Annotated in this window: 22 protein-coding genes; 15 read left to right on the forward strand and 7 right to left on the reverse strand. The window is 40.5% G+C overall.

Annotated elements, in window-relative coordinates:
• Nucleotides 1-303 precede the first annotated feature (303 nt).
• From BLR27_RS16410 to BLR27_RS16425, 4 genes are all read right to left on the reverse strand, one after another.
• Nucleotides 304-2,346, reverse strand: coding sequence for an OmpA family protein (locus BLR27_RS16410; RefSeq protein ID WP_176767727.1), 2,043 nt, complete (start codon nt 2,344-2,346; stop codon nt 304-306).
• Nucleotides 2,347-2,414: 68 nt separating this feature from the next.
• Nucleotides 2,415-3,377, reverse strand: a complete 963-nt coding sequence (locus BLR27_RS16415; RefSeq protein ID WP_245704543.1) for a PorP/SprF family type IX secretion system membrane protein — start codon at nt 3,375-3,377, stop codon at nt 2,415-2,417.
• A 3-nt stretch (nt 3,378-3,380) separates the two neighbouring features.
• A complete protein-coding gene (locus tag BLR27_RS16420) occupies nt 3,381-8,909 on the reverse strand; it encodes a tandem-95 repeat protein (protein WP_090706701.1) in 5,529 nt (1,842 codons plus the stop codon).
• A gap of 281 nt (nt 8,910-9,190) precedes the next feature.
• A complete protein-coding gene (locus tag BLR27_RS16425) occupies nt 9,191-9,715 on the reverse strand; it encodes a hypothetical protein (RefSeq protein ID WP_090706702.1) in 525 nt (174 codons plus the stop codon).
• Between the two features lie 1,017 nt (nt 9,716-10,732).
• Here BLR27_RS16425 and BLR27_RS16430 point away from each other — a divergent pair.
• The 13 genes from BLR27_RS16430 (at nt 10,733) to BLR27_RS16485 (ending at nt 35,840) form a co-directional block, all read left to right on the forward strand.
• Nucleotides 10,733-10,969 (forward strand): hypothetical protein, encoded by a 237-nt coding sequence (locus tag BLR27_RS16430; protein WP_090706704.1) that lies wholly within the window; start codon nt 10,733-10,735, stop codon nt 10,967-10,969.
• Between the two features lie 56 nt (nt 10,970-11,025).
• The gene (locus BLR27_RS16435) at nt 11,026-11,940 is read left to right on the forward strand and encodes a glycosyltransferase family 2 protein (RefSeq protein ID WP_090706730.1); all 915 of its coding nucleotides are present in this window, start codon (nt 11,026-11,028) and stop codon (nt 11,938-11,940) included.
• A 329-nt stretch (nt 11,941-12,269) separates the two neighbouring features.
• A complete protein-coding gene (locus BLR27_RS16440; protein ID WP_090706706.1) occupies nt 12,270-13,445 on the forward strand; it encodes a glycosyltransferase family 2 protein in 1,176 nt (391 codons plus the stop codon).
• Nucleotides 13,446-13,566: 121 nt separating this feature from the next.
• Nucleotides 13,567-15,909: an O-antigen ligase family protein gene (locus BLR27_RS16445; RefSeq protein WP_090706707.1), complete on the forward strand. Its 2,343-nt coding sequence runs from the start codon at nt 13,567-13,569 to the stop codon at nt 15,907-15,909.
• Between the two features lie 119 nt (nt 15,910-16,028).
• Entirely contained in the window at nt 16,029-17,339 is a 1,311-nt protein-coding gene (locus tag BLR27_RS16450) for an arylsulfotransferase family protein (protein WP_090706709.1), read from the forward strand.
• A 4-nt stretch (nt 17,340-17,343) separates the two neighbouring features.
• On the forward strand, nt 17,344-17,520 hold the full coding sequence (locus BLR27_RS18585) for a hypothetical protein (protein WP_176767728.1): 177 nt from the start codon (nt 17,344-17,346) through the stop codon (nt 17,518-17,520).
• The gene (locus BLR27_RS16455) at nt 17,520-17,918 is read left to right on the forward strand and encodes a hypothetical protein (RefSeq protein ID WP_090706710.1); all 399 of its coding nucleotides are present in this window, start codon (nt 17,520-17,522) and stop codon (nt 17,916-17,918) included. Before BLR27_RS18585 ends, BLR27_RS16455 begins: the two co-directional genes overlap by 1 nt.
• Nucleotides 17,899-18,957: a sulfotransferase gene (locus BLR27_RS16460; RefSeq protein ID WP_090706711.1), complete on the forward strand. Its 1,059-nt coding sequence runs from the start codon at nt 17,899-17,901 to the stop codon at nt 18,955-18,957. The genes BLR27_RS16455 and BLR27_RS16460 overlap by 20 nt, the downstream gene beginning before the upstream one ends.
• A gap of 13 nt (nt 18,958-18,970) precedes the next feature.
• On the forward strand, nt 18,971-19,555 hold the full coding sequence (cysC, locus tag BLR27_RS16465) for an adenylyl-sulfate kinase (protein ID WP_090706732.1): 585 nt from the start codon (nt 18,971-18,973) through the stop codon (nt 19,553-19,555).
• 161 nt (nt 19,556-19,716) lie between these two features.
• Entirely contained in the window at nt 19,717-26,157 is a 6,441-nt protein-coding gene (locus BLR27_RS16470; RefSeq protein ID WP_090706713.1) for a type I polyketide synthase, read from the forward strand.
• Nucleotides 26,157-30,563: a non-ribosomal peptide synthetase gene (locus BLR27_RS16475; protein WP_090706715.1), complete on the forward strand. Its 4,407-nt coding sequence runs from the start codon at nt 26,157-26,159 to the stop codon at nt 30,561-30,563. Before BLR27_RS16470 ends, BLR27_RS16475 begins: the two co-directional genes overlap by 1 nt.
• Nucleotides 30,560-34,894, forward strand: coding sequence for a non-ribosomal peptide synthetase (locus BLR27_RS16480; protein WP_090706716.1), 4,335 nt, complete (start codon nt 30,560-30,562; stop codon nt 34,892-34,894). The genes BLR27_RS16475 and BLR27_RS16480 overlap by 4 nt, the downstream gene beginning before the upstream one ends.
• A gap of 97 nt (nt 34,895-34,991) precedes the next feature.
• Entirely contained in the window at nt 34,992-35,840 is an 849-nt protein-coding gene (locus BLR27_RS16485) for a cupin-like domain-containing protein (protein ID WP_090706717.1), read from the forward strand.
• 43 nt (nt 35,841-35,883) lie between these two features.
• Here the strand turns inward: BLR27_RS16485 and BLR27_RS16490 are convergent, their stop codons facing one another.
• The 3 genes from BLR27_RS16490 to BLR27_RS16500 all read right to left on the reverse strand — a co-directional run bounded on the left by BLR27_RS16490 (nt 35,884) and on the right by BLR27_RS16500 (nt 39,176).
• A complete protein-coding gene (locus tag BLR27_RS16490) occupies nt 35,884-36,597 on the reverse strand; it encodes a hypothetical protein (RefSeq protein ID WP_090706719.1) in 714 nt (237 codons plus the stop codon).
• Between the two features lie 56 nt (nt 36,598-36,653).
• Nucleotides 36,654-38,075 (reverse strand): FAD/NAD(P)-binding protein, encoded by a 1,422-nt coding sequence (locus BLR27_RS16495; protein ID WP_090706720.1) that lies wholly within the window; start codon nt 38,073-38,075, stop codon nt 36,654-36,656.
• Between the two features lie 156 nt (nt 38,076-38,231).
• Complete coding sequence (locus BLR27_RS16500) at nt 38,232-39,176, reverse strand: sulfite exporter TauE/SafE family protein (protein WP_090706722.1); 945 nt, start codon at nt 39,174-39,176, stop codon at nt 38,232-38,234.
• Nucleotides 39,177-40,208: 1,032 nt separating this feature from the next.
• Here BLR27_RS16500 and dinB point away from each other — a divergent pair.
• On the forward strand, nt 40,209-41,366 hold the full coding sequence (gene dinB, locus BLR27_RS16515) for a DNA polymerase IV (protein WP_090706726.1): 1,158 nt from the start codon (nt 40,209-40,211) through the stop codon (nt 41,364-41,366).
• 3 nt (nt 41,367-41,369) lie between these two features.
• A complete protein-coding gene (locus tag BLR27_RS16520; RefSeq protein ID WP_090706728.1) occupies nt 41,370-44,306 on the forward strand; it encodes a DNA polymerase III subunit alpha in 2,937 nt (978 codons plus the stop codon).
• The last annotated feature ends 340 nt before the right edge of the window (nt 44,307-44,646 follow it).

Raw genomic sequence — 44,646 nt, forward strand, 5'->3', positions numbered from 1 at the left:
TTAATTCCCGGAGAACACCTTAATTTGCCTTTGCCCTTGTAACTATTGTAAAACACAAGTTCTATACTCTGTTTTACTTTTACAAGTCTAAAGGAAAACACCGACCAGAGGAAAAAATCTCGCAGAGACGCAATTGCAGGATATAAAACGAATGATCATAAATAATTTGTAAAACTTTGCGTCTTAGCGTCTTGGCGAGCCAACCTGTCGGTAGATTTCCTATGGTTCGTGTCTCCGTACCATGCACTGCTATGGAGACTGATCGGTGAAAACACCGACCAGAGGAAACACCGACCAGAGCATCTACTTATCGCAAGTCAGCTGAGTGAGATTAACACCATTCAATATAACTTCAAACTCTGTTCTTCTATTTCTCTGCTGTTCAAATTCAGGACAATCTGCACCTTCTATACAGGTATTTATAAGCCTGCTTTTACCATAATACCGCACTTCAATTCTTCTGCCATCAATTCCTTTTGAAATCAAATAAGAACGGGCAGCTTCACCCCTCCTCAGAGAAAGTTCTTTGTTATAATTATCAGTTGCTCTGCTATCTGTATGACTTGCTGAAATAATAGTGATCTCAGGATTTTTATTCATTACTTCAGCAATTTTATCTAAAGTCAGCATTGCATCCGGGCGAATTTCTGATTGATCAAGGTCATAATAAATATTTTCCAGACTAAATGTCTTCTTTAATGCTGCACAATTATCAATTACCCATTGCTGCATATTTTCTGCCCTGTTCAATTTCAAGGTCACTTTCATTGTAGAGTCAACAGTGATACCAGAAGTACTCAGATAATTTTGTTTACTTACGTAAGATATGCGGTTCCCGCTAATTTCATAATCAGTTTCTTTAGAAAGCACCTTAGTAAACTCAGCATTAGCATTGGTTTGAATACTATCGACTATGCCATTATGACGTAAGATAACCCTGCTACCAGGCAATGGTTTATTATTCTCTGCATCAACCACCTGGCCTCGTAATACCACAGTATAGGTCATATGATTAAACTGGTAAATATCATCATTACCTCTCCGATTGGAGCTAAAGAATCCTGTTTTAGCGTCTTCATCCTGAATAAAACCAAAATCATCAGCGGCAGAATTAATATCAGAACCCAGATTATGAATATTACCGATGGCTTTAAGATCTCTCAACACTACCTCGAAAATATCTAGTCCTCCTAATCCCGGATGGCCTGTGGATGAGAAGTACAATTTACCGTTCTTATGAAGATATGGAAATTGCTCATTACCTTCTGTATTGATCTTTGAACCCAGGTTGGTTGGCCTTCCCCATTTTTTACCCTCACCCGTTCGAACGCAGTAATAAAGATCAGTACCGCCAAACCCTCTTGGCATATCAGAAGCAAAGATTAAAATATTGCCATCTGCTGAAACAGTTGGGTGCCCTGTTGAATATTCGTTATTGTTATACGGGAAAGGGGTGATTTTATCCCATGAAGCGCCGCTGGCGGTATAAAGTTTTAACTTATTAACTCCAGAACGGCTTAGAGAAACTTTACCTCCTACAAAGTTATTTCTGGTAAACAAGAGGGTGCCTTCAGGTAATAGAACAGCTGGGCCTTCATGATAACTGCTTCTTACCTTACCACGAAGCAATGCAGGTTGATCAGCAGTCCCTTCATCTTGTTTTGGAGTAGAGAACAGGCTCAATAATGAACGCTCAGCGGGATAATCTGAGGCGATATATTTAGCTGCCTTTTTTTTCTCCCCAGGCATGGTACTATCCGGTTCAGCTTCTGCTATGTCATTAAGATCATCTATTACATACATATCAGAATAGGAAGTTCTATCCCATTGAAATACATATCTGTTCTTTTGCTGACGGTTACTAATGAAAAGTAAACCATTTTTATAATACATCGGTGAGTACTCAGAATCATCTGTATTAATGCTGGAATAAGCAACCTTATATTCTCCGGCATTACTTGAAAATGAGCTTAGATTTGCCTTACTAAATGCGTCTGCACGCCTATCAGCAGGCCTTAGGCTTAGAAATTTACGATACCATTGTTCAGATTGCTCGTACTTCTCTTTATTGGCTAAGGCTTCGGCATAATAAAGTGCCCATTCAGGTTTTATTTTTTTAAGCTTACAAAGCTCTCCATACCAATGCATAGCTTCAACATAATTTTTAATGTTCCTGTTACTACCCGCCATCATTTCCTGAGCACTTACATTATCAGGTTCTTTTTCCAATACTTTATCCAGCTCCCTTATGGCTGTGGCAAAACGCAGATTCTGATATTCAACTAAGGCCTTTCTTAACAGTGGGCTGTTATCCATCTGCTGAGCCCAAAGGGGCTGAACGATCATGAATATTAGGATGGTTAAAAGCGTTATTGTTAATTTCCTGAATTGCATATAACTAAAAGAAAATAAAATTAAAAATATCTTGGAGAAAGTGTCCTATCACGGTCAAAGGAGAACTCATATCTCAACATAAACTCATGACTTCCGGAATTAAACTTTCTTAAGGCTGTAATACTTTTGTCATATGCATAACCTATTCTAACCTGCGGACTTACCTTTAATTCCATCAATGCTGAAACATCCGCACTTGTTCGGTATTCAGCACCGATAGCAAACACATTCTTAATCCAAATAGTGGCATTAAAGTCGCCTTGAACAGGGGCACCCTTTACACCCTTAACAAGTACAGATGTCTTTAAATTAAGATCCATCCCAATTGGAAATACATAACCTGTTGTCAGGTAGCCATGGGCCGACTGTCTGGCGGTAATATCACCATCAGAAATTGTATCAATATTCAATCTGTTTCTAACAAAATCCTGAACAGAAAAACCAGCGTAAAAGCGACTTGTATTGTAATAAACTCCTGAACCAAAATTATATAAGGTCTTGTTTACATCCCCTTGAAATGCCTGATCTGGAATAGGGCCGGAAGGATCCAGGTTTACCGTTGAGAATCCTGCATGGTAATTATTCATACTACCCTGCAAGCCAAAAGAAAGACTTCCATCGTTCATTGGAATACGGTATGCGCTACTCAGCACAAGACCGGTTGTTGTTGTAATACCGATCTTATCAGAAATTACCTGTAAACCCATACCTATACGCTCGTCTGAAAAAGGAGCATCTATTGTGAACGTACCGGTCTTTGGAGCACCTTCAATACCTACCCACTGATTTCTGTATAAAGCTGTTGCAGCTACCACATTCCTGCTCCCTGCATAAGCAGGATTTATAGCAAGTGCATTGAACATATATTGTGAAAACAGTGCATTTTGCTGAGCGAATAAGGGATCAGCAAGCACTATTAATCCTATAACAAAGAGTATTCTATTTAAAATTCCGTTTTTCATTACTGTTACTATTCTTCTCATAAATTACCTGTTCACAGTAATAAAGCCCGCATATCTGTCCTTGTTATCAATGACAATTATGTAATAATAGGTACCATCAGGAATATCCTTACCAAGGAAGAAACCCTCAGTAACTTCTCCACCCCAGTCATTTCTATAATCTTTCGATCTGTAAACCCGGTTTCCCCAACGGTTATACATTTCGAGTGATACAAGCTTGCCATCAGCATTCTGAACAACAAACTTATCATTTATACCATCCCCATTAGGTGAGAATCCAGGAGGAACGTAGGTAGGCAATAAGTCTAGTTTAATGGTTGTTACTTCAGATGGACTAACATCAGCAGCCAGATTAGGATCAGGTTTCAAACCATTTGTCGATACATCACTCACCTTATACCCGGTAATATGAGATATTGCCTCAGCTGTTGCTGTATTCTGGAATATACCTCCTGTAAGTAATAATCGAACATTAACCAGTAATTCAATTTTTGCTTCCTCTCCACCAACAAGTTTACTTGAATTTAGTACGAGTTCTGTATCACTGAAACCGTTATAAGATGTATTTGCTTTAAGATTACCAAATGCACTGATCAGTTTTACTGATACTTCAGCACCACCAAAAGCAAGTGCCAGATTATCTCTTACACTAATTCTATCCAGATCGAATGTGCCATAATTCACTACGGTGAAGATAAATTTCAGATCATAAGACCCGTTTAAATTGGGAGTAATGGATGCCAATTGCTTCGCCAGTCCAATTTTTGCATTCGGATCGCTTGGCTGAGTAACCTGAATAGTTACTGTCGCATTACTTGTTGCATATTTTGTTCCATCAGAGGCATTCCACAAGAAAGAAGTAGTTCCGTTCCATTGCAATGGCGGCTCGAATGTTAGTCCTTTAATGTCTGCCTCGCCAATCTCCTGATTAACTACTATGGGAGTACCGTATAATTTAAGTATTCCTGTTCCGGGCAAGGTTACAATTTTGATTTTTACCAGGGAATCTGTATCAGTAAACTTCTCTACAAAGTTTGCCAGTGTAAATGGTATTGGTAAAGCACTATTTCCTGATTTTGAAATATTGGAAAGTACTGGAGGCAGGTTAACTAATGGAATTGATAAGTTGACTGTTACTGTATTACCGTCAAGAAATCCATCATTAACTTTGTAGGTAAAGCTATCTGAAATTGCCGCGCTACCATTATGTACATAGGTGAATGATCCGTTTGAATTCAATACCAGTGATCCATTAGCCGGGTCAGTAACCTTGATGGCGGTTAATGGATGTCCGTCAGGATCAGTATCATTTGCAAGCAGCCCCGGAGAAACGATAGTCAATGAAACCCCTCTGGTCACCGTATAAGAATCAGCTACTGCTACCGGGGGAACACCAGGTTCAATAATGGTAATATTGATATTCTTGCTGGTTGAAGTAAGTCCGCCGGTACAAGTTACACTGTATTGGAAGCTTAAATTTCCAGCAAAATTATTTTGTGGTGTAAAAGTGATCTTTTCCAGATCTGCTGCAACTATCTCTTGTCCCGCAGTGATAGTAACACCATTTAATTTTAATATCCCTGATGGTGGCAAAGAAACTATTTTTACTTTCTGAATAGTATGAAGGATGTCCACAAATTTCTCTGTAAAATTTAACAGAGTAAACAAAATATCCTGATTTTTAAAACCCGATCTATTAATATCGGCAATAACTGGTGCAACACCAGGAGTTACTATGTTGATCGTTACGGTAACTGTATTTCCATCAATGGTACCATCGTTCACTTTATAAGCAAAACTATCGGAAGTTGAGCTTCCGTCATCGTGTACATAGGTAAATGATCCGTTACTGTTTAATGTCAGGATACCGTGAGTTGGATTACTTACTTTGATTGCAGTAAGTGAGTTATTTTCTGTATCGGTATCATTAAAAAGAATACCAGGAGTTGAAACATTCAATGTCGAGCCCTTGGTTGTTGAATAACTATCCGCGACTGCAACCGGAGGGGTATTGGATACAATGACTGCTATACTGGCAGTAACGACATTCCCATCAGCTGTTCCATCATTCGCTCTATAGGTAAAGCTATCTGATGTAGATGTACCATTATTATGTACATAGGTAAATGAGCCATTACTATTGAAAGTCAATGTACCGTTAGCAGGACTTGTCACTATTATAGCGGTAAGCGAATTGCTGTTGGCATCGGTATCATTTGTAAGAACCCCCGGACTTGCCACATTAAGCGTTCCACCTTTTATTACAGTGTAATTATCTGCCACGCTAATAGGGGGAGTATTAGTTGGACCTGAACTTACTGTAATTGTTTTTACAACTGCTGTGGAACAACCTACGGTGGTAACTGTATAGGTAATTGTAGATGTACCCGCAGAAACACCTGTAACCAAACCTGCAGAGCTCACTGTTGCAACAGCTGTATTACTACTGCTCCATGTACCGCCTGCTGTGGCATTCGCTAATTGGGTAGTTGACCCGATTAATGTGCCAGTGGCACCGGTAATTGCCGCTACTGTTGGCAAGGCATTCACTGTAACTGTCGCAGTCGATGTGTTTATACATCCGCTGCCATTTGCTGCTGTGGTATAAGTGATGGTTACTGTTCCTGCTGCTACGCCTGTTACGAGTCCGGTGGATGCGTTAACAGTTGCTACTGCTGTATTACTGCTGCTCCAGGAACCGCCTGATGTGGCATTCGCTAATTGGGTAGTTAATCCCGAACAAACACTTAATGTGCCGGTAATTGCCGCTACTGTTGGCAAGGCATTCACTGTAACTGTCGCAGTCGACGTGTTTATACATCCGCTGCCATTTGCTGCTGTGGTATAAGTGATGGTTACTGTTCCTGCTGCTACGCCTGTTACGAGTCCGGTGGATGCGTTAACAGTTGCTACTGCTGTATTACTGCTGCTCCAGGAACCGCCTGATGTGGCATTCGCTAATTGGGTAGTTAATCCCGAACAAACACTTAATGTGCCGGTAATTGCCGCTACTGTTGGCAAGGCATTCACTGTAACTGTAGACTTATCGGTTACCATCGCTGAACAAGAGCTTGCGTTGGTAGCTAAAATATTATAGATCGTGGTAGCACCCGGAGTTACATTGAATGTAATACTACCGCCTGTACCAACAACTGCTGTACCAACTGATGAATTATCTGAATCCAATCGTAACTGGTAACTTACTCCTAACACTGAATTGCTCAGAGTAATGGTCGCTGTTTCTCCTGAACAAATCACCGGATCACTCACTGCCATGTTGATCGCTGGTAAGGCATTCACTGTAACGGTCTCAATTGACGTGTTTATACATCCGTTGCCATCTGCTGCTGTGGTATAGGTAATGGTTACTGTTCCCGATGCTACCCCTGTTACGAGTCCGTTAGATGCGTTAACAGTTGCTATAGCTCCATTGCTGCTGCTCCAGGAACCGCCTGCTGTAACATTCCCTAATTGTGTAGTTAATCCCGTACAAACACTTAATGTGCCAGTAATAGCCGCTACTGTTGGCAAGGAATTCACTTTAACGCTAACAGCTGTTCCAGCACTAATAATTGTGTTTAAATTATTTCGAACAGTTAAAGTGCCATTATAAGTACCTGCAGCGACTGCGCCTAAAGCTGGTATTGTAATTGTGCCACCTGCTGTACCGTCAAAAATTATATCAACCACATCTGGAATACCAGCAAAATTTGCTGCTGCATCCCAATTTATACTATAACGATCAGGCTTGGGTGTTCCTGTTGTACCACTATAAACAATTCCAGCACTGGTAGTTCCAAAACAGATCTGAGGATTTGCGGTCGTAAGGGTAATAGATGGTGTGGGTGCAACGTTGATAGTAAAGGTATTTGCTGTTGCATCAAGTTGAACACCAGCGTTTGTTATACCTCCATTGTCCTGAACCTGAAAAGTCATAGTTGCATATGGAGATCCATTAGCAGCAGCTACCGGAGTATAAGTTAACAAATTACTATTAATATTTGCAAAGCTGATGTCCTGACCGGCAGTCACAGGAACATTGTTCAACTCCAATAAGCCAAAAGTTGGCAATGTGGTAATTTTTACCACAGACAGCGTATTAACTGGACCAGGAGTTATATCATTAACATCTAAGAATCCAAAATTTACAGCTGTAAGTATATGATCAGAGGTATTGGTAAGCATTGAAATAGCATTATCAGTACCTGATGGTTCATCGTTAACAGAGGTCACTGTAATATTTACCTGCTCGGCTGTAGCTGCGTATTGTGAATCATCAAAACCATTCCAATCAAAACTGGTTACTCCATGCCAGTTAGCATTAGGGACAAAAGTTATGGTAGGTATATTGGCAATTGGGATCTCCTGATTTAAAGTAACATTGACACCACCAACTTTCAGAATGCCATTAGCAGGGAGACTCTGTACACGAATTTTAGTCAAAGTGGTAAACCCATTTTGATCGATAAAACTATTTGTAAAATTAGCAGTGGAAAATGAAATAGTTGCGTCTTCAAGTCCGCTTTTAGCAATATCTGCCAAAACTGGAATCTTTGAAACACTTGAAGGAACAGAAATATCAATGTTTCTGATCTCGTGAAAGTTATTTGAGCCTCCCGTTGACGAGGCAAATCCATAACTAAAGTTATCAGGAATAGCAGAAACTGGGGTATATATGAGATCATTTACAACTCTATGAGTTGCTAAGACCCCTAATGTCCTTTCAGTAATATATACATTTATTTTATACGTTGTAGCTGAAGTTCGCTCAAGGATAATTCTAGCTCTTCGAAAACCATTATCTGTACTGCTATAACCTGCCGCCCTAGTAGGAGTAGTTAAAGCTGTTAATGTACTGGTTGGACCGGAAAGCCCTATCGTAAAAGGATTACCAGCACCATATGCTAACATCGCTCCGGGATTCGAGGTTTGAATACTATATAAATATTTGTAATTAGTTCCAGATGGGGTTCCAGCACCGATTCCATTACCATCACCACGTAGGGTTACGGAATTTACAATCTGCGCTATTCCCGTTCCTCCTTGTCGGCCTTGATTTGTTGTACTAAAATTCCCCCATTCATCAAGTCCAATACCGATGAATGCCTTACTTAAGCCTGGCTGATCTGGAGCAGGAAAAACACCAGCGCGTTGGGCATATCCAAGCGAACCACCAAATCCACCAATCTGAAAAGAACCTATAGCAGTAGCATCAAATAGGAAGAAAGATATACCATCTGCACCAGTCCCTCCGTAAGTATAATAATCAAATGTTATATCGAGACCATCAGTCGAGGAGAATGTTCGGGTATTGTATGCATAACCAGTTAGGTTTGATCCATTTGTTGTTAACCGCAAATAACCGGTTCCTTCTGTTGCATCAATTGTTGGAACTGTTAGAGTAGCTACCCCCCCAAGCACCATTCCTGGTGAAGTAGAATTAGTAAAACCATCAGTATACGGAAACTGTGCCTTTACACCATCAGTAAAAAAAACCGATAAAACAATAAGTATCGCAAGAATCCGCAGAACGGAGGTGAATTTTTTGAACATTTATATTTTATTATAAGGACTACTTTATTTAGTCCCGAGACAAAAAACAAAGCTATCAAGCCCCTAAAAGTCAAATATTAAACCAATATAATAAGAAATGTAACCTTCTGGTAATTATGTACGTATAAGGGCTGTCAATACTTGAATTAATTTCATTTTTTTTTAATTCAAATTCAAGGATTCCAGTAAATTCAAGCCGGGATAAGAAAATATTCCACAAGTTGGGTAATTTTTTCTACATTTTGTGCAGATATACTTAATAAAATAAGTATACATTCCTATCATTTTCCCTTCCTTTTAGAAAAAGTACTGATCAATATGTAGATACCGGTGAAGGCAACGATCAGCGAGATCACATCCATGATCGTAACCCCATCATTTGGGTTAATATAAAAGAGAGTGAACATTTCAAAATAGGGTGGTGCAGGCATGATGATCATCCCAAACCCCAGGAGCACCAAAAGCAAAGAAATGACAACCCGTATCACTTTGTTCATCAATTGATTAACTGAAAATTTCTTTTGTGCATTCCTATCCAGTTGATTGATAAATAACAACTGATTAAAATCAGCGTCTGCATTTTCAGCAGCAACATTTTTTTTGCCATCTTTAACATACGGACTTAAGGCAGTTGTGCTGGCTGCAGAACCTATAGCTGCATGAAATTTTCTTTGCAATTCTTGTAAGGATTCATTATCAAGCGAGGTGTCCGATAAGAGAAGAATAAGCTCATCCAGTTTTCTATGAATGGCGGCAGATGAATCGTTGAAGTTCCGTCGATCTTCGTTTATATTAAAATTTTCCAAAATATTAATTTAATACATGATTAATAATTAAATATTTTTTATCAGTTAAATAACTATCAAAATTAGAAATACTATTCATGAAAAATTATCAATAATTCAATTTTATGCCTTGACATTGAAAATATACTAAATCAGGTACTTATGCATCATTCGTACCAAAATAAATATAAGGTTTATGCTAATTTTCAATGCTGGAAAAAACAAATAGTATAATTCAATTCAATCAGGGAGAAACCATTTTATGAACAATAGTTTTTATGTCAACCAATCGTGTTTCTGCGTCTTTGCGTCTTCGCGAGACCATTTTTTAAAATAAACCTTAAAGCTTCTCACAAAGAAGGTCATTAATATTAATTTATATTCCATAGAATAGGCACATATCTACCTGCAGAAGGCAGGCTCGCGAAGACGCCAAGGGCTACAGATAAATTATGAACATTCGTTTTATGCAGAACACAACGCGTCTTTGCGTCTCTGCGAGAGCATTTTTTTCAATAGTAACATTGACAATTTTTCAACTTGCGAGATGGGTTTATATGAAATAAATCATCTTCTGACTTCCAGCAGTTGGGCTCGCGAAGACGCAAAGGGTTACAGATAAATTATGAACATTCGCTTTATGCAGAACACAACGCGTCTTTGCGTCTCTGCGAGATTCTTTCTTAACCTATCCATATTTGTGCCTTACTCGCAAAGTTCCCTCACCTGCTGAAGGGCAGGATTCGGACATTCGATTTAGACTGGTTTTAATTTTTTTAGGCACATAGGTTTGTGGTACAGGGAGAACAACGACCACAGGAAAAATGATCTTACAAGGAAAAATCCACCCCCTTTAATTCCCCCGCCGGCGGTGGACACTGGACGGCTAAGAAAATTTGATAAGTAATGAAATAAGTTTACAGGTTTTACTAAGTTTCCTCACCTGCTGAAGGGCAGGATTCGGAATGACATTCGTTTTAGATTGATTCTAATTTTTTTAGGCACATTGGCCGGTGGTACTGTTAGAACACCAATCACATGAAAATTAGTATTTCATCACCCTGGTTCTTGGCTCCAGAGATCAGTTGTCTGTTATCTGAAGAAATACCGGTAATATTAAACTACCACTTCATCATCCTGACTCTTGGTTCCTGGTTCTTGGCTCCAGAGATCAGTTGTCTGTTATCTGAAGAAATACCGGTAATTTCAAACTATCACTTCATCATCCTGACTCCTGGCTCATGGTTCCTGGCTCCAGAACTGAACAAATATTAAGGGAAAGGAAATCCGGCATTTTTTTCAGTACTTTGACAATACAATTAAATTTCAGATTGAAAAAAGTTTCCATTATTACAGTAAATTTTAATCAGGCAGCAGTTACTGAAGAGTTTATAAACTCTGTAGAAATAAATAATAGCTACTTTCCGATAGAAATAATTGTTGTCGATAATGGAAGTGATCATGATCCAATTCCCCGGTGGAATGACAGATACAATGACATCCGCTTTATTCGTTCAAAACTAAACCTGGGTTTTGCAGGAGGCAATAATTTGGCACTGAAAGCGGCCACCGGTGACTATTTATTTCTGGTTAATAACGATACTGAATTTACTCCGGGTCTGATCGAAAACCTGGTAGCTGTTTTAGATTCCAACCCAAAAATTGGAGCTATAAGTCCGAAAATCCTCTATTTCGACAAACCCGACATTATCCAATACGCCGGATTTACCGGAATGAATATGAACACCGGCAGGAATCGCTGTATTGGCCAAATGGAGCAAGACCTTGGACAATATGACAAGGCAACAGGTCAAACCGGATTTGTTCATGGGGCAGCAATGATGATCCGGAAAGAGGCAATAAATAAGGCAGGACTAATGCCTGAACTATTCTTTCTGTATTATGAAGAAATGGATTGGTGCGAGAAGATCAGAAAAGTCGGATTCGAGATCTGGATTGAGCCTAAGGCACGGATCTATCATAAGGAATCCATGTCTGTTGGAAAAAACAGCCTTCTGAAAGAGTATTTCATGTGCAGGAACCGGATTCTGTTTATCCGAAGAAATGCTCCATGGTTTTCCAGGATTATATTTTACTTTCATCTATTATTTCTGGTCACGCCAAGAAATCTGTTCAGCTATATTTTGAAGGGCAGTATAGGCCATGCAAGACAGTTTTTGAGAGGAATATGGTGGAATTTGAGGCATAGTAAGGAGAGTACGGTGCTGGGGTATGAGGGAGATTGAATTATTTGACCTTATTGTATTGTATAGTTGTCTGTTATCAGTTGTCTGTTAACTGGAAGAAAAGAATGAAAGAGGATCAATTATCCAATATACAAAGCAGCCCTCAACGAGCAGGCAGGACTATGTTGACGGCTTTATTAGAGGATATATTAATAATATCAAATCAGCAGTATTTATTCTAACAAACTAACCAACTAAAACCTAACCAACTAAATTTTAACAAATATCAAGACAGGGATAACCGCCTTATTGAAGATAAATTAATAATTTCAAATCAGCAGTATTTTTTCTAACAAACTAACCAACTAACAACTAACCAACTAAAGTACATGAAAATAACCTTCTGGATCAGTCTGTTCATCATTATTTACACCTTCATTGGTTACGGACTGATACTTTATGTTCTGGTAATTATACGAAGACTACTAAAGGGTAAAAGACAGATACCTGTTTTAAGTAAAGAGGAGTTTCCAGGCTGCACTCTTGTGATAGCTGCCTATAATGAAGAGAGTATTATTTCAGAAAAGATCCAAAACACACTATCCCTGAATTATCCTGAAGGAAAACTGGAAATACTTTTCATTACTGATGGGTCGACGGACAAAACACCGGAAATAGTAAAACAATATCCTGACATAAAGCTGATGCACCAGCCCGAACGAAAAGGGAAGGTGGCTGCATTACATCGTGCGGTAGAACAGGTCAAATCTGAGATCATCATTTTCACCGATGCAAACACCCTGCTTAATAAAGACGCAATGATGAATATAGTTATTCATTATGCTGATAAACAGGTTGGAGCTGTAGCCGGTGAAAAAAGAGTACATTCTGAGGAACGTGCGGATGCAGGAACCGCAGGAGAAGGCTTTTACTGGAAATATGAATCGAAATTAAAAAAATGGGATTCCGAATTATTTTCGGTTGTTGGTGCTGCCGGCGAATTGTTTAGTGTTAGAAGAGATCTTTACCAGGCGGTTCCCGAGGATACCATTCTGGATGATTTTATGATCTCCATGCTGATCGCATTAAAAAGCTATCGTATCATTTACGAACCCCGGGCATATGCAGTTGAAAATGCCTCAGCCAATATCACTGAAGAGTTGAAACGAAAGATCCGAATTGCGGCAGGAGGAATTCAGTCAATTCTGCGGCTAAAGCCACTTTTGAATGTTTTCAACTATGGTATCCTTAGTTTCCAGTATATCAGTCACCGTGTTCTGCGCTGGACAATTACACCATTCCTCCTGATATTGGTTTTGATATTGAATATTCTTATCTCGCTCAAATCAGATGAAATCATGTATGATCTATTGCTGGAAGCTCAATCAATTTTTTATCTGTTGGCATTCATTGGTATGATCTTCGAGAAAAGTGAATTGAGAATTAAAATATTTTTTATCCCCTATTATTTTTGTGTGATGAATTATGCTATTCTGGCAGGCATTAAACGATATATGGGAAGTCAGCAAAGTGCTGTGTGGGAAAAAGCTAAACGGAAAGATTAAGAATCGATAAAACAGTCAAAATCATCGCGCATTTTTCATCCCAAAAAGCTCAAAAAAAGTTAATATTACAAATTCTTTATCCAAATTTTCAGAGTTCAATGATTAGCAATGGCTTAAATTAATGGCAAAAAAAGAGAAGGGAAATACTCTGAAAGTCGCGATCGACCAGAGTTCTAAAGCTTCAGAATCAGGTATTAAAAAGACTGACCTTGCAATTTTATTATTATATCTAGGGGTTGATCTTATACCAAAATTAGGTTCAATTGAAGTGATGGGGCCGCAATGGCTATACCTGTCGATCTTAAATCTGATTTCAACTATTTATATATTTACACGATTTAAAGGCACACTAAACGGAATATTACAAAAATTATCTAAAAACATACTTTCCTTAATATACCTGTCGGTTTTTGTATTGTGTGGATTATCTATTTTCTTCGCACTCAATCCTATTGAATCTCTGGTCGTCTATTCCAGATTGATCGTTACAGTCATTGCCTTTCTCAACATCAGTATATTAATCTACCAACGGCCAAAACATATCGAATTCCTATTCCAGGCGGTAAGTATAATTGCAATATTTCAATGCATTCCATTATTGTATACTTACCTGAAACTGGTCAATGTATCTTCAACAGATGCCCTTATTTTAAGCTTAAAAGCAAATTCCGGCAATAAAAATGTAATGGCAGCAAGTTTTATTATTAAAACACCTATCATTATTTATTGTGTATTTAAATATTACTCCTTAGGGAGATACATCATTAATCTCATCTCACTTTCATTAGTTGTGATCATGATTTTTGTTCTAAATGCCAGAGCTGCCTACCTGGCCTTTTTTTTACAGATCATAATTTACCTGATCTTCCTGTTTATAAACAATAAACAAAATGGAATCAAGCAAACGATACGTCAATCCTTGAATATTCTTTTACCTGTACTATTCGGTCTTATTGTTTCACAAATTCTATTGATCATCCCCAATTCAAATTCGGGTTATACCACCTTAGATAAACGACTTGCGACTATCGCAGAAGAAAGCAATTCTTCTTCAAGTGCAAGGCTTTATTTCTGGAATAACGCAATGGAGCTGATTAAAGAAAAACCATTAACAGGAATTGGATATGGAAACTATAAAATTGAATCAATAAAATTTCAGAATGGTTATTTTAATGATTTCGATTATGCTAAACATGCGCATAATGATTTTCTCCAGATCACAGCTGAAGCTGGTATTTTAACCGGGTTTCTTTTTATTTCTATTTTTCTGATTGCCTTCATTTATACCTTAAAAACATGGCGTTCGGATTTGACATCAGAAATGAAAATGCTGAATGTAATTTCATTGATGTCCCTGGCAGGATATTTTGTCGACGCCATTTTTAATTTCCCTGCTGAGCGACCTGTCATGCAGATTTTCTTTGCTTTTATGCTTGCCATAAATGCTGTGATCTTCATGGATACAAGAAAATCAGCAACAGAAAGGTCATTTAGCTCAAATTTTAGTCCCCTGATATTACTTGTAAGCAGCACTTTAACATTAATTTCTGTTTATATATGCCTGCAGACCTATAAATCTATGAGAGTTCAGGTTTTAACTCACTATAATTTTGGAATTGTACAACCTGAAGTGAGCTATCTGGATGTTAATTCAAAATTCCCGGCTATCCCAAATCTTGCCGAAAATAATATTCCGATCAATGATACAAAAGCATGGTATTTATACCGCGCACAAAAATATGATGAGGCCTTATTATTCCTGAATCAGGACAAAGATGCAAGTCCTTATTTAATGTCTAAAGAATTGCTTAAAGCCGCAGTATATTCCGACCAGGGCCTGATTGACAGTGCACATTATTATTCTAAAAAGGGTTTTTTTACAAGGCCAAGAAACATGGCATTATTTCAATTAGTTACAACAACCAGTGTACAACTCAGGGATACGAGCACCATTCAAAAAGCATTTAACGAATTCCGGAAATACAGGAATGACCCAAAAGCATGGAAAATTTATTTAAAAAGCTTGATGCTTGCAGGTTACAACATGAAAAAGTTATTGTCTATTTCTGATAGTATTGCTAAAGTCTACCCAAAAGAAAGTGAAATTCAACATGCCCGCTTTTCAATAAGGGCAGCTTCATCCGCAAATAATAACAATTATCCGGAAGCTCTCAACTATTTATTAGAGATAATGAAACTATATCCAAATGATATTGAAAATTTTGAAAATATTGGACTTACCTATTATAACTTAAAAGATTATGCAAATGCAGAAATTTATTTAAGAAAGGTAACTGAAGCCGGGGTATATTCAAACGGGAAATCAGAGTTTTTTCTGGGCATTAGTCTGATTCAACTTGGAAGAAAGGATGAAGCTTGTACTTTCCTTAATCAAGCAGTCAAAAGAAACTATCCTCAAGCAAGCCTGATTTTGAATAATAACAATTGCCAGGTAAAGGATTAAAACCTTTCATTACCAGGCTAGTATTTATCAGTTTTGTTCAGGTAAAATATCATAAAGCAATTATCGATACCTGGTTTTTTACTTACTTTGTCTAATGATTGTTTACATTTCAATATATAATGAATAAAAAAGTACCCCTCTGGTTTGTTTTATTAATTGTTTGGGTATTCAGCATGATCACACTTTTCTTTGGATGGTCAGTTGGAAATATACTTGAAGGAGGACAAACGATCAGCGGGAATTCCAGATCCATCATACTTTCAATTGCTAAATTTCCTACTCTGGTTAGTGCAAGCATCAGGCAGATATTTGCTGAAATGCCTGTTATTATCAAAGACAGGTATCCCGAAGTTTCGGGACTAAAACTGAACGACAAAAATTATCGCGACAGCAATTATCTTCTTTTGTCAGCCTTTGATAAAGAAGCAGGACATTCCGCATTTAAATTAATTCGCCTTTCTGATAAAAAGGTCATGCATAATTGGGTACCTGATATTCAGGAGATCATGAGGATCAGAGATAAGGGAAGACCGATTTCTGAGTCGAGTAATAAAGGAAACATCGTGCTTTGGCATCCCTTACTGGCATCCGATGGCTCCATTGTTTTCAATACAGAAGATCGTTCACTTATTAAGATCGGCAAGGACTCTAAGGTGCTATGGAGTCTGGATGGGATTTTTCATCATTCTCAGGAATTTGATGCAGAAGGAAATATCTGGGCATCTTCCGTGATGGAAAAAAATCCGGAATTAATTTCCCGTTATTTCGATGATTACCGGGATGATGCACTGGCGCAGATATCGGCAAATGGCAAGCTGCTTCAGCAAAGGTCTATTTCTCAAATCCTGCTCGACAACGGCTACAGAGGTCTGTTATTGGGAATTGGCCCGATGGAAAGGGACCCACTGCACCTGAATGATATTCAGCCCGCTTTGAAAACAACTGAACACTGGGAAAAGGACGACCTCCTGGTCAGCATCAGAAATAAAAGCACCGTATTCTTATATCGCCCATCAACAAATAAGATCATCTGGCTTCAAACAGGTCCATGGTTAAACCAGCACGATGTTGATTTTATTGACGATCACCGAATCAGTATTTTTGGTAATAATATCATCCGGAATAAGAGCTACGATTTTATTGATGGGCATAATGAGGTTTACATTTTCGATTTCAGAACAAATGAACTGACTACACCTTATACAGCATTTCTAAAAAATGCCAAAGTTAAAACTATGACGGGCGGCAGATCTGAGATCTTAGCGAATGGAGATGTTTTTATTGAAGAAACCGACTTTGGAAGAATACTGAGAGGCAATTCCCAAAAAACGATCTGGCAATATGTAGAACGTGTAGATGAGAGTTCTGCAGCTGTTCTGGGCTGGAGCAGAATTTTAGATCCGGCAAATTTTACATTCCTAAATAACTAAAACAATGATACAATTAGTGATTTTAAACTTTATCATATTTGCTTATGTCGGGCCAGGCCTTGGCGGTGGTTTTATTGCAGCCATCATAGGAATTTTAATCTCAATCTTTCTGGCATTGTTTGCCATATTATGGTATCCTTTTAAAAAGCTGTTAGAAAAATTTAAGAAGAAAGAAGAATAATGGAGCTGATTGCAATAATCTATTTATTCATTGTATTTTTTCTGGTTGCATGGCTGGCAGATCGGCTGCCTTTCATGAAAACCGTTGGAGGGATTAACAGAATTAGCCGAAACTCTCTGGAAACGATACAATCTGAATCGATTGATGATGCAGCAAAACAAGGCATTTTACTGGGCAATTCTCTGGGAATCCTCAAACACTCGCTACTGATCATTGCTTTTACCGCATTGCTTGTGATCTTGCTTGTCATTTGCCTGGAAGCCAGTGTTTTTGTTAAACCTCTTAATTCGTCTTATCTGACAGACTTTCTGATCAGTATAAATGGGATCATACTTTCTATAGTTGCATTCCTTTCGTACTTTTTATTGAAAAAACTATATGGCAGATTCAGAGTATAATTTCTCTTCCAGATTTCTGCACCGCATGGCACTGCAATCTACCATGATGGCAGAAATATCGTTCGATGCCGAAAATAGCTTTGTCAATAAAAAAGGAATTGAGTTTTCAGATAGTCCGGTGTTTATTTCGGGACTTGCACGGTCTGGCACAACCATGCTCATGAGATATCTTCATGAAACTGGTCAGTTCAGGTCTTTGACCTATCTGGATATGCCATTTGTACTCATGCCGAATCTTTGGAAGAAACTATCCTATAAAAAACCCGCAACTGAGCTTAAGGAAAGAGCTCATCAGGATGGGATCATGGTTAGTTTTGAAAGTCCGGAAGCCTTTGAAGAAGTATTCTGGAGGGTTTTCTGTGGCAATAAATACATTGGCAAAGACCGTCTGGAATTACAAAAGATGGATAAAAGTGTTCTTAAAAAATTCAGGGAGTATATTCAGAATGTAATCCTGAGTACTGATGATCCAAAACAATCACGATACTTGTCCAAAAACAATAATAATATTCTGCGCCTCCCCTATTTGTTTGAAAGCTTTCCGGAAACCAAACTGGTGATACCATTTCGCGATCCATTGCAACATGCGCTTTCTCTTTTGAGTCAGCATAAACACTTTTCTGAAGTACAAAGCAAGGATAAATTCTCATTAGATTATATGAACTGGCTGGGTCATTTTGAATTTGGGCTGAACCAAAAGCCTTTCCATTTTGAAGATGATCATACTTTCATAGCGATGCAGAAAACAGATAAAATGGAGCTCAATTTCTGGTTGCTTAGCTGGAAGAGTTATTATTCCTATGCTCTGAAAAATGCAGGAAACAACAGTTTCTTTTTCAGCTATGAGGCATTTTGCATCAATCCCTCTGCTGTTCTTTCGAACCTGTTCAAAGGAATTGGCCTTGAAGCCTCAAGTGCAGATTTAAAACCATTTAGGCCTTCTGATAAAAACATCTCAGGATATGATAAGGATCTGCATAAAGACTGTATGTTGATCTATAATGAACTTGAAAGCCGCTTCAACACCTGGCAGCACTAAAAAACAATACAAAATGGGATCTCATCCAATAAACCTGAATGACAGACAAAAACATTTAAAACAACGATCCCTGGTGATCTGGTTTACAGGCCTTTCAGGTTCTGGTAAAACCACTCTGTCTGATGCTCTTGAACAGGAACTTTACCAGAGAGGCTATAAAACCTATATCCTTGATGGAGACAAGATAAGAAACGGACTGTGCAAAGATCTTGGCTTTTCTGAGTATGATCGTGCTGAAAATATACGCAGAGTAGGCGAAGTTGCCAATCTGATGATGGATGCCGGATTGATAGTCCTTTCTGCTTTTATTTCTCCATTTGAAGCAGATCGTAATCTTGTCAGAGAGATGATAGGCGCCGACAATCTGGTACGTGTATTTGTTGATTGTCCGATTGAGGTATGTGAACAGAGAGATGTCAAAGGACTGTACAAAAAAGCAAGATCCGGTGAAATAAAATCATTCACCGGAATCAGTTCGCCATTCGAAATCCCGGAAGAATCTGAACTTATTCTAAAAACCGCAGAAAACAGTAAAGAGGAGCTGGTCGGCATGATTCTTGAATTTATTCTACCAAAAATTAATTTTATTTCAGAATAATCAGAGTTTAAAAAAAGATTTTCCGATCAAATCAATTTGAGATCCAGGAAGCTTTTTTGAAAATTCTTTAGCAAAAAGTGTAAATACTTAACCTAAAGTAAATAAACTCTGGCTATTTTAGAAGTTTAGAAAAGGCCAGCCTATTTCGGGACAAATAAATTATGTTAACACCAGAGGAAAAAGAAAAAGTTCTGTTTTCGTTCAATAATACTACTATTGAATTTCCAGGTGCTTACAATTATTGTGACCTTTTTAACCAGCAGGTTTTATCAAGTCCCGGGCAGATTGCTGTTGTTTTTGAAGACAGGGAAATTACCTATTCAGAGCTGGATTCCGCATCCAATCAAATTGCCAATAATTTAATTTCCAGGGGCTTACAAAAAGAAAGTCTGATAGGAATATGCCTGGACCGATCCATAGAAATGATCACCGGCATACTGGGTATTCTTAAAGCCGGGGCCGCTTATATGCCAATTGACCCTGAGTACCCTGCCGAACGGATCAATTTTATGCTGGAAGATTCAGGTCTGAAACTAATTTTGACCGATCAAAAAACCTTTGATAATTCAGATTTTCTAAGGGATGAAAAAAGCTGCGAAATCATCATTCTCGACTCCGGTAATACCCGCATTCAAAATTTTCCATCCACTTCACCGGATATATTAATCAAGCCGGAGGATCTGGCCTATGTCATTTATACCTCCGGTTCCACCGGTCGCCCGAAAGGGGTAATGAACGAGCATGGCGGACTAGTAAACAGGCTCAAATGGGCTCAAAGCTATTTTAATCTGAATAAGAACGATGTTGTTTTACAAAAAACGACCTTTTGTTTCGATGTCTCTGTTTGGGAATTATTATGGCCGGTCATGGTTGGTGCAAAACTGATTTTTGCAAAGCCGGGAGGACAAAAAGATAGCGCTTACCTGGAACAACTAATTGAAAAAAAACAGGTTACAACGATACACTTTGTGCCTTCCATGCTCGAGATATTCCTCCTCGGAATTCAGGAAGGTTCCTGCACCAGTCTGAAACGGGTACTGTGCAGTGGTGAGGAACTTATTCCCCGATATGTATCCACATTTGGGGAAAAATTGGGACATGTCGATTTATTCAATCTCTACGGTCCCACAGAAGCTGCAATTGATGTTAGCTGCTGGGCGGTTCCCAAAAACACTCCTAAAGTATCGATTGGAAAACCTGTTGCCAATACCAGTATTTACATTCTTGATGAAAAAATGGAGCCTTGCGGCTTAGGTGCAGAAGGTGAACTTTATATTGGTGGAATACAGGTAGCAAGAGGATATTTAAATCGCCCGGAACTAAATGTGAGCAGATTTCTAGAAAACCCATTTGCCGGAGGCCGTTTATACCGAAGCGGAGATCGGGCCCGATGGCTTGAGGATGGGAATATTGAATATCTGGGCCGTTCAGACGAACAGGTAAAAATCAGAGGATTCCGAATTGAGCCGGGAGAGATTGAGAATGTCATTCTTGAGTTTGGCGGCATCAGACAATGTCTGGTACATGTGAAAGAGGATATTGCAGGCGATAAAAAACTGATTGCTTATATTATAGCCTATGAAGGGAAATATGACGTCAGAAAATTAGAAAATTATTTAAGAGCAAGGATTCCTGACTATATGGTTCCTGCCCATTTTATAGACATTCCTGAACTGCCGCTTAACAGCAGCGGTAAAACCGACCGGAAGGCACTTCCTTCCCCTGGAATTGAACGACCGGAACTTAATGTACTTTATAAAGCAGCAATTACAGAAACAGAAAAGCTGCTCGCAAAACTTTGGGCTTCGATCTTAAATCTGAATAAGGTTGGCGTAAACGACAACTTTTTCGAGTTGGGCGGAAACTCACTTCTTGCCCTACGCTTTGTTGCCGTCTTAAAGCAGGAACACCAGCTAACTTTGCCGGTAACACGACTTTATCAGGATCCTTTCATCAGTAAAATTGCTGCCTTCCTGAGTGGAAAAGTAAGCTCTGGCAGGACTTTAAAAATAAAAAATAAAGCATCCGGGACAGACATTGCCGTGATCGGGATGTCGGGACGGTTTCCGGGAGCAGGAAACATCGAAGAGTTATGGGAAGTATTGAAGGCTGGCAGGGAAACAACCAGCTTTTTTTCAGAGAATGAACTTGATTCCTCTATACCCACTGCAGTTCGAAATGACCCCAACTATGTAAAAGCAAGAGGTATTATTGAACAGGCTGAGTATTTTGATTCCAAATTCTTTGGGATGAATAGCCGGATGGCCGAATTAATGGATCCTCAGCAAAGAGTATTTCTTGAAATTGCCTGGGAAACATTAGAAAGCACCGGATACCTTGCTGAAAAATTTGATGGAATAATTGGAGTGTTTGCAGGTAGCGGGTCCAATACCTATTACCTCAACAATGTACATACACGACCCGATCTGATAGCTCAGGCAGGCAATTTTCAGGTCTCCACATTGAATGAAAAGGATTATATCGCCATGCGAACAGCCTATGAATTAAACCTCAAAGGTCCTGCTGTAAGTGTTTATTCAGCTTGTTCAACTTCATTGCTAGCCATCGTTCAGGCTGTTGAAAGTCTTAGAAAAGGGCAATGTGAACTCGCTCTTGCCGGAGGAAGTGCAATTACTTCCCCGATCAGGAGCGGCCACATCTATGAAGAAGGCGCTATTTTGAGTAAGGACGGACATTGCCGGCCATTTGATGCTGATGCCAGTGGCACAGTTTTCAGTGATGGAGCAGGAATTGTTCTCTTAAAGAACAGAGCCGATGCCGAGCGTGATGGAGATACCATTTATGCGATCATTAAGGGCTTCGGACTTAATAATGACGGTGCAGGAAAAGCAAGCTTTACCGCACCAAATGCTGAAGGTCAGGCAGATACGATCAGTATGGCTATTGCCGATGCCGGAATAGATGCGTCTTCTCTAAGTTATATTGAAACCCATGGAACAGCAACTCCTGTAGGTGATCCTATCGAGATCGAAGGATTAAGAATGGCCTTCGGACAACAGGATAAAAGACAGTTTTGTGCTCTGGGATCAATTAAAAGTAATATGGGACACCTGACCCATGCTGCTGGAGTAGCAGGGTTTATCAAAACAGTACTTTCTCTGCACAATAAACAATTGCCCCCTTCCCTGTTCTATGACCGACCCAACCCGGATATCGATTTTGGAAACAGCCCATTTTATGTTAATTCAGCACTCAAAAACTGGGAAAGTGAAACTAAAAGGCGTGCAGGAGTTAGTTCATTTGGAGTTGGTGGAACAAACGTCCACGTTATACTTGAAGAAGCAGAAACTCAACCTATAAAAAGCGAATCCCTAGAAAAAAAACAGCTTATCTGCTGGTCTGCCGTATCTGAGAATAGTTTAAATGATTATGGTAAAAAGCTTGCCGGATACCTTGAAAAGTATCCGGAGACGGAACTTGCCGATATTGCCTACACCCTTCAGCTAACGAGACAGAATTTTGCTCAAAGACGCTTTATTATTGCCTCAGATACCCGGGATCTGTTAAGAAAATTAAAATCAGAAGATAAACAGGCAACTGACACAAAAATACTTCAGGAAAGTGCCACGGAAGTAGCCTTTCTATTCCCGGGACAGGGTTCTCAATACCCAAAAATGGGAAATGAACTTTATATTCAGGAACCGGTTTACAAAAAGGCTGTTGATGAATGTGCAGAGCTATTGCTGCCATGGCTTAAAGAAGATATTCGCGACATACTCTTTGCGAAAATTTCAGAAGAAGAAAAAATACATCGCACACGCTATACACAACCTGCATTATTTGTTACTGAATATGCCTTAGCCAAACTTTGGATGAGCTGGGGAATCAGGCCGGCTGCATTATGCGGACATAGTATAGGAGAATTTGCAGCTGCTCATTTAGCAGGCATATTCAGTCTTGAGGATGCATTAAAACTCGTTTCAGAACGTGCACGTTTGGTGGATGAATTGCCGGGCGGAAGTATGCTGGCCATAAAGGCAAAAACCTCAGTACTGGAGAGCTTGCTGCCTGGTGGATTATCTTTAGCTGCTATCAACAGCCCCGATCTTTGCGTAGTATCTGGTCCTTATCAGGAAATTGAAACTTTTTCAAAAGCCATGCTGGAAAAAGGTCTTCCTAACCGCATTATCCAAACCAGCCATGCATTTCACTCAGCCATGATGGATGGGATGAAGGAAAAATACCAGGCGGTAGTAGAATCTGTAAACCTGAACCCTCCAAGAATACCAATAGTTTCTTCTGTTACCGGTAATTGGATGAGTGAAGCAGAAGCAACAAGTACAGCCTACTGGGTTGAACAGATACGTTTGCCGGTTCGTTTTGCAGATGCGATCAGCACACTTTGGGAAGATAAAACCAGGGTATTACTCGAAACCGGGCCAGGAAATGCAACAGCACTATTTGCCAGACAGCAGGCCAGAGGAACAACACTTACTGCCATTGCCGGATTTGAAAATAAGGGTGAATACGCTGAAGTTCTTAGATCTTTAGGCAAACTCTGGCAGAACGGGATCATTCCTGACTGGCCAGGTTTATATGAAGGTAAAGCAAAGCGAATTATGCTTCCGAACTATGCATTTGATCGCAAACGTTGCTGGATAGAGCCTGGTCAGACATCCTATGAAAACGCTTCCGGTCTGATGGCAGAAGAAAATTTAGAGGCCATTGATCAGAGTTTAACAAGAAAAGATATTCTGATCCGTAAAATAAAACGGATCCTGGAAAATGCATCCGGCATTGAGATGAATTCGGTTGATACTTCATTAAATTTTATAGAGATCGGCCTTGACTCCCTGCTACTGACACAGGTAGCGATCACTCTCAAAAAAGAATTTACTCTTCCGATCACGTTCAGGCAGTTAAATGAGAATCTGAACAATATGGATCTATTGGCAGACTATCTGGATGCCGGTCTTCCTACTGATGTCTATGCGGCTAAGTCTGCATCTGATAGAAAACATTCGATAAGTCCACTAAACAAAATATCTGCTTTAGAAGGCATATCACCTGATGAAGCCAAAGAGATAAGCAAACCATTTGGTGCAAGTCCGCGTATTGAGAAGCAAAGTCAGGAATTAAATCCTGCTCAGGCAAGCTTTTTAGCAGAACTTATCAAACGCTATAATACCAAAACACAGGGGAGTAAATCATACACCCAAAAGCATAGATCGTACATGGCAGATCCTCGTGTAGTTTCAGGTTTCAGACCTTTGACCAAAGAGATCATCTATCCGATCGTTGTTAAGAAATCAAAAGGAAGCCGCGTCTGGGATCTTGATGATAATGAATATATCGATGCCCTAAACGGATTTGGATCCAATATGCTTGGTTTTCAGCCAGATATAATCCTCAATGCCATTAAAGAACAAATGGACAAAGGTTATGAGATCGGTCCGCAACATGAACTGGCAGGCGATGTTTGTAAATTAATCTGCGAATTTACCAATACTGACCGTTCTGCCTTATGCAGTACGGGATCAGAGGCCGTTTTAGGCACAATGCGTATTGCGCGAACTGTAACAGGCCGATCACTTATTGTTGCATTTTCAGGATCATACCATGGAGTTTTTGACGAGGTGATCATCAGAGGTACCAAAACATTTCGTTCTATTCCAGCTGCTCCCGGAATTATGCCGGAAGCAGTTCAAAATATGCTCATTCTTGATTATGGTACAGATGAAAGTCTGAGGATCATTCAGGAAAGAGGCAATGAAATTGCAGCAGTATTGGTTGAACCGGTACAAAGCAGGCGCCCTGAATTCCAACCCATTGAGTTTTTAAAGAAACTCCGGGTGATTACAGAAAAATCAGAATCGGTATTGATCTTCGATGAAGTGATCACAGGATTCAGAATGCACCCGGGTGGTGCCCAGGCTCTATTTGGCATACAACCAGATATCTCTTCCTATGGAAAAGTAATTGGAGGCGGCTTACCTATAGGTGCAATTGCAGGAAAACGGCGGTACATGGATGCCCTGGATGGCGGTTCATGGGAGTATGGAGACCAGTCGGTTCCTGAAGCAGGTGTGACTTATTTTGCCGGTACTTTCGTAAGGCATCCTTTAGCTTTGGTTGCAGCAAAAGCATCTCTTGAATACTTTAAACAAAGAGGCCCTGCTTTGCAGGAAGAATTAAATAATAAGGCAGCAGTACTGACGAACTCCCTGAATAGCATTTGCAGGAATCTAAATATTCCGCTGACAGTTGTTGGGTTTGGTTCTATGTGGAAGATCAAATTCAAGGATGAAATACCATACAGTGAGCTTCTTTTCACCCTAATGCGGGAAAAAGGCATACATATCTGGGATGGGTTTCCATGCTTTGTCACTGAAAGTCATACAACAACTGAATTAGAGAGCATTGCAGAAGCTTTCAAAAACAGTGTAATTGAGCTGATTTCATCTCATTTTTTGCATCCTGAAGCGAATAAATCAGCTAATTTTGAGCCTCAAGGTGCAGAAAATATCCCACCTGTTCCGGGAGCAAGATTAGGTAGAGACAGGGAGGGAAATCCTGCCTGGTTCATTGCTGACCCGGAACAACCTGGCAAATACTTACAAGTAAAACACAAGAATTTATAATGGAAGAACAAGAATACAGCTTTCAATCAATCGAATTCGACCCATTTGCAGGGCCTGAAATAGAGAAGGCCGTACCAGCAATCGAGCCTCAATCCGAAATTTGGACTTCATGCCTGATCGGAGGAGAAGATGCAAACCGTTCTTATAATGAATCAGTTTCACTTAAACTCCAGGGTCAACTTGACTTAGAGTCGCTTGAAAGAGCATTGACCGATCTGGTAAAAAGACATGATGCTTTACGCTCCGGATTCAGTGCCGATGGAAAGCAATTATGTGTATTTTCTGACAGCAAACCTGATTTTCATTTTAAAGATATCAGCGAAAAGGATGTAAACCTTCAGCAGGAACATATTGAGCAGTTTCTTGTTCAGGATGCTAAAACATCTTTCAACCTGATCACAGGACCATTATTCAGGGTCAACCTTTTTAAACTTGCTGAATCTTCTCATCATCTTACACTTTCTGCCCACCATATCATTTGTGATGGCTGGTCGATCAGCATCATTATGCAGGACCTTGGAAAGCTATATTCAGCCTATACAAAAGGCCAAATGGCATCACTGGAACCAGCTCCCTCCTTTGCTGATTATGCATTGAGCCAAAGAGTATTTCAGGGAAGCGAAGAATACAGAACTATTGAATCATTCTGGCTTAATCAATTTAAGGATGAGCCGACCGAACTTGATGTTCCAGTTGACTATCCAAGGCCGGAAATAAAGACCTATAAAAGCCGCCGCGATGATTTTGAGCTTAAGCCCGAACTCATTGAAGCAGTTAAAAAAATGGGAGCAAAGGCCGGATGTAGTTTTGTAAGCAGCATGCTGGTCGCATTTGAGGTATTGCTTCACAGAATAACCGGACAAAATGATATTATATTGGGTATTCCCTCAGCTGGCCAATCATCGGAAGGTAATAATGGACTAGTAGGGCATTGTGTCAATATGCTTCCTTTGAGAAGCAGACATCATGGTGAAAATACCTTTATCGACTACCTTAAGCTTAGGAAGCCAGCCATATTTGATGCCTACGAAAACCAGGCTTATACCTTTGGCAGCCTACTGAAAAAGCTCAATATTTCCAGAGATGCTTCAAGAGTACCACTGATACCCATCGTTTTCAATATTGACATTGGCTTAAATGAAGGAGTAAAATTTGAAGGAATAAGCCATGAGCTGATCATCAATAAAAGAGAATTTGAAAATTTTGAAATCTTCTTAAACGCCAGTGGTTCAGGCGATTCCCTGATCCTTGAATGGTCATATAATACGCAAATTTTCAAGCCCGAATCAATCAAAGGGATGATGGAGGACTTTATCTCACTCCTGGAAACCGTTACGAAGGAACCTGAAATTAAAATAAAGGATATACAATTTACAGAATCCCCCAGTTCATTTGAATGGAATAATACCGCTGCAGACTACCCTAAGGATAAGGCAGTTCATGTTCTGATCAGTGAAACTGCAAATAAATATCCGGATCATACTGCCTTAAGTTTTCAGCATGAAAAATTAAGTTACAGAGCGTTAAATGAAAAGGCTAACCAACTGGCCCATTTTCTGATTGGTGAAGGAATTAAGCCTGGCGATATAGTTGGTCTGGCTCTCGACCGATCTGCTGACCTGCTTATCTCTCTTCTTGCGATAATGAAATCGGGTGCAGCTTATGTACCTCTTGATCCGGCATATCCCAAAAAACAGATCGGGTATATGCTGAATGATTCTTCTGCTAAACTTTTACTTACTTCAAAGAATTATCAGAATAAATTCGCTGGTGACGTGAGGGAGATTATCATGGAGGATATCAGGGAAGAAATTTCCGGATTTTCAACAGCAGATCCATCTGTTGAAGTAAATGGTTCTGATCTCGTCTATCTTATTTATACATCCGGTTCTTCCGGTAAACCTAAAGGAACACAGATCGAGCATCATAATCTGGTTAACTTCCTTTATAGCATGAAGAAAGTTCCAGGTATTAGTCAGGACGACCGGCTGCTGGCAGTTACAACTATTTCCTTTGATATTGCCGGACTTGAGATCTACCTCCCACTCTTAAGCGGAGCAGAACTGGTTCTGGCCGATACGGAAACTACCAAAGATGGACGACTATTATTAGATCTGATCCGCTCTGAAAAGATCAGTATCATGCAGGCTACTCCTTCAACATGGAGAATGGTTCTGGATGCTGGCTGGGACATGCCGCTAAACATTAAAGTTCTTTGCGGAGGAGAAGCCTTTCCAAAAGATCTGGCGCACAGCTTATTAGCCAAATGCAGTACTCTCTGGAACATGTATGGTCCTACAGAAACTACTATCTGGTCGACAATTAAACAAATTACCAATTACGATAGTCCGATAAGCATCGGCAGACCGATTGACAATACACAGGTTTATATCCTTGATCAATATCAAAAACCGGTTAGAGTAAATGGAACAGGTGAGATCTTTATTGCAGGAGATGGTCTTGCCAGGGCCTATCTGAATAAATCTGAACTTAGCGATTTAGCTTTTGTCAAGAATGTCTTTTCGGATGATCCTGACAAGAAAATGTACCGGACAGGTGATCTTGGAAAATATTTGCCTGATGGCGACATTCTTTGTCTTGGTCGTGCAGACAATCAGGTGAAGATTCGTGGTCATCGTATTGAACCTGGTGCAATTGAAGATTCTTTGAATGGCCTTCAGGGAGTAAAAGAAGTAGTGGTAATTGCCAGGGAAGATCAGCCCGGTGATAAACGATTAACAGCTTATATCGTTCCAGAAAATTCTACCGAAGAAAGCAAATCACCATCCTGGCAGGAACGCTGGGAAGACCTTTATAAAAGAGGCATACAATCTGAAAGCGATCTTGACATTACTGAACAGCAGCTGGATATTGCTGTTGCTCAGGAAATTAGCGGAAGAACAGACATCAAAGAGGAAGTTGAAGAGTGGCTGGCACAATCTGTAAACCGCATTAAAGCACTGAATGCAAAAAATGTAATGGAAGTTGGATGTGGAGCCGGACAGCTTGTTTTTGAACTGGCACACTTTTCAGAAAATTTCATTGCCACAGATTATGCAGAAACTGCCATCGAGAAGCTCAAAGAAAAATTGAAAGCAGAACCTGAAAAATGGAAAAATGTAAGGGCAATAACAGCGCCTGCTGAAGATTTTTCTGCAGTCAAAGCAGCATCATTAGATCTCGTGATAATAAATGGTGTGGTCCAGTATTTTCCAGATGCGGGCTACCTGATAAAAGTAATTGAGGAAGCATCGAAAGCTATAAAGGCCGGTGGATGCATTTATATTGGAGATATGCAGGGCAAAAGTACCCTGCCTATGTACCATGCATTTGATCAACTTGCCCGTACAGATGACCATCTGAGCATTGCAGAATTTAAAAAGATCTGCGCACGCCGTGTCAGGCTGGAGGATGAACTGGTGGCAGATCCAGGATTTTTCTATATGCTCCGGGAGCTTATTCCTGGAATCAGCGGAGTTGATGTTCAACTAAGGGAAGGAAAACATATTAACGAAACCACCAAATATCATTATGATATCTGGCTCCATGTTAACTCAACAATAGAAACTACGAAAAGTGATATTGAACTGGTTTGGCAGCCAGGATTTACTGAAGACTGGCTAAAAAATGAACTGGCAAAATATCCGTCAAAAATTATACGTCTCCGGAAGGTATATAACCTCCGGACAGCTGATGATCATTTGCTGCAATGTAAGCTTGAAAACATTACTGATGATGCTCAGGTAAAAGATTTGAAGCTTAAATCGGCCGAAACGGATCAAGGACTGAATCCTCATATATTCTGGGCAATAGGCAAAGAGTTTGGGTATAACAGCCATGTACGCTGGACCAGTAATGGTTCTGATGGTTTATTTGATGTGATATTTATTCCTGCAGATCAAAAAAATAAAATACCTCAGGCAGGTGAAATTATTCATCCGGAGATGCAATCAGCTTATGAATATGCACGGGAAACCTATTCCGGAGAACTTCAACTTTCTGCAGAACAGGTTCAGGAATGGAAAGAAGCGCTAAAAGAGCTTTTGCCAGCAACTATGATCCCATCTGATTTTGTTTTACTTAAAAAATTACCTCTACTTCCAAATGGAAAGATAAATAGAAAAGATCTGCCCAAACCTGAGGAGAAGGCGGAGCATAAACAGGAAAAAGATCTGCCACAAACACATACTGAAAAGTTAGTCGCAAAAATATGGGCAGAAACTTTAGGTTTAGAATCCGTAGGTTTGAAAGACGACTTTTTTGAACTGGGTGGTCACTCACTTATTGCAGTACAGGTAATGATTCGATTAGAAAAAGAAACAGGTTTAAGATTACCATTGACAAGCTTGTTTAAATTCACAACGTTAGGGGAATTTGCACCTTTATTTTCTGAAGCATCCAAATGAGTGTAAACGGAGATAATGGTATCAACCACAATTCTGAAAAGGTATTTGTACCTGCCACAGAGTCGCAGCAAGAAGTCTGGATATCCTGCTTACTTGGAGGTGATGATGCCAGTCGCTCCTATAATCTTTCCGTTACCTTAAACCTTTCAGGTGAACTAAACCACAGTTTTTTTGAGCAAAGTATTCAGGATCTTGTTAACAGGCATGAAGCGCTCCGATCAGTTTTTACTGAGGACGCCTCCCAGGTCTGCATTTACTCTGAATTCAAACCTGAGATATATTTTGAAGACATTAGCACAAATAATGACGATCAAAAGCAAACTTTTATAACGAATTATATAAAGGCGGACACTAATACAGTCTTCGACCTGTCAAATGGCCCTCTCTATAAATTATCTCTTTTCAAACTTGATAAAAACAAGCATGTACTGATCTTTACTGCGCATCATATCATTTGTGATGGCTGGTCTATGGGCCTTTTTCTTGAGGAACTGGGCAAGATATACTCAGCTTATTTAAATGGAATTCCGGATGGATTAGATCAGGTTAATTCATTTACTCAGTATGCATTGGATCAAAAGAAGTTTTCCAATAGCAAGGAATATGAGCAAATAGAGCAATTCTGGATCGATCAGTTCAAGGATGGTGTCCCTGTACTTGACATCCCGATTGATTTTCCTCGTCCGGCAGTCAAAACTACCAAAAGTGCGCGCTATGACACTGTTATTGATAATGATCTCCTTTCTGAAATAAAAACTCTTGGCAGCAAAAATGGATGCAGCCTGGCTATTACCTTCAGAGCTGTTTTCGAGATCCTTCTATATAAACTTAGCGGACAGAATGATCTGGTTCTGGGGCTTCCGGCAGCTGGGCAGGCTGCAACAGGAAATTACAATTTGATGGGGCATTGTATCAACCTCCTCCCCATCAGAAGTCATTTAAATGAAGACATAACTTTCCTCGAATACCTGAAGGATCGAAAATTTGCAACTTTGGATGCATATGACAATCAGCAGTTCACATTTGGAAGTCTCTTAAAAAAATTAAATATCCCGCGTGACCCTGCAAGGGTTCCCCTGGTCTCCTATGTGTTCAGCATTGACATGGGAATGGGAGAAGCGATCAATCTTGAAGGATTAAAGTCGGAAGTTATTTCGAATAAAAGAGACTACGAGAATTTCGAAATTTTCGTGAATGCTACGAGTACGGAGGCGGACTTTAAACTTGAATGGACTTATAATACGCAGCTTTTCAAGGAGGAAAGAATCATTAAGATGACGGATAGCTATCTGTCATTATTATACGCTGTTATAAAAGAACCGGGAATTAAAATAAGGGATATTCTGCCTGTTGACCCATCTGAATCAGAAGCAAAAATTACCGGGTGGAATGATACAAAGGTTGATTATCCAAAAAACACGACAGTACACGAATTTGTTTCCCTGAATGCCGAGAAATATCCGGATAAAACGGCCATCAAATACAAAAATTCATCCCTTAGCTACAGTGAACTGAATGAAAAGGCCAACCGAATCGCTTCTTATTTAGCTGAAAATCAGGTTTATAAGGGCGATACTATTGCTTTGATCCTTGACCGGTCAGTGGAAATGATGGCCAGTTTACTGGCAATAATGAAATCAGGTGCTGCTTATATCCCAGTCGACCCTGACTATCCTGTCAAGCGTATTGAATATATGCTTGCAGACTCATCAGTAAAGCTTTTAATAAGTTCAGCAAAATATAAAGGCCGATTTGCAACTCAGGATATAAAAGAGGTAATACTGGAGGAGATCGGAGATCAATTATCCGGGTATGATGGTAAAGGTCCTGAAATTAACGTACAGGGAACTGACCTCGCCTATGTGATCTATACCTCAGGATCAACCGGACAGCCAAAGGGAATAGCAGTTGAACATCATAGCCTGACCAATTTTTTATGCAGCATGCAAAAACGACCGGGCATATCTGCCGGCGATAAATTACTTGCTGTCACAACCATTTCATTTGACATTTCAGGCCTTGAATTATATCTCCCATTAATTAGCGGAGCTGAGCTCATTCTTACAGATGCAGATACGGCAAAAGATGGCCGGGAATTACTTGATCTGGTCAGATCTGAACAGGTTAGCATCATGCAGGCTACACCATCCACGTGGAGAATGATGCTGGAGAGCAATTGGGACGAGTCTTTTGACTTGAAGGCACTTTGCGGTGGAGAAGCTCTTCCTAAAGACCTTGCACAACTATTACTTGAAAAATGCAGCTCTTTATGGAATATGTACGGACCAACCGAAACAACTATTTGGTCGGCGGTTAAGCAGATAACAAACAGTGAAGATCCCATAACGATTGGCAGCCCCATCGATAACACACAGTTCTATATTCTTGATCAGCATCTTCATCGAGTTCCAATTGGTAGCACAGGAGAAATTTATATTGGTGGTGAAGGACTTGCCAGAGAGTATATCAATAAGTCTGAATTAACGGAGAAAAGCTTTATAAAGAATCCATTTTCAGGTGGAAGTTCAGAAAGGATCTACCGTACCGGGGATCTTGGGAAATTCATGCCTGAAGGTGAAATACAATGCTTCGGCAGGATCGACAATCAGGTAAAGATCAGAGGCTATCGAATTGAATTAGGAGCAATAGAAGAAGCTCTGAACATCCAGGAATCAATAAAAGAGTCGGTTGTTCTGGCCAGGGAAGATCGGCCGGGCGACCAAAGGCTGGTTGCCTACATTGTTCATCAAACGGAAGCTAACACGATCGCCACAGCGCAAGAGATCGCAGCCTGGAAAAATGGTCTCAAAGAGATCCTTCCATCCTACATGATCCCCGGCGACTATATACTTCTGGAAAAAATACCATTACTTCCCAATGGAAAAATCGATAGAAAATCTCTTCCTAAGCCCAATGAAATAAGCAACAAGGATAAAAATAAGGAGCTCCCAAAAACTAAGACAGAGAAACTGGCAGCAAAGATCTGGGAAGAAATATTAAGCTCTGGGCCGATTGGCTTAACTGATGATTTCTTCGAACTGGGGGGCCATTCTCTGTTGGCTGTTCAGGTAATGATACGTATTGAAAAGGAAACAGGAATAAAACTCCCTCTTACTACCCTGTTTAAAGCACCAACACTGAATCAATTTGCAGGCTTAATCGAATCAGGAAAAACAGATCAACCTGATGAGAAACAAACTAATACCGAAATTAAAACCCCTTTAGAAACCAAGGATATAAGTGATGATTTTGTACCACCACGAACTGACATTGAAAAGCTGGTTGCAGAAATCTGGGCAGAACATCTCGGTATTGAATCTGTAGGTGTTTATGACGATTTCTTTGAATTGGGAGGTCATTCACTAATGGCCATAAGGGTTCTCAACCAACTTGAGAAGGAGACAGGAAAACGACTTCCTTTAGCCACATTATTTGAGCATACAACTGTTGAGGCGATGGCTTTGATGCTTAAAATGGATGCTAAATCAATCACATGGGATTCATTGGTAGCCATTAAACCACATGGTCAAAAAATGCCTTTATATATTGTCCACGGTGCGGGATTAAATGTACTTTTCTTCAATACATTGGCGAAAAATATGGATCCGGAGCAGCCTGTTTATGGTTTACAGGCAAAAGGGCTGAACGGAATAGATGAACCATTAGAGAAGATCGAAGATATGGCTGCTTATTATATCTCCGAAATAGTGAAGCAAAACCCAAAAGGACCCTATGCTCTCGCAGGATTTTCATTCGGTGGTATCATAGCCTATGAAATGGCAAAACAATTCAAAGCAATGGGTAAAGATGTAAAAATGCTTGCCATGTTTGATACCTATGCATATCAGTCGGACAGGTATGAGCCAACATTTAAAAAGTTATTTAACAGTACCCGTTACCTTACCAAGCAGCTATTATATACATTCACCTTATTTTTCGAAGATCCCAAGCGCACCATTGAATATAAATCTGAAGCAATTAAACGAAGGTTTATCCAGTTATACTGGAAATTAAAATATGGCGACAAGCAAAATCAGGAAGGCTTTTTCGGGTACGCAAATAATATTGATATAAAAAACATCCAGGCCTGGGAAAAATACATCTTTACCCCATACAATGGCACAATTGAGCTTTTCAGAGCAAAAAAACGCACATTTTACATGAATGACTTTGAATATCTTGGATGGAAGCCTTTTGCTAAGAAGGGTATTAATATCCATGAGATCCCGGGTGAGCATAATTTTATTTTTGCTCCACCAAACGACAAAGAATTTGCCAGTATTCTCCAGCAATGCCTGGATAAAGCTGCAGATAAAAAGAGGGGCGATTAAACAGACAGCTTTAAATTGATTTTTAAAATATAATCTTATAGTTAATTAATTTACTTTTAATGTAATATTATTGCCCAGCATTAAATCATTCAATCCAATGATAATAGAAAAAAAATCAGGCATCTCTTACGAGGAGTTTATGGAGGATCATTATAAAGCGCGGGTACCACTTGTGTTTAAAAATGCATCAAAAGATTGGAAAGCACATAACTTAATCACACCTGAATATTTAAAACAGAATTTTAGCGAGCGGAGCACGATTATTGGTTCAAAAGAATATACCATTGGGGAAATACTGGAGCATGTGGCAGTAAGTACCCCTGAGAATCCGGCACCATATCCTGCAATATTTGAGATAAGAACCCAGCTAGCTGAGATACTACCATTAATCCAACCGGTGAACATAGGTTATGCTAAACCAAACTGGTTTGAAAGCAAGGCATTCATTCCCGGAAAAATGGGAAACAGTCTCGAGTTATTCATTGGAGGAGTAGGATGTCAATTTCCATTTGCACATATCGATCAGTATTATACCAATGCATGGATCACCCAGGTTTACGGTGAAAAACAGATCACTATATTTCCGCAGGGACAGGATGAGATGCTTTATCCAAAACCTGAAAATCCATATGTTTCTGAGGTAAATATTTTCAATCCAGATTATAACAAACACCCGAAATTTAAGTATGCTACACCTATTACAGCCACCATACTGCCGGGTGAAACCCTATTTATTCCACGAGGTACCTGGCATACCGCACAAGGTTTAACAACAAACATCTCGATCATATTTGATCAGATCAACCATCTGAATTTCAATCAATGGAAGAGTGATATCTGGCATTTCAAAAAGCGAAACAGTTTGATGAATGCAGTTGCCAGCTATACTTATGCGACAGCCGCAGGTGCTTATTGCAGACTAAATGATCTATTTGGCAAAACCTAATTCTGAAGTTTCCATCACCATAAAACCTGATTTTTTACAGGGCCTATTGTTTAGATTCCTTAGACCATACCTCATATATCGGATTACCCGTTGAGCTAAGCCCCGAATGGTGCCAGTTTCCATCAACTAATTTCCCATCAAAAGAAAGAGAGGCTCCAACGCGATTATTATCGCGGGAGAAAAATTCAATATTCTCTGTATATTTTCCCTTTTCAAAGGTGTATGATCCCCCACCGGTACCAAAAAACTCTTTGGTTTCAGCATTTATGGCTGCCCATTGGAACCTTGAACCGGTAAGTACTTTCAGGGTTTTGCGTGCTCGTGGCGGACTGTAACTGATCTTGCCATCCTGCATTCTTCCTGACATACGCCAGGTACCTGATATCTCCCCCTGCCCCTTATCCAGTAAATTCCAAACTGCTTTTTTACCACTGAGATCTGAAGTTAATCTATCCCTTTTGATCACAAAACTATATTTGAGCTGCTGCCCGATCTGATCCTTATCAATCGTATTAAATTCAACCGTAGCGTCCAGGTTATTTCCTGAAAATTGATAGGTACCGCCTCTGCTCTGAATGAATTTCTTATTTACCTTATCAAAAATGGTATGCATAAAATATCCGTCAGACAATAACAATACCTGCTCCATGGTGCCTTCCTGAGTTTGCCAGGCACCATTGATAGTGCTTTCATTGAAACTATTGCCTGGTGTAAAACTGCTCAGGCAAACAATGAACCCAATAAATAGTAATTTCATGTTCTTTAGCATATCGGTCTGTTTATACTATTAAAAATAAGAAAAATTATAGTTGATTATGAACTCAGGATCTTAAAAGCAAGTTTTTGAGTATTCAACGAATGAATCCTATTAGCGATCTGTACAGCCTGAACTCTGATTTCACTGACCGCTGTACTCTCCCAAAGAACACCTTTCAAATTTGATCCGATGGTAAATAAGCCGGATTCTATGGATCCCTTTTCATTGATTAGCTCAAAAGTATTCGGATCTGCATTGATTCCTAGTTTGAGCTCATCCTGACTCAGGACACCTTTGAGCAGAGCATTTTTTAAATAATTAGTTTCAAGTTTAAGAAGATCCGTTTCCGGACCGGTACAATTAATCACCCTGCTTACCTGGATCTGCACCTCCCTTTGTTGCTTTTTATCAAAGAACATTGCGGTGATATCCCCCTGACATTCAACGATGTCGCTAATCTTTCCGGAATAGATATGCAACTGGCCGTCTATCCTGAGCTGCTGTAATTTATCATGGATATTCAATGGTATTCTATGCCTTGCAACTCCCCATAGATGTCGCAATCTTGCCATAAAGACTCGTTTTTCTCTGATCGTAAGATTCATCCAGATCTTTTGAGTCAAAGGCCGGAGTGAATCAATAATAGGCTCTGCCGACAAGCCGTATGCTCTGACCAGCTTCTTATGTATATTAAAAAGTTTAACAAGCTGATAAAGACTGGTACCACTGCTGATCTCTTCCAACAGTTTTGTATAGGCTAATCCATTATGTCTGTGCGGAAGTATATTAAACCCATTGGGAGATATCGAGATGATCTGGCCGCTAAAACCTTGCTCCAGCAAGCCCATAACAGTATCTACCATGGTCAGGCCATTCCCAATGATCAATACTGGTTTGTTTGAATTCAGGTCTGAAACAGAGCGCCTGTCCCATGGATTTTGAAAATAATTCGAACTCTCCTTAAAAAACGAGCTTTTTATCTGCGGATTTCCCGGCAAATGGTTGCCGCTGGCTATTATACCATATTCAGCCTGTACGGTTTTTCCATCATTCAGGATCAAGTCAAGGGAATCATTTGCATGCGAAATATCAACAACCGCAGAATTGATCACCCTGACGGCTACCTGATTCTCTTTTGCCTGCCTGAGTGTTTCTTCCCAAATATCTTTCAGGTATTCTCCATAAAGTTTACGGGGCAGGTAAGAATTGCCGATCAACTCTCTTTCCTTACCTTTAAAATGATCCCTCAGCATCACCCAGTTCAGGAAATGATCAGGATCAGCAGGGAACGCACTCATTCTGGAAGCAATAACATTCAGGAGAAATTTCTCAGAGTAAGGATCATAAGCAATTCCTGTATTGAGCACATCACTCTCATTGATCAGAATTACTTCCATCGGACCGGCCGCATTCCTGACCAGGTGAGTACTTAACAATGTTCCCGAAAAACCTCCGCCAATGATCGCAATTTTCAGCATTCATACCTGTTTGAAGGATAAATGTATTTATAAAATATGAGATTAGAGGAGAGTTAGGAGCTTAGTTGGTACCGGCGAATTAATGTTGCGGATTATAGATCATGTGTTAGGGGCTTATCCATAGAACATGGCAAATGAACCACCACAAAACCTGGCTTAAATAAGCTTCTCAAGCGAATTCCAGATGATCCGCAAACTGGAAATGATCACCAGTACACCAACCCCGATGAACATCTTTTTAAGCGGTAATTTTCCGGCCAGTCTTGCAGCAATTGGAGCAGCAACTACTCCGCCTACGATCAAACCCAGCACGGTTTGCCAATGACTAACACCTAATATGATGAAAAATGTGAGCGCGCTGGCCATCGTCACAAAAAACTCTGTCAAACTCACAGAACCAATAACATATTTTGGTGTCCGGCCTTTGGAGATCAAGGTACTGGTAACTAATGGCCCCCAGCCTCCTCCACCGAATGAATCCAGAAAACCTCCGGCACCGGCGAGCCAGCCAGCATGTTTAACTTTCTGTGCTTTCCTTTTCTCTTTGAATGCATTGGTTAATATCCTGACGCCAAGAAGCAGAGTATACCCAGAAATAACAGGGCGGATCCATTGTGAAAAATTATCTCCTGCATAACCCAGAAATATAGCCCCGATGATCGCACCCAGAACACCCGGAATGAGGAGAGTTTTGAATAATTTCATGTTCACATTTCCGAATCGGTAATGGCTGAAACCGGATGCTCCGCTTGAAAACATTTCTGCTGTGTGAATACTTCCCGAGATCACTGCCGGGTTTAAACCTCCTGATAACAAAAGAGTCGTTGAAACCACGCCATAACCCATACCCAATGCTCCGTCAACTATTTGTGCACAAAATCCAACAAGCAGCATCCACATAAATTTTTCATCTATCTGCGCTGAGAGATCTTTACTTAATTCTACAACTGTTGCATAACCGATATACGTGTAAACTGCATACACAATAAAAAGCAGTGCCAAACTGAATAATGATAAATAGGCGATCATTTTCCACTTTCTTTCCTGAGACTTCTCAGAGACGTTACGCGGTAAATCTACTTCACCTTCTTTTAGCTTCATGAACAGTTGATAGTATTGGTATAAAGTCTATGGAATTAGTCGACAATTATAATCAAGTTTTTTTGTTTACACCTAATTTATTTTGTTTTTTATTGTTGTCCGGTTAAATTTAGGATTAATAAAGAGCCTTATTTACACCTTTAAATTGAGAGTATTTTTTGAATCAAAAAGTAAGAGCTCCCTTCATAACCTTACCACCCTCTATCGCCGGGTGGGCTCGTAGTTATTCACAGGTTTTTTTATTGTTTTTTAAAGGTGTTCATGCTTTCGCCGCTGAAGGGCGGCTCAGGTTTGAAGGCCAAAAGTAACCAAAAGCCTTTTTCAATCCCTAGGTGCCTTTGGCCACAAGACCACCACACATCAAAAAAAAGTGATCGCTGCTTTTGGGGGATACCAAAATATGAAAGCCATCCGGGTATGATCCCAAAATCTAATGCTCGGAAGTGTTATTTGAAAGAAACTGCATCTGTTTTTTGATTTTTCCGGCACTGGGGATTGAATCGTCCTTCGGGTCCGTTTATCTGTTATGAATGGGAGCTGGGACAGTGCGATGGGTAACAACCGTTCATAAATTACCGGTATTGCTTATTGCAGAAATCGGCCTCCTGGGATTTGGCAGTAAAGGCGTACTTTATCCTTGCATTAACAATCATAAATCACTGCATTCAAGTAATCCGGAGAAGTGTTGCATATCCATTCATATATTTCAAACCATAAACACGGCTTGGATTACACCGATAGGATAAAGTGTGGATTTACAACAAATACCGGGAAGCCGCGGCTCTTTTGCTTACTTTTCCAGCTGAAGGGAAAAGTAAGTGCCCTCTCCGCGGCATGAGCGGGATGATTTCTATATGACTCGTCCTATATTTTTCCCAGACACTAATGATTTTTATTAAAAAAGAAGACAAATATCCCTATTCCGTTATAAATATCCCTTTAGCCACCCCCGGCATCCACAAATAAATGAATTCATAAATTATTGCAAATGCTAAAAATTTTAGCATAGATTTGTATCCCTGCAAATGAATTATGCTGAAGGACAAACAAATCATACATATTGATCAGGATGCATTTTTTGTATCCGTAGAGCTTCTGAAGAACTCTTCCCTGGCCGGGAAACCGGTGATCATCGGGGGAACTTCTGATCGTGGGGTAGTTGCATCCTGCAGTTATGAAGCCCGGAAATTCGGCATTCATTCGGCCATGCCCTCCAGAATGGCCAGACAGCTTTGTCCGCATGCCATCTTCATCCGCGGCAACATGGAAGAGTACAGCAAATACTCTCACATCGTCACCGATATTCTGCAGGAAAAAGTACCGGTACTTGAAAAAGCGTCCATTGATGAGCACTACATAGATATGACCGGCATGGACCGCTTTTATGGCTGCATGAAATTTGCACATGAGCTGAGGCTTCACGTGATGAAGGAAACGGGCCTGCCTCTTTCCTTTGGTTTATCGGTCAATAAAACGGTATCAAAAATAGCCACCAATGAATGCAAGCCCAACGGAGAACGGCAGGTGCCTCTTGATGAGGTGCAGCCTTTTTTAAACCCACTGTCCATTAAAAAAATACCGGGCCTGGGTCAGGCAACCTATATCAAGCTGAGCGAAATGGGGGTTCGCTTTATTTACACATTGTCACAGATCCCTCAGGAGCAGCTGTTCAAAGTACTGGGAAATAATGGAACAAGCCTGTGGCAAAAAGCACATGGGATCGATAATTCGCCGGTCCTGCCCTACCGTGAGCAAAAATCGATCGGTACACAAAGCACCTTCGAAACCGACAGCATCGATACGCATACGATCAAACAGTTAATCACATCCATGGTAACCGACCTCTGCTTTCAACTCAGGGCTCAAAGAAAACTGACGGCCTGCATCACAATAACCATCCGCTATTCCAATTTTGAAACCCATACCCAACAGGCTAAAATACCTTATACCACACTTGACTCCTTCCTGATCAGCAAAGCGAAAGAGCTGTTTGACAAGTTGTATAACCGGCGCATGCTGCTTCGTTTGGTTGGAGTTAAACTTTCGCAACTGGTCAGCGGGCATGAACAGATCAGCCTTTACAGTGCTTCCGAAGAACAGTATAAACTTTATCAGGCCATGGACCGCATCCGGAACAGGTTCGGTGAGAAAGCCGTGAAACTGGCATCAACCATTAACATAAAGCTTTAAGCCATGTATCTGAATGTTCATTCCCAATATAGTTTACGCTATGGCACATTATCCATAGAAAAGCTGGTGGAACAGGCTAAAACCCTGGGAATAGAACAAATGGCACTTACCGATATCAATAACTCTACGGGAGCTATGGAATTCATCAGGGAATGCCAGGAAAAAGGGATCAAAGCCATTACAGGTATTGAGTTCAGGAAATCATCCGGACTTCTGTATATCGGGATAGCCCGCAACAGGGAGGGCATGAAAGAATTGAATGACTTCCTCAGCTTCTACAATCTCAACAGTATGGAGCTGCCCGACAAACCCTGGGATTTTCAGAATGTTTACATCATTTACCCATACAAGCCTGAACACAGGACTTTGAAAGAAAATGAATTTCTGGGTATCCCCTACCGGGATTTGAACAGTCTTTTCGGGAAGCCATTATCCGGGATCAGGGAAAAGATTGTGGCTCTGCATAGCGTGACTGTCAGCAATAAGATCGAGCATCGCCTGCATACCTATTTAAGAGGAATAGACCTGAACACCCTGCTCTCCAAGATCGGGAAAAATGACTGCTGCCATGAGGATGAGGTGTTCCTCCGACCTGATCAGCTAAAAAAACGTTACGAGGCATATCCCTTCATTATCAGTAATACCGGGAAGCTGATGAACGACTGCAGCAGCAGCTTTGAAAAGGGCTCAAAGAACCGGAAAACATTTACCGGATCGGCAAAAGATGATAAAGCCCTGCTGGAAAAACTCGCCCTTGAAGGGATGGAATACCGCTATGGCCGCTCGAACCGGGAAGCTTTAAAACGGGTACAGAAAGAACTTGCGGTTATTGATGAGCTGCATTTCTCTGCTTATTTTCTGATCACCTGGGATATCATCCGCTATTCAATGGCACGGGGCTATTATCATATCGGGAGAGGCTCAGGGGCAAACAGCATCGTCTCTTACTGCATGCGTATCACTGATGTGGATCCGATAGAACTCGACCTGTATTTCGAGCGCTTCCTGAACCGGCAACGGAGTAGTCCGCCCGACTTCGACATCGATTACAGCTGGGATGAACGGGAAGATGTGCAGGACTATATATTTAAACGTTACGGCAGCAATCACACCGCATTACTGGGAACGATGAGTACGTTTAAAGACCGGTCCATCATCCGGGAGATCAGCAAGGTAATGGGGCTACCGGCTCAGGAGATAGATAGTTTTACCGACCCAACAAAACAGGAGCAGAACCGCAACAACCCGACTTTCGCTAAGATACTGGCCATTCAGAGCATGATGCAGCACATGCCCAATCAACGTTCTATCCATGCAGGAGGTGTGCTGATCTCGGAAGAACCGATCACCTATTATACCGCACTGGATCTGCCGCCCAAGGGTATGCCTACCGTGCAATGGGATATGTATGAAGCCGAAGCCATCGGATATGAAAAATTCGATATCCTGAGCCAGAGAGGCATCGGACATATTAAAGAGGCGGTCCGTCTGGTCCTCGAAAATCAGAAAACAAAACTGGATATCCATGCGGTCAGCTCCTTCATGAAAGACCCGAAAATCAATGCAAAATTAAAAACAGGGAAAACCATCGGCTGCTTTTACATCGAATCGCCTGCCATGCGGCAACTGCTGAGAAAGCTGGGATGTGAGAGTTATCTGACACTCGTTGCTGCAAGCTCCATCATCCGACCTGGTGTAGCCTCTTCGGGAATGATGAAGACCTATATCAGCAGTTTCCATGATCCCGAAAATGTAAAATACCTCCACCCCGTGATGAAGGAACACCTTCAGGAAACCTTCGGCGTGATGGTGTATCAGGAAGATGTGATCAAGATCTGCTACCATTATGCCGGGCTCGACCTCACAGATGCCGACGTCTTGCGGCGGGGTATGAGCGGAAAATACCGCTCTAGAAAGGAATTTGATCGCCTGGTTCAGCGATTTTTCGACCGTGCCAAAGAGATCGGAAGAGATGAGAAAACTACCGAAGAAGTCTGGCGGCAGGTCTCATCTTTTGCGGGATACAGTTTCTCAAAAGCCCATTCCGCTTCATTCGCTGTAGAAAGTTACCAGAGCCTATTCCTGAAAACCTATTATCCACTGGAATTTATGGTGGCCGTACTAAATAATTATGGCGGGTTTTATCAGCGCTGGGTCTATGTTCATGAGCTTCAGAAATCGGGTGCCCGGGTACATTTACCATGCGTAAACAATAGTGAAACGAAGGTTAGGATAAGAGGTAAAGACGCCTGGCTGGGTTTTATCGGCATACAAGGGCTAGAAAGCCATTTTATGGAACTGATTCCCGCAGAGCGAAATGCCAATGGGCCTTACCGGGATCTTGCTGATCTGATTAAACGTACCGGAGTCAATCTGGAGCAGGCGATCATCCTGATCAGACTTGGTGCATTGCGGTTTACCGGAAGCAATAAAAAAGAGCTTTTGTGGGAGGTCCATAACTACCTGGGCAGCAAGACCGTTCCAAAGCAAAGCACTGAACTGTTCTGCACAGAAGCCAAAGAATTTTACCTTCCCGAACTGCAAACCTCTGTACTGGAAGATGCTTATAATGAACTGGAATTGCTGGGGTACCCGCTTAGCATGGACATGTTCGACCTGCTCAGAACCAGCTACCGCGGCGACCAGATGGCAGATGATCTTAGTAAACATGTCGGACAGATCATCCGGACAGTAGGCAATTACGTTTGTGAAAAGCCGGTCCGCACGAAGAATAATAAAAAGATGTGGTTCGGAACTTTTCTGGATAAAGAAGGCGATTTTCTGGATACCATACACTTCCCGGCAAGTACTCCGGCATATCCATTCCGTGGTAAAGGATGTTATCTGATTGAGGGTAAGGTGGTCGATGATTTTGGTTACCCCAGTATCGATGTGAACAAATTCGCTAAACTACCTATCAGGGATAATCCGGTTTTTTAGGTGGCTGAGGCAGGAGGCTGGTTGGTGGAAACACAAACCAGAGGGAAGCTGGGCAGTGACTCCTATGATCGGTGTCTCCTATGGTCGGTGTTTTTCAAGATATCACACGCGACACGCGTGCGCCCAATGTCATTAAGTTAAGCTTTTATTCTGTTGGTATCCTGTTATGCCGAAGGGTTGGGGCATCTATTTTTGAAGTATAAATTAGATTCTTCGCTGCGCTCTGAATGACAAAGTTCCTTAACTTAACGTGAGTTCGATATAAGGCTTATTCAAGTTAAAAAGAAAGTTGTAGGGATTTGGTTTGATCAAACTCAAACTGTGATTTGATGGAAGGCTT

This window comes from Daejeonella rubra (genome assembly GCF_900103545.1).
In the GTDB taxonomy this organism is placed as follows: Bacteria; Bacteroidota; Bacteroidia; order Sphingobacteriales; family Sphingobacteriaceae; genus Daejeonella; species Daejeonella rubra.

What these genes read in the sequence shown, in the direction of transcription:
- BLR27_RS16485 (WP_090706717.1), top strand. Translation starts at nt 34,992, where the DNA reads ATGATAATAGAAAAAAAATCAGGCATCTCTTACGAGGAGTTTATGGAG.
- BLR27_RS16410 (WP_176767727.1), bottom strand. Translation starts at nt 2,346, where the DNA reads ATGATCGTTCAGCCCCTTTGGGCTCAGCAGATGGATAACAGCCCACTG.
- dinB (WP_090706726.1), top strand. Translation starts at nt 40,209, where the DNA reads ATGCTGAAGGACAAACAAATCATACATATTGATCAGGATGCATTTTTT.
- BLR27_RS16415 (WP_245704543.1), bottom strand. Translation starts at nt 3,377, where the DNA reads ATGAGAAGAATAGTAACAGTAATGAAAAACGGAATTTTAAATAGAATA.
- BLR27_RS18585 (WP_176767728.1), top strand. Translation starts at nt 17,344, where the DNA reads ATGATACAATTAGTGATTTTAAACTTTATCATATTTGCTTATGTCGGG.
- BLR27_RS16490 (WP_090706719.1), bottom strand. Translation starts at nt 36,597, where the DNA reads ATGAAATTACTATTTATTGGGTTCATTGTTTGCCTGAGCAGTTTTACA.
- BLR27_RS16480 (WP_090706716.1), top strand. Translation starts at nt 30,560, where the DNA reads ATGAGTGTAAACGGAGATAATGGTATCAACCACAATTCTGAAAAGGTA.
- BLR27_RS16445 (WP_090706707.1), top strand. Translation starts at nt 13,567, where the DNA reads ATGGCAAAAAAAGAGAAGGGAAATACTCTGAAAGTCGCGATCGACCAG.
- BLR27_RS16520 (WP_090706728.1), top strand. Translation starts at nt 41,370, where the DNA reads ATGTATCTGAATGTTCATTCCCAATATAGTTTACGCTATGGCACATTA.
- BLR27_RS16460 (WP_090706711.1), top strand. Translation starts at nt 17,899, where the DNA reads ATGGCAGATTCAGAGTATAATTTCTCTTCCAGATTTCTGCACCGCATG.
- BLR27_RS16475 (WP_090706715.1), top strand. Translation starts at nt 26,157, where the DNA reads ATGGAAGAACAAGAATACAGCTTTCAATCAATCGAATTCGACCCATTT.
- BLR27_RS16470 (WP_090706713.1), top strand. Translation starts at nt 19,717, where the DNA reads ATGTTAACACCAGAGGAAAAAGAAAAAGTTCTGTTTTCGTTCAATAAT.
- BLR27_RS16430 (WP_090706704.1), top strand. Translation starts at nt 10,733, where the DNA reads ATGAAAATTAGTATTTCATCACCCTGGTTCTTGGCTCCAGAGATCAGT.
- cysC (WP_090706732.1), top strand. Translation starts at nt 18,971, where the DNA reads ATGGGATCTCATCCAATAAACCTGAATGACAGACAAAAACATTTAAAA.
- BLR27_RS16420 (WP_090706701.1), bottom strand. Translation starts at nt 8,909, where the DNA reads ATGTTCAAAAAATTCACCTCCGTTCTGCGGATTCTTGCGATACTTATT.
- BLR27_RS16500 (WP_090706722.1), bottom strand. Translation starts at nt 39,176, where the DNA reads ATGAAGCTAAAAGAAGGTGAAGTAGATTTACCGCGTAACGTCTCTGAG.
- BLR27_RS16455 (WP_090706710.1), top strand. Translation starts at nt 17,520, where the DNA reads ATGGAGCTGATTGCAATAATCTATTTATTCATTGTATTTTTTCTGGTT.
- BLR27_RS16440 (WP_090706706.1), top strand. Translation starts at nt 12,270, where the DNA reads ATGAAAATAACCTTCTGGATCAGTCTGTTCATCATTATTTACACCTTC.
- BLR27_RS16495 (WP_090706720.1), bottom strand. Translation starts at nt 38,075, where the DNA reads ATGCTGAAAATTGCGATCATTGGCGGAGGTTTTTCGGGAACATTGTTA.
- BLR27_RS16450 (WP_090706709.1), top strand. Translation starts at nt 16,029, where the DNA reads ATGAATAAAAAAGTACCCCTCTGGTTTGTTTTATTAATTGTTTGGGTA.